The sequence below is a fragment of the Pedobacter sp. MC2016-05 genome (assembly GCF_026239735.1).
Classification (GTDB): Bacteria; Bacteroidota; Bacteroidia; order Sphingobacteriales; family Sphingobacteriaceae; genus Pedobacter.
Genome location: NZ_JAPIVT010000011.1, coordinates 57,672 through 115,342, shown reverse-complemented (window position 1 = coordinate 115,342; position 57,671 = coordinate 57,672). Strand labels below are relative to the sequence as shown.

Annotated in this window: 57 protein-coding genes and 1 tRNA gene (2 of these 58 cut by a window edge); 31 read left to right on the top strand and 27 right to left on the bottom strand. The window is 36.8% G+C overall.

Going from position 1 to position 57,671, the window contains the following annotated elements:
* From OQZ33_RS15015 to OQZ33_RS14985, 7 genes are all read left to right on the top strand, one after another.
* Positions 1-411: the 3' portion of a porin family protein gene (locus tag OQZ33_RS15015; protein WP_265799866.1), read on the top strand. The gene continues 240 nt to the left of window position 1, outside the view; 411 of the gene's 651 nt are visible here — the last part of the coding sequence; its start codon lies off the left edge, out of view; its stop codon occupies positions 409-411.
* 248 nt (positions 412-659) lie between these two features.
* On the top strand, positions 660-1,385 hold the full coding sequence (gene gldF, locus OQZ33_RS15010; RefSeq protein ID WP_265799865.1) for a gliding motility-associated ABC transporter permease subunit GldF: 726 nt from the start codon (positions 660-662) through the stop codon (positions 1,383-1,385).
* Complete coding sequence (gene gldG, locus OQZ33_RS15005) at positions 1,385-3,070, top strand: gliding motility-associated ABC transporter substrate-binding protein GldG (protein WP_265799864.1); 1,686 nt, start codon at positions 1,385-1,387, stop codon at positions 3,068-3,070. Before gldF ends, gldG begins: the two co-directional genes overlap by 1 nt.
* Before the next feature lie 33 nt (positions 3,071-3,103).
* On the top strand, positions 3,104-4,228 hold the full coding sequence (gene dnaN / locus OQZ33_RS15000) for a DNA polymerase III subunit beta (protein WP_056851361.1): 1,125 nt from the start codon (positions 3,104-3,106) through the stop codon (positions 4,226-4,228).
* Between the two features lie 83 nt (positions 4,229-4,311).
* The gene (locus OQZ33_RS14995; RefSeq protein ID WP_265799861.1) at positions 4,312-4,983 is read left to right on the top strand and encodes a DUF4397 domain-containing protein; all 672 of its coding nucleotides are present in this window, start codon (positions 4,312-4,314) and stop codon (positions 4,981-4,983) included.
* A gap of 59 nt (positions 4,984-5,042) precedes the next feature.
* Entirely contained in the window at positions 5,043-5,753 is a 711-nt protein-coding gene (locus OQZ33_RS14990; RefSeq protein ID WP_265799860.1) for a hypothetical protein, read from the top strand.
* 67 nt (positions 5,754-5,820) lie between these two features.
* Positions 5,821-6,504, top strand: a complete 684-nt coding sequence (locus OQZ33_RS14985; protein ID WP_322975070.1) for a VTT domain-containing protein — start codon at positions 5,821-5,823, stop codon at positions 6,502-6,504.
* A gap of 270 nt (positions 6,505-6,774) precedes the next feature.
* Here OQZ33_RS14985 and OQZ33_RS14980 read toward each other — a convergent pair whose 3' ends face one another.
* The 4 genes from OQZ33_RS14980 to OQZ33_RS14965 all read right to left on the bottom strand — a co-directional run bounded on the left by OQZ33_RS14980 (position 6,775) and on the right by OQZ33_RS14965 (position 11,714).
* Positions 6,775-7,212 (bottom strand): zinc dependent phospholipase C family protein, encoded by a 438-nt coding sequence (locus OQZ33_RS14980; protein ID WP_265799858.1) that lies wholly within the window; start codon positions 7,210-7,212, stop codon positions 6,775-6,777.
* Positions 7,213-7,686: 474 nt separating this feature from the next.
* Positions 7,687-7,917 (bottom strand): hypothetical protein, encoded by a 231-nt coding sequence (locus OQZ33_RS14975; protein WP_265799857.1) that lies wholly within the window; start codon positions 7,915-7,917, stop codon positions 7,687-7,689.
* A gap of 205 nt (positions 7,918-8,122) precedes the next feature.
* Complete coding sequence (locus OQZ33_RS14970) at positions 8,123-9,355, bottom strand: hypothetical protein (RefSeq protein ID WP_265799856.1); 1,233 nt, start codon at positions 9,353-9,355, stop codon at positions 8,123-8,125.
* Positions 9,333-11,714 (bottom strand): DUF2339 domain-containing protein, encoded by a 2,382-nt coding sequence (locus OQZ33_RS14965; RefSeq protein WP_265799854.1) that lies wholly within the window; start codon positions 11,712-11,714, stop codon positions 9,333-9,335. Before OQZ33_RS14965 ends, OQZ33_RS14970 begins: the two co-directional genes overlap by 23 nt.
* Before the next feature lie 109 nt (positions 11,715-11,823).
* Between OQZ33_RS14965 and OQZ33_RS14960 the strand changes: the two genes are divergently transcribed.
* Positions 11,824-12,267: a DUF4395 domain-containing protein gene (locus tag OQZ33_RS14960; RefSeq protein WP_265799852.1), complete on the top strand. Its 444-nt coding sequence runs from the start codon at positions 11,824-11,826 to the stop codon at positions 12,265-12,267.
* Between the two features lie 112 nt (positions 12,268-12,379).
* Here the strand turns inward: OQZ33_RS14960 and OQZ33_RS14955 are convergent, their stop codons facing one another.
* From OQZ33_RS14955 to OQZ33_RS14940, 4 genes are all read right to left on the bottom strand, one after another.
* Complete coding sequence (locus OQZ33_RS14955; protein WP_265799851.1) at positions 12,380-13,411, bottom strand: LLM class flavin-dependent oxidoreductase; 1,032 nt, start codon at positions 13,409-13,411, stop codon at positions 12,380-12,382.
* A 75-nt stretch (positions 13,412-13,486) separates the two neighbouring features.
* Positions 13,487-13,978, bottom strand: a complete 492-nt coding sequence (locus tag OQZ33_RS14950; protein ID WP_265799850.1) for a hypothetical protein — start codon at positions 13,976-13,978, stop codon at positions 13,487-13,489.
* Positions 13,979-14,128: 150 nt separating this feature from the next.
* Positions 14,129-15,985, bottom strand: a complete 1,857-nt coding sequence (hscA, locus tag OQZ33_RS14945) for a Fe-S protein assembly chaperone HscA (protein ID WP_265799848.1) — start codon at positions 15,983-15,985, stop codon at positions 14,129-14,131.
* A gap of 585 nt (positions 15,986-16,570) precedes the next feature.
* Positions 16,571-17,794, bottom strand: a complete 1,224-nt coding sequence (locus OQZ33_RS14940; RefSeq protein ID WP_265799847.1) for a glycosyltransferase — start codon at positions 17,792-17,794, stop codon at positions 16,571-16,573.
* A 189-nt stretch (positions 17,795-17,983) separates the two neighbouring features.
* Here OQZ33_RS14940 and OQZ33_RS14935 point away from each other — a divergent pair, with 189 nt between their 5' ends.
* On the top strand, positions 17,984-18,565 hold the full coding sequence (locus tag OQZ33_RS14935; protein ID WP_265799845.1) for a tRNA-(ms[2]io[6]A)-hydroxylase: 582 nt from the start codon (positions 17,984-17,986) through the stop codon (positions 18,563-18,565).
* 38 nt (positions 18,566-18,603) lie between these two features.
* Here the strand turns inward: OQZ33_RS14935 and OQZ33_RS14930 are convergent, their stop codons facing one another.
* The 5 genes from OQZ33_RS14930 to OQZ33_RS14910 form a co-directional block, all read right to left on the bottom strand.
* Positions 18,604-19,680, bottom strand: coding sequence for a DUF3810 domain-containing protein (locus OQZ33_RS14930; protein WP_265799844.1), 1,077 nt, complete (start codon positions 19,678-19,680; stop codon positions 18,604-18,606).
* Complete coding sequence (locus tag OQZ33_RS14925) at positions 19,680-19,940, bottom strand: Txe/YoeB family addiction module toxin (protein ID WP_265799843.1); 261 nt, start codon at positions 19,938-19,940, stop codon at positions 19,680-19,682. The genes OQZ33_RS14930 and OQZ33_RS14925 overlap by 1 nt, the downstream gene beginning before the upstream one ends.
* Before the next feature lie 3 nt (positions 19,941-19,943).
* On the bottom strand, positions 19,944-20,141 hold the full coding sequence (locus tag OQZ33_RS14920; RefSeq protein WP_265799842.1) for a DUF2683 family protein: 198 nt from the start codon (positions 20,139-20,141) through the stop codon (positions 19,944-19,946).
* Between the two features lie 33 nt (positions 20,142-20,174).
* On the bottom strand, positions 20,175-21,509 hold the full coding sequence (locus OQZ33_RS14915; RefSeq protein ID WP_265799841.1) for a dihydroorotase: 1,335 nt from the start codon (positions 21,507-21,509) through the stop codon (positions 20,175-20,177).
* A 447-nt stretch (positions 21,510-21,956) separates the two neighbouring features.
* A complete protein-coding gene (locus OQZ33_RS14910; RefSeq protein WP_265799840.1) occupies positions 21,957-23,030 on the bottom strand; it encodes an IS110 family transposase in 1,074 nt (357 codons plus the stop codon).
* Between the two features lie 390 nt (positions 23,031-23,420).
* On the opposite strand from OQZ33_RS14910, the gene OQZ33_RS14905 reads away from it, so the two are divergent.
* From OQZ33_RS14905 to OQZ33_RS14890, 4 genes are all read left to right on the top strand, one after another.
* Positions 23,421-24,767 (top strand): DEAD/DEAH box helicase, encoded by a 1,347-nt coding sequence (locus OQZ33_RS14905; protein ID WP_265799839.1) that lies wholly within the window; start codon positions 23,421-23,423, stop codon positions 24,765-24,767.
* A gap of 4 nt (positions 24,768-24,771) precedes the next feature.
* Positions 24,772-25,044 (top strand): hypothetical protein, encoded by a 273-nt coding sequence (locus OQZ33_RS14900; RefSeq protein WP_265799837.1) that lies wholly within the window; start codon positions 24,772-24,774, stop codon positions 25,042-25,044.
* Between the two features lie 126 nt (positions 25,045-25,170).
* A complete protein-coding gene (gldC, locus tag OQZ33_RS14895; RefSeq protein ID WP_010602534.1) occupies positions 25,171-25,506 on the top strand; it encodes a gliding motility protein GldC in 336 nt (111 codons plus the stop codon).
* 145 nt (positions 25,507-25,651) lie between these two features.
* On the top strand, positions 25,652-26,065 hold the full coding sequence (locus OQZ33_RS14890) for a hypothetical protein (RefSeq protein WP_265799834.1): 414 nt from the start codon (positions 25,652-25,654) through the stop codon (positions 26,063-26,065).
* A gap of 34 nt (positions 26,066-26,099) precedes the next feature.
* Here OQZ33_RS14890 and OQZ33_RS14885 read toward each other — a convergent pair whose 3' ends face one another.
* Together OQZ33_RS14885 and OQZ33_RS14880 are read right to left on the bottom strand one after the other, a co-directional pair.
* On the bottom strand, positions 26,100-26,486 hold the full coding sequence (locus OQZ33_RS14885) for a hypothetical protein (protein ID WP_265799832.1): 387 nt from the start codon (positions 26,484-26,486) through the stop codon (positions 26,100-26,102).
* A gap of 1 nt (position 26,487) precedes the next feature.
* Complete coding sequence (locus OQZ33_RS14880) at positions 26,488-26,967, bottom strand: methylated-DNA--[protein]-cysteine S-methyltransferase (protein ID WP_265799831.1); 480 nt, start codon at positions 26,965-26,967, stop codon at positions 26,488-26,490.
* Between the two features lie 368 nt (positions 26,968-27,335).
* Between OQZ33_RS14880 and OQZ33_RS14875 the strand changes: the two genes are divergently transcribed.
* The 4 genes from OQZ33_RS14875 (at position 27,336) to OQZ33_RS14860 (ending at position 30,632) form a co-directional block, all read left to right on the top strand.
* Complete coding sequence (locus tag OQZ33_RS14875; protein ID WP_265799830.1) at positions 27,336-28,001, top strand: heme exporter protein CcmB; 666 nt, start codon at positions 27,336-27,338, stop codon at positions 27,999-28,001.
* Between the two features lie 121 nt (positions 28,002-28,122).
* Positions 28,123-28,785 carry a cytochrome c biogenesis protein CcsA gene (gene ccsA, locus OQZ33_RS14870; protein ID WP_265799829.1) on the top strand — a complete coding sequence of 221 codons (663 nt, stop codon included), beginning with the start codon at positions 28,123-28,125 and terminating at the stop codon, positions 28,783-28,785.
* Between the two features lie 73 nt (positions 28,786-28,858).
* Complete coding sequence (locus OQZ33_RS14865) at positions 28,859-29,077, top strand: CcmD family protein (RefSeq protein WP_265799828.1); 219 nt, start codon at positions 28,859-28,861, stop codon at positions 29,075-29,077.
* A 133-nt stretch (positions 29,078-29,210) separates the two neighbouring features.
* A complete protein-coding gene (locus OQZ33_RS14860; RefSeq protein WP_056851338.1) occupies positions 29,211-30,632 on the top strand; it encodes a Glu/Leu/Phe/Val family dehydrogenase in 1,422 nt (473 codons plus the stop codon).
* A gap of 277 nt (positions 30,633-30,909) precedes the next feature.
* On the opposite strand, the gene OQZ33_RS14855 is transcribed toward OQZ33_RS14860, so the two are convergent.
* From OQZ33_RS14855 to OQZ33_RS14840, 4 genes are all read right to left on the bottom strand, one after another.
* The gene (locus OQZ33_RS14855; RefSeq protein ID WP_265799826.1) at positions 30,910-32,520 is read right to left on the bottom strand and encodes a Na+/H+ antiporter; all 1,611 of its coding nucleotides are present in this window, start codon (positions 32,518-32,520) and stop codon (positions 30,910-30,912) included.
* 55 nt (positions 32,521-32,575) lie between these two features.
* The gene (locus OQZ33_RS14850) at positions 32,576-33,928 is read right to left on the bottom strand and encodes a hypothetical protein (RefSeq protein WP_265799824.1); all 1,353 of its coding nucleotides are present in this window, start codon (positions 33,926-33,928) and stop codon (positions 32,576-32,578) included.
* Between the two features lie 94 nt (positions 33,929-34,022).
* Complete coding sequence (locus OQZ33_RS14845) at positions 34,023-36,116, bottom strand: hypothetical protein (protein ID WP_265799823.1); 2,094 nt, start codon at positions 36,114-36,116, stop codon at positions 34,023-34,025.
* Positions 36,117-36,118: 2 nt separating this feature from the next.
* Positions 36,119-36,799, bottom strand: a complete 681-nt coding sequence (locus OQZ33_RS14840; RefSeq protein ID WP_265799821.1) for a hypothetical protein — start codon at positions 36,797-36,799, stop codon at positions 36,119-36,121.
* 467 nt (positions 36,800-37,266) lie between these two features.
* Between OQZ33_RS14840 and OQZ33_RS14835 the strand changes: the two genes are divergently transcribed.
* From OQZ33_RS14835 to OQZ33_RS14795, 9 genes are all read left to right on the top strand, one after another.
* Entirely contained in the window at positions 37,267-37,701 is a 435-nt protein-coding gene (locus tag OQZ33_RS14835) for a cytochrome c maturation protein CcmE (RefSeq protein WP_056851333.1), read from the top strand.
* Between the two features lie 5 nt (positions 37,702-37,706).
* Complete coding sequence (locus OQZ33_RS14830; RefSeq protein WP_265799820.1) at positions 37,707-40,172, top strand: heme lyase CcmF/NrfE family subunit; 2,466 nt, start codon at positions 37,707-37,709, stop codon at positions 40,170-40,172.
* 4 nt (positions 40,173-40,176) lie between these two features.
* Positions 40,177-40,941 carry a Rossmann-like and DUF2520 domain-containing protein gene (locus OQZ33_RS14825; protein WP_265799818.1) on the top strand — a complete coding sequence of 255 codons (765 nt, stop codon included), beginning with the start codon at positions 40,177-40,179 and terminating at the stop codon, positions 40,939-40,941.
* Positions 40,942-40,980: 39 nt separating this feature from the next.
* Complete coding sequence (locus tag OQZ33_RS14820) at positions 40,981-41,313, top strand: 2Fe-2S iron-sulfur cluster-binding protein (protein WP_056851330.1); 333 nt, start codon at positions 40,981-40,983, stop codon at positions 41,311-41,313.
* A 117-nt stretch (positions 41,314-41,430) separates the two neighbouring features.
* Positions 41,431-41,676, top strand: a complete 246-nt coding sequence (gene iscX / locus OQZ33_RS14815; protein ID WP_056851329.1) for a Fe-S cluster assembly protein IscX — start codon at positions 41,431-41,433, stop codon at positions 41,674-41,676.
* Positions 41,677-41,838: 162 nt separating this feature from the next.
* Positions 41,839-42,366, top strand: a complete 528-nt coding sequence (locus OQZ33_RS14810) for a KdsC family phosphatase (RefSeq protein ID WP_265799817.1) — start codon at positions 41,839-41,841, stop codon at positions 42,364-42,366.
* Between the two features lie 145 nt (positions 42,367-42,511).
* Positions 42,512-42,901 (top strand): hypothetical protein, encoded by a 390-nt coding sequence (locus OQZ33_RS14805; protein ID WP_265799816.1) that lies wholly within the window; start codon positions 42,512-42,514, stop codon positions 42,899-42,901.
* Positions 42,902-42,974: 73 nt separating this feature from the next.
* Positions 42,975-43,544, top strand: coding sequence for a Maf family protein (locus OQZ33_RS14800; RefSeq protein ID WP_265799814.1), 570 nt, complete (start codon positions 42,975-42,977; stop codon positions 43,542-43,544).
* Positions 43,545-43,619: 75 nt separating this feature from the next.
* Positions 43,620-44,309, top strand: a complete 690-nt coding sequence (locus tag OQZ33_RS14795) for a carboxypeptidase-like regulatory domain-containing protein (protein WP_265799813.1) — start codon at positions 43,620-43,622, stop codon at positions 44,307-44,309.
* On the opposite strand, the gene OQZ33_RS14790 is transcribed toward OQZ33_RS14795, so the two are convergent.
* The 5 genes from OQZ33_RS14790 to OQZ33_RS14770 form a co-directional block, all read right to left on the bottom strand.
* Entirely contained in the window at positions 44,304-45,218 is a 915-nt protein-coding gene (locus tag OQZ33_RS14790) for an exopolyphosphatase (protein WP_265799812.1), read from the bottom strand. The genes OQZ33_RS14795 and OQZ33_RS14790 overlap by 6 nt on opposite strands.
* Positions 45,219-45,400: 182 nt before the next feature.
* Positions 45,401-45,931 (bottom strand): hypothetical protein, encoded by a 531-nt coding sequence (locus tag OQZ33_RS14785; protein ID WP_265799811.1) that lies wholly within the window; start codon positions 45,929-45,931, stop codon positions 45,401-45,403.
* Complete coding sequence (locus tag OQZ33_RS14780; protein ID WP_265799810.1) at positions 45,928-48,219, bottom strand: patatin-like phospholipase family protein; 2,292 nt, start codon at positions 48,217-48,219, stop codon at positions 45,928-45,930. Before OQZ33_RS14780 ends, OQZ33_RS14785 begins: the two co-directional genes overlap by 4 nt.
* Before the next feature lie 55 nt (positions 48,220-48,274).
* Positions 48,275-48,748 (bottom strand): TspO/MBR family protein, encoded by a 474-nt coding sequence (locus OQZ33_RS14775; protein ID WP_265799809.1) that lies wholly within the window; start codon positions 48,746-48,748, stop codon positions 48,275-48,277.
* A 44-nt stretch (positions 48,749-48,792) separates the two neighbouring features.
* Positions 48,793-50,142, bottom strand: coding sequence for a M28 family metallopeptidase (locus OQZ33_RS14770; RefSeq protein WP_265799808.1), 1,350 nt, complete (start codon positions 50,140-50,142; stop codon positions 48,793-48,795).
* Between the two features lie 988 nt (positions 50,143-51,130).
* Between OQZ33_RS14770 and OQZ33_RS14765 the strand changes: the two genes are divergently transcribed.
* Positions 51,131-51,826: a LytR/AlgR family response regulator transcription factor gene (locus OQZ33_RS14765; protein WP_265799807.1), complete on the top strand. Its 696-nt coding sequence runs from the start codon at positions 51,131-51,133 to the stop codon at positions 51,824-51,826.
* Between the two features lie 18 nt (positions 51,827-51,844).
* Entirely contained in the window at positions 51,845-52,585 is a 741-nt protein-coding gene (locus tag OQZ33_RS14760; protein ID WP_265799805.1) for a response regulator, read from the top strand.
* Position 52,586: 1 nt separating this feature from the next.
* On the opposite strand, the gene OQZ33_RS14755 is transcribed toward OQZ33_RS14760, so the two are convergent.
* Positions 52,587-53,420, bottom strand: coding sequence for an alpha/beta fold hydrolase (locus OQZ33_RS14755; RefSeq protein ID WP_265799804.1), 834 nt, complete (start codon positions 53,418-53,420; stop codon positions 52,587-52,589).
* 196 nt (positions 53,421-53,616) lie between these two features.
* Positions 53,617-54,147, bottom strand: coding sequence for an OmpA family protein (locus OQZ33_RS14750; RefSeq protein ID WP_265799803.1), 531 nt, complete (start codon positions 54,145-54,147; stop codon positions 53,617-53,619).
* Between the two features lie 203 nt (positions 54,148-54,350).
* Between OQZ33_RS14750 and OQZ33_RS14745 the strand changes: the two genes are divergently transcribed.
* From OQZ33_RS14745 to OQZ33_RS14735, 3 genes are all read left to right on the top strand, one after another.
* A tRNA-Arg gene (locus tag OQZ33_RS14745) sits at positions 54,351-54,422 on the top strand.
* Positions 54,423-54,659: 237 nt separating this feature from the next.
* Positions 54,660-56,033 (top strand): magnesium transporter, encoded by a 1,374-nt coding sequence (gene mgtE / locus OQZ33_RS14740; RefSeq protein ID WP_265799802.1) that lies wholly within the window; start codon positions 54,660-54,662, stop codon positions 56,031-56,033.
* Positions 56,034-56,042: 9 nt separating this feature from the next.
* The gene (locus tag OQZ33_RS14735; RefSeq protein ID WP_265799801.1) at positions 56,043-56,657 is read left to right on the top strand and encodes an HAD hydrolase-like protein; all 615 of its coding nucleotides are present in this window, start codon (positions 56,043-56,045) and stop codon (positions 56,655-56,657) included.
* 313 nt (positions 56,658-56,970) lie between these two features.
* Here the strand turns inward: OQZ33_RS14735 and ychF are convergent, their stop codons facing one another.
* On the bottom strand, positions 56,971-57,671 hold the 3' portion of the coding sequence (ychF, locus tag OQZ33_RS14730) for a redox-regulated ATPase YchF (RefSeq protein WP_265799800.1). 400 nt of this gene lie beyond the right edge of the window; the window shows 701 of its 1,101 coding nt (coding positions 401-1,101); its start codon lies off the right edge, out of view — the gene reads right to left on this strand; its stop codon occupies positions 56,971-56,973.

Here is a 57,671-nt window from a genome sequence, read left to right as displayed (position 1 = left end):
AAAGGAACGAAATTGGGCGGCGAAACTTTCGATTTCGAAGAATCAGATTTAACTAACGAGTCAGCTACTTTAAACTTAAATTATCTTGAGTTGCCAGTGAACGTTCTTGCAAATTTTAAAGTGAATAATGCAGGAAAAGTATTCATTGGCGCAGGGCCTTATTTTGCTTATGCTTTAAGTGGAAACGTTAAATATGGTTCTGAAAAGGAAAAAATCGAATTTGATTCAAACGATGGCATTAAACGTGGAGAATTTGGATTGAACTTTTTAGCTGGGTTTCAATTCAACAACAAATTAAATATCCATGCTGGTTATGGATTAGGTTTAAGTAGCGTTATTGATGAGCCAAGTGAAGTAGATGTTAAATTCAAAAATAAAGTATTTTCGGTAGGCCTGGGTTATTCTCTCTAAGCAATACAATCATATTTAGAAGCTTCTTGGTTAATTTCAAGAAGCTTTTTTGTTTAAAATGAATAATTACTACCCTGTTGTTGATCATTTCGTTTTGTAACTTCGGATCAGGACCATCCGGGCATAGGTTTTATAAAACCGAATTACGAAAGTATCACTAATGTTAGTGAATTATTTCAGGCTTATTTACTTCGAAATCATCTTTAATATGCTCAAATAAATGGTTAACTTCGACGTTTTATTAGCACATGTACGCAGTTTTTAGACGCGAGTTATTCAGTTTTTTAAGTTCGATGGTTGCTTACATCACCATTGGTATTTTTTTATTGGTTTCTGGTCTTTTGCTTTGGTTTTTTCCTGATACCTCCATTCTTGATTATGGATATGCTGATTTAGGTGGCTTCTTCAGCCTGGTTCCCTATTTATTTATGTTTCTTATTCCTGCAATTACCATGCGATCTTTTGCTGAAGAAAGACGTGAAGGGACCTATGAATTGCTTATTACCAGGCCAATTACCATTTGGCAGATCATTATCGCAAAATATTTGGCCAGCCTGGTATTGATATTGTTTTCGTTGATCCCAACATTAATATATGCTTATTCGTTATCCAAACTTGGATTTCCGGAAGGTAATGTAGATTCTGGAGCGATAATCGGATCTTATATAGGCTTGTTTTTATTAGGTGCAACCTTTACATCAATTGGCTTATTTTCTTCAGCGTTAACGAAAAATCAGGTTGTTGCTTTTGTAATCTGTGCGGCCTTATGTGCTTTTGCTTTCTTAGGTTTCGATTACAGCAGTCAACTTATTTCGCTTCAAAACATAGAAGGTTTTATTGCCAATTTAGGAATCAATCAGCATTATAACTCCATTAGTAGAGGTGTGCTAGATACGCGAGATTTAATCTATTTCATTACAGTCTCTTGCCTGTTTTTATTTTTTACCAATTTAGTGATAGGAGGGAAACGATAATGGCTAAGAATAAGAAATGGATAAACTCAGTTGTATTTATTGCAGCCTTAGTTTTGTTAAATGTAGCAGGTAATTATTTTTTTCATCGCTTCGATTTTACTGAAGATAAACGCTTCACTTTAGGCGAAAAAACGAAAACACTTTTAGCCAATAACCGTAAGCCAATTACGATTACCGTATTTTTAGATGGTCAGCTTCCACCAGCTTTTAAGCGATTGCAAGCAGGGGTTAAAGATTTGCTTTCTGATTTTGCGGCTTATTCTACTGCTGAAGTGAAACTGGTTTACATAGATCCTTTAGCGGGATTAACAGTTGAAGAGCAAGATACTGTAATTTACAATATGGCCCAGTATGGGATTGAAGCTACGAGAACTGCTTTAAAAACCGAGAGCGGTACTACCGAAAAAATTGTTGTTCCAGCAGCTGTAATTGAGGTGGATGGGAAACAAATGCCGGTTAAACTGCTACAAAACTTTAATGTTGCAGGCGGCTATGAAGAAAATATTAATCGATCGATAGAGAATTTAGAATATACCTTTACTTCTAATTTAAAAAAGGTGCTTAATGGTTACAATCCACGGATTGGTTTTACGGAATCTAACGAAGAATTGACCGATTTAGAATTGGAGGATGCAAGAGTAACTTTAGCTAATAATTACATTGTAGGCCGTGTCAATTTAAATACGATCACTAAAGAAGGGTTGGATAAGCTGGACATGATGATCATCGCGAAGCCTAAAAAACCTTTTACAGAAACTGAGAAGTATAAAATAAATTATTTTGTAATGAATGGCGGTCGTGTGCTTTGGAGCATCGATCAAAATAATGCAGATTTAGAAAATTTAAGAACCCAAAACGGCCAGCTGGCAACGGCAAGAGACCTGAATTTAGATGATATGCTGTTTATGTATGGCTCCAGGGTAAATTACAATATCATCGCTGATCCAGCGAACAATGTTGAAATTCCGGTTTCAACCGGAGCAGTTGGCGGCCAAAGTCAAATGCAGTTGATGCATTGGATTTATTATCCGATTCTACTTCCCGATACCACTCACAGCGTTGTAAAGAAATTAGATGGAATTAAATCTGAATTTCCAAGTACAGTAGATACAATTGGTGTAAAAGGTGTTCAAAAATCTTATATTTTATCCACTTCGCCTTATAACAAAATCTATAATTTGCCTAAACCTTTTAGTTTGCAGATGATTGCAGAGCAACTAGATCCCCGTGAGTTTCAAAGTTCACCACAGCATGTAGGTTTGATGTTAGAGGGCAATTTTCCGTCGGTTTTTGCAGGGCGACCACTACCTGCAGGGATTGATCAACCTTATACAAATGTCGCCAACAGTAAATCTTCAAAAATGATTGTGTTGGGAGATGGTGACATTTTTAAAAATCAGGTTTCAGAAAAAGATGGTTCTGCATTTCCCCTAGGTTTCGATCGTTATTCGCAGCGCACATTCGGTAATAAAGCACTTTTATTAAATATAGTAGATTATTTTACTGATGATGATAACTTAATTACCTTACGTGATAAAGAAGTTAAAATAAGATTGTTGGATAAAGCCAAAATTAAACTCGAAAAAACCAAATGGCAGTTTATAAATGTAGTTGCTCCATTGCTATTGTTAATATTCTTTGCGATTTTTCAACATTATTACCGCAAATACAAGTACGCTAAATAATTTTTATATTTTTGAAGAAGACTAAATGATATCATGAGATTTATTGTATCCACATCAACTTTATTAAAACACTTGCAAACTGTAAATGGTGCCTCAAGCAGCAGTACAGTTTTACCAATACTAGAAAATTTTCTTTTCGAAATTAAAGACGGAAACTTAACGATCTCTGCAACCGATTTACAAACGAGCATGACAACTGCTTTGGCTGTAGAATCAAAGGAGGAGGGTAAGGTTGCGGTTCCATCTAAAATCTTATTAGATACACTTAAAACGTTACCAGATCAGCCAATTGCTTTCAATATTGATGATACTTCTTTCGCAATAGAAATTAGCGCTGGCGATGGAAAATATAAACTAAGTGGTGAAAATGGTGATGATTTTCCAAAAATCCCGGTGGTTGAAAATGCCTCATCCGTTAATTTGCCTGCATCAGTTTTAACTGAGGCCATTACCAAAACGATATTTGCAGTGAGTAACGATGAGTTGCGTCCGGCAATGACTGGTGTATTCTGCCAATTATCTCCTCAGCATATTACGTTTGTAGCAACTGATGCACATAAATTAGTTCGTTACCGCAGAATGGATAGTAAAGCTGATAAAGCAACATCATTTATTTTGCCCAAAAAAGCTTTAACACTTTTAAAGGCAGCTTTGCCATCAACAGATATCAATGTGTCAGTTGATTATAATGCTACAAGTGCATTCTTTAAGTTCGAAAATATCAACTTAGTGTGTCGTTTAATAGACGAACGTTATCCTGATTATGAAGCAGTAATTCCTCAAAATAATCCTAATAAACTGGTTATAGACAGGGGATTATTTTTAAATACACTACGTCGTGTAGTTATTTTTGCTAATAAAACTACCCATCAGGTAAGATTAAAAATTAACGGTAGCGAGTTGAATATCTCTTCAGAAGATTTGGATTTTGCGAACGAAGCACACGAGCGTTTAAGCTGCCAATATGATGGCGAAGATCTTGAGATTGGTTTTAATGCCCGTTTCTTAATCGAAATGTTGAGTAATTTGAGCGGTGATGAGGTTACTTTGGAATTATCCACTCCAAATAGAGCTGGACTTTTAATTCCTCAAACCAACGATGAAAATGAAGATGTATTAATGTTAGTGATGCCTGTAATGCTTAACAACAGTTATTAAAATATTGTTTCTAAAGTTAGAGTATTAAAGGTGGCTTGGTTTTTGACCGAGCCATCTTTGTTTACCGACCAAATAATCTAACTATGAAAATCTTTATTAAATGCTCACTCTTTCTATGCTTCGTATTATTTATTAACTGTATCATAGCCTGTAAAAAACCAGATCCAAATGTAGTAGTAAAAGGAGAGGCTAAAGTTAAATTCATAAATGCTACGTTAACAGAAGCTAATCAAGATATTTATGTAGATGGCCAAAAAAATTCGACCAATGCAATTGCCTTTACTGAATCAACTGACTATTTAAAAATTGTTTCGGGAAGTAGAAGCGTTAAATTCATGGGTTCAGCAAATCTCCCAACAGAATCTACCTTTAATTTTACCCCATCTTTAACTTACTCTACATTTTTAGTTGGTAATCGTACCGGAGCAAGAGAAATTATAACTTTTGAAGATAATTTAAGCAATACCGAAGCAGGCAAAGCCAAAATTAAACTCATTAACTTAACGCCTTTTTTTTTAACGGGCATAAATGTCAGCGTTCAAGCGGGCACTCAGTTTGTTAACGGTTTACTCTACAAAGAAGCATCTACTTATTTCCAGGTGGATGCTGGAATGAGCCTTAGGTATAATGTTGTAGGCTCGGGAAGTATTAAAACCATTGATGGAACTTTACTTGAAGCAGGAAAAATTTACACCATCTGGTTTAGTGGAAGCACAGCCACAGCTTTAGAAGCGCACATTATAACTGATAATTAATTCATAAGTTCATATGCTTTCCATTATCTTTACGTTTTATAACAACAGTATTCCTTTTTATGAAAAGACGTAATTTTTTGATTTCTTCAAAGCTGATAATTTTAATTTTTGCTATTGTTTTATTTAGTGCTTGTATTAAAAACGATAATTCAATTGTTGGAGATGCAAAGGTGAGGATATTTAACACAGTCATTTCTGATACCTCTCAAAATTTTTATTTCAATCAAGCTTTATTTAATAGTGTTACCGGGGTTTCGGCTTTGGCAACCAGTACAAATACGGCGTATTTTGTTGTAGAAGGTGATAAAGAATATCTAATTGATTCCAGAAATAGCGTTACCGGCGTTACAAACAATTCTGTGAAACAAAGTTTTGCGTTAGGTAAAAATTATTCAATTTATTACACGATAAAAAACACTTTGGCTACCACAAAACCAGAAATGATTATTTATCAAGATACCGTTAGGCAAAATAATAACGTTGCACAAATCATGTTTATTAATTTAGGCCACACATTACGCTCCAAAGTAGAGATTAAAGATAAAAGCGGAAATATTGTAGAAAGCATTGGTTATGGAGAAAAAACAACTTATAAACAAATTTCTGATGTAGGCAGGAGTAATACATCGATCATACTAAACTTGGTAGATTCTACTGGCGTGTTAGATTCTATTTCATACACCAACTTTGCAAAAGGCAAGGTCTACACTGTAATTATTGAGGGTGCCAAAAATGGAAAGCTTAAAGAGCGATTAGTGGCAAATAATTAATTCTTAGAACAGTTCTCCATTATCCCTTCAATATTCATACTTTTGACAAATTAAAAATTAACATCACTTGGAATTTTTCGACTTACTCATACAATTACTTACTAATACAAAAGAAACGTTAGAAGTAATTATGCAGGAATACAAAACCTGGACTTACCTGATTCTTTTCATTATTATTTTCGCCGAAACCGGCTTTGTGGTTACCCCATTTTTACCAGGTGATTCCATGTTATTTGCTGTAGGCGCTTTAGTGGCTGGGGATGGAACAGGCTTAAACATCTGGTTTATGCTTCTTATTTTAATTGCTGCTGCTATTTTAGGTAACTCAGTTAACTATCAGCTTGGTAAATATTTTGGGATCAAAGTATTTAAAGAAAATAACAAAATTCTCAAACTGAAATATTACCACCAATCTCATGAGTATTTTGAAAAACATGGTGCTAAAGCCATTATTTTTAGCCGTTTTTTACCGATCATCAGAACTATAGCACCATTCGTAGCCGGTGCTGCAAGAATGTCGTTCGGTAAATTTACTTACTACAATATCTTAGGGGGTATTGCCTGGATTGCGAGTTTACTGTTTGCTGGTTATCTGCTCGGTAAAATCCCATTTGTAGAAAAGAATTTCGAAATTTTGGTGCTAATTATTGCAGTTGGAACTTTCGTGCCTGTAATTTATGGTGCTTTAAAGTCAATTTTTTCAAAGAAAAAAGTTGAAGAGATTATTGAAGAAGAAATAAAAGAAGACTAAAATAAAAGTTTGATACTTTAGGCCGCAAATAAGCAGATTTTACTGTTTATTTGCGGCTTTTTCATTTATTTTTACAGCTCCCTTCCAATAACGGTGCCCTGCTGATATTTCTTTTCCGCCTCTTCGGTTGCTTGCTTTTCGGCGGGGTCAGTCTCTAGCTTCACCAAGTTCTTAAGCTCCGGTTGTCCTGCATCTACCCAGGCAGAATACCAAAATGATCCGATTTTCTATAATAGCAGATCGCATTTGCCGCTCAAACATCTTATTCATTTAATCATGATAGGTTTTTGAATATTCTACGGAAAACTGTTTTAAAACGGTATTGTTTCGTTCAGAGAAGCTATATTTTTTATCGGAAGGAAAAGCTGCTGCCAGTGTTGCTTCCAAGGTTAAAACCGTATCCACCAGGCTATGGGTATGTTTAACGATCTTCCATGCTTCTTTTAAATGATTTTCGATGTATTTCGCTTTGCCGACAACAAAGTTATAATTCGAAGCAAATAACTCCGGTAATCTACTCTCCCAAAAGGCATGAATGCCAACCTGATTTGTTAATTGGCCGTTGTGGTTTGCAGTAGTGTGCAACGGTACGTGAGCATCACCTATATAATGACCTAGATCTGCAGAATATTTTAAAATTTTAATCGAATCACGACTAGCAAATGCTTTTACCAGACTAAAATAGGTACGCTGAATTTGCCATGGCACTATCCCATTTGTATTGAGATGTTTTTCGCCATATTTCGCTAATGCATCGTTCCATTTTTCAGGAATACTATCGATATCTTTCTCATATTTTTCTACATCGAGATAGTGCCTGGGTGCTTCCAGGGTATCAGCATATCTTCGTTTATTAGGGTCTATGTTCAGTGATAAACTTTGTATTTTTCTTGTAAAATACGATCATGCCTTGCGGAAGGGTGAAAATTTCAATGTTGTTTATTCTTTGGTGCGCAAAGAAACCCCAGGAAGTGCATAGAATGAAAGGGATGATTAACACAATTAAATTCGTTAATCTTTTCATACTATGAATTTACATAAATAAATTAAATTCTAAGCTCCAAACTGATTTAAGTGATGGTCTAAGTGCTTGTAAAACATATTGTTCCATTCTGTTTTGGTTAGCTTCCCAATAGAGTGTGAATCTTTTCCGTTGAAATCATCTTCGCCCAACTCTTGTGTTTAATTGATGTAAGAAATTAAGCGATTTTTTTTCTCAAATTCCTTCTCATCAGTAACTACGAACGATGGAGCAGTTTGGCTATTTCTTTTATAAGGTTTTTCGCTTACGACAATGTTCTTTACAAGAGCTTTCATGATGAATTTCATAAATGGATTAGGCTTTGCATGTTTGGTATCATACACCAATTCATAACTTACATTGCAATGGGCCAGCATTTGAGAAACGTTCATTTTACCCCAAAGCTGTGAGGTATGTGGGCTTAATTTGTTATTCTTTCAATTACTTCGCTAGTTACTGCGAATTGAAAAATGTTCTTCATGTTTTTAATTAATCAGATGATCTCTGTATTTGTCTCTATATAATTAACATGAAATATCAAACTTCTTAGCATATCGAGTTTTCGATGTCATGCTTGACTTTTATTATAATAGGATCTTAATTCCTCAACATTTTAAATGAAAACCAACCTAACAATGCTATAATAACTGCCATTAATACCCATAACCAAGCCTTGTTTTCAAATAATGGTTTCTCAATTTTTTCAGTATACGCTGGATTTTGCTCCTCTTTGCCAATGGTTAAAGCAGCTAAAACAGACGGGATTTTGCTTTCAAACTTTTCAATTTCATAATTTGGGGCAACAACTGTGTTATTTCTATAATATAAAGCGTAATGGAGAGTTGGGATATCGAAACGAGCAACCAGTTCGAAAATATTTCCTTTCAGTTCTAGCCCGCTGACGCTTAAAGGTTTATTGTCGTTATTTTGTATGGTTATTTTCAATGTCGAGGCAATGGTGTTTGGAAAATTAAATTCTGAGGGCTCGAGCGAACTCAAAGTTCCGTTATATAACTCAGCATAATTAAATTGCATGCCTTTTTCTGTTCTGACACTGTCAGTAGCGTATTCGATTTTAAAAGATCGATAAAAGTCAAAGTCGCTGTTAACATTAAGCTTAAAATTTGATACAGGCGTTAGACGGGTTAAATCAACGGTTATGACTGTCTCCTTAGCTTTTGCATCATTATATAATTGATAAGTTTTATATTTTACATCCTGATAAGTGCCATTTATAGTATCGGTTTTAAAAATTTTTGCTTCTAATAATTCTGGCTGAACTGGGCTTTTCAAAGCAATTCTGAAATACTGATATTTTGAATCTGGAAAACTCAATTTAGTAAACTGATAATCGGTATCAATATTTTTAATTGAAAGAATGCGGTAATCTTTCAAAATAGAAAACCATTTTAAATTATCGTTGCTGCCTTCCAAAGTAGCCTGCCAATCAAAATTACTTTGTTTGAATGATAAATTAATTTGATTAATTGTAGTCGCCACATTGGCTTGAAATGTGAAATAATAAAGGCCTAAATCCGAACTTTTATTAATTATTGCAAAGTCTACTTCCTTCGAAATAAATTGATCTACCCGCTGCTTTAGCAAATAAGGAACTTCAGTGGTATCTTTTCCATTTACACCAAAAATCCTTAAGTCCTGGAAGCCCTTATTTTCGGCTGCATACAGTTGTTCGGGTAATTTTATGCTATGCCAAATTGCATTAACACCGCTAATATCTCTTTTAAATTTATAGCTGCTGGTTTGTGCTTGAGCAATTCCATGACCAAGCAAAAGCACTAAAAGAATACTAATTTTCAGTTTTAACATCATCAATAATTAAATGTTTGTATTTGTTGTAGAGAAAAGAAATTATAAGTAAAAGGACACCTAAAGAAACAAAAACCACAGTTTTAGCGATTGTACTCAACGAATAAATATCATAAAAGAAAAGTTTAATTAGCGTTATGCCAAATAATACTATTGCTCCAATCCTTAAATGTTTTTTGTTTTTTGCAAGTCCCATTCCGATGAGGAATAAGGAGTAAATTCCCCAAAGAATGCTCAAACCAAGTTTGTAACTCTTATCTGTTCCGGATAGCTCCAAAATGTTAATCAACTCACTGCTAATTACCCATAAAATTGAAATGTAAAGCAGGTACTCGAACATAGTTTGGAAGTTCTTTTTAAGCAGCCCTGAGTTTTGCAAATAATAACATTGAGCGATAAGAAGTGCAAAAAATGCTATCGATATATATCGGATAACAATATTAAATGAACTGATATTAAAATATTCGTTTTCCGTTGATAAATATTTATCACGCAGTTCACTAAGCGTGTATAATCCATTAGTTAGGAAAAGTAAAATCATCACCAGGTTGATGATAAGATTTGCAATGGCAAGTTCGTTTTTCTGAATTTTTTTAATATTTAGAAAGGTTAGCGCAGTTGCAAAAAACATAGAATAGATATAAAGCCAAGCCGTTGTAAGGGTTTCGTAATTATAATTGAAAGCATGACTTGCATCGTCAAAACCATTTCTTTGACGGAGTGTAACTTTTGTTGACTCTAATAAACCGCTGAAATAACGGACAATTTCTATTCGGAAAGTAATGTAAACAGTTAAAACAAGAATTGATGGAAGCGCATAATTCAAAATGCTTCTTATCCAGAGCCACTCGCCAGATTTTTGGGTTTCCTTAGTGTTGATGTTCAGCATCCAGGCAAAACTACCAATGAAGATACAAGCAGTTAAAAAGCTAACATTAAAGAATGGAAGCACATGTGGTGCATTTCCATAATCTATGTCGTTAAACCTTGCCCAATCTTCTAAAAGACTGAAGAATGCTAAAAGTATTAATGGAAATGATAACTTTTCGTAGATAGCAATTCCTTTAACCCTAGCCAAATAGAAGAGTACAGCGGCCTCAACTGCCCAGAAAATAGTTACCCAACCGCCATTAAGTTGCACCGGAACCGCCATCGTAATAAAAGTGATCACCATGGCTAAAATCAAGTAAAATAGGTTTTTGTCAGCAAGCTGCTTCTTGTAGATAATTAAGCTTACTATGAAGTGGATCACTGCGTTGGCGAGCGTAAAAAGCCCCAGTAATTCAACACTATTTTTGTTAGCAGCTAGAATAAAATATCCGATTCCGTAGTAAATGAAAGAATTCAAAAGCAAAACAACGACATCACTAAAGCCAAACATTTCCTTTTTTGACATCTTATAAGCTAAATTGGTAATGTAAAAAATGATGAAAAACACTGAAGAAAATAAAAGCGATAGGGCGAAGTGATCTTCTTGGCCTCTTAAATTTAATCGCCAGGAAAGAAATATGATCCAGGTTAGGCCGAAAGATGCATAAAAAAGTGGCTTCCAATATTTTTTAAAACTCAAAATCAGGATGCCGATGTTGATGATAGCCATATAGGTAAACAATACGCCAATCTTTCCTGAACCATCGCTGAGCAAAAATGGAACAGCATAAGCACCAACCAAGCCAATATGGGCAATAACCTGTTTGTTGTATTTTATGGCAGCTACAACAGTAAAAGAAGTGAAGACAACCATCAGCAGAAATGCTAAGGCTTGCGGAATAAGCGAATAGAAATCATAAGCTGCATAGGTAATAAAATACATGATGGCGATGGCACCACTGACTAATACAGCCGAAAAGTTTTCGTATTTCTCTTTCAGTTTAATTGCGAAAGCCATTAATCCGGCACCAACCGCATAGCCCAAAACAATCCGGGTGAGCGGGCTGATCATATCATGATCTATAGCGTATTTTGCCCCGATGCATACACCAAGAATTAATATGAGAATACCAATTTTGCTGATCAGATTTTCTCCGATGAACTTCTCAAAATCCGATTTAACCATGTTTTCCCGTGTAAACCGATCTGCAAAATTACTTTGCGGTTGATTTACGGGCGGTTGGAATGGACTTGGAGCAGCTTGTGGTGCAGGGTTATTTTGATTTACCGTACTTGGCGGAGTATTTCTAGGTGGAGGTGCAAGAATAGGTTCGGCAATTGGTGTTGAAGGTTGAACATAAGTAGCGCCAGGCGATTGTAAAGCCCTCACTTCCTGTTTTAAAGCTTCTATTTCTGCCTCAAAACCTTGTTGCCTTATCAGTAAATTTTCGAGCTTCACTAAAAGCAAGTTTAATCTCTCTGAATTATCCATTCTATATTTTCGGTAGTCGTTAATTTATTAAATATAGGAATGAATTTTACAAGGTTAAGGAAAATATTCGATTGGTGTATTTAAATTGGTAGCTTTGAAAAAAAGATAAATGGAAATATCCTGTCCCATCTCTGCAGAAAGAGTAAATGAAAATGTAGTTAGATTGATTGCATTTATAGTTGCATGCATTGCAATTGGCTGTGTTATATTCTCAAATTATTGGGTGATGTTTTTCCTAACCGTCGATTTTGCTTTAAGGGCTTTTAGTTCTGGAAAGTTTAGTCCGATGAAGTTTGTAGCCATTAATTTAGCTAACGCTTTCAGCTTAAAGCCTAAAATGACCGATTTAGCGCCTAAAAAATTCGCGGCAACCATGGGCTTTGTCTTCTGCCTATTGATTACCGCGACATTTATACTGAACTTCTTAACAGTGGCCTTAACACTAACTGCTATAATGATAATTTTTGCCTTGCTCGAAAGCTTATTAGGCGTTTGTGTAGGTTGTTATGTTTATACTTTCGTCAATCTGATTTCGAAAGGTAACAAGTATTAAGCGTTTATTACATGCTTTTTTTGAGCCGAGCCAAGAATTTTTAAAAACCGAAGTTTGCCATTTCAAAGATTTCTCAATCGCGAAAAGCTCATTTCGAAAGGACGATCTGAGACTATTTGCTCAAAGCTTTTCTCACTTCCGGGGCGATTTTGTTTCCGAAGATTTCTATCGATTTCATCATTGCCACATGTGATGGTCCGCCAACGTCCATGTGTGCTGAGAAACGGGTTAAGCCAAAGGTTTCTTCCATAGCAAGGATTTTATCCACAGATTCTGCGGCATCGCCAATAATCAAAGCGCCGTTAGCACTTCTGCCAGCTTCAAATTGATTTCTTTGGAACGGAGGCCAACCACGGCTTTTTCCTACTCTATTCATTTGAGCGGAGTATAAGGGATAATAATAATCTGCTGTTTCCTGGCTATCCTCGCCAAATAGTGAGTGCATATGTACACCGACTTCAAATTTATTCATATCGTGCCCGTAAGCCTGATAAACTTTTTTGTAGTAATCAAATAGCGGTTTAAATTGGGAAGGCTGCCCACCAATAATCGCAAACATCACGGGTAAACCCAATCGTCCCGCACGTTCAACCGATTCTGGTGTACCCCCAACAGCCACCCAGATTTTTAAATGATCATTAACAGCCCGGGGTAGAACCTCCTGTTTAACCAGCTCTGGCCTGAATTTTCCCTTCCAGGTTATTTTTGGTTCTTCGTTAATTTTTAAAAGCAGCGCTAATTTCTCCTCATAAAGTTCATCGTAATCCTGAAGATTGTACCCGAATAATGGAAAGGATTCTATAAAACTCCCGCGACCAGCCATTAATTCGGCTCTGCCGTTTGAAATTAAATCGATAGTGGCAAAGTTTTGGTAAAGCTTTACTGGATCTGATGAGCTAAGAACCGATACTGCACTACTCAACTTAATATTTTTGGTAACCGTTGCGGCTGCAGCCAAAATAATCTCTGGACTCGAAACTGCATAATCAGGACGATGGTGTTCACCGATGCCGTAGAAATCTAATCCTACTTCATCCATCAATTTAATTTCTTCTATAATTTCCTGAAGTCTTTGTTGGGCGGGTTGAATTTCTCCCTTTGCATTAACTTGCAAATCGCCGAACATGCCGATACCTAATTCCATAATTGCTAAGATTTATATAGCAAAGTTAATAGGTTAGGGGCAGAGAAGTTTTGATGTATGGTAAGAAAAGGAGAATTAATTTTCCAGATTTCCTAAGGAATTGAATATGGTTTCTAGCTCCTCTATTGGATAATCAAAGTTGGTCGCATTAATCCTGATTTTTTTCCCATTATTCAATATTACATTTAAAAATTTATTCTTATTTCTATCATAGCTAAATAATGAAGTCCTTTCAGACTTTATGCTTTCAATTTCTCTCCATTCGTATTTCCCGATATTTCTGATTGTTATTTCATTCTCATCAGCAATAATTGCATAAACATCTTCTTGACCTTTCAAGAATTTTACAGCAAATACCATATAAATAATAAATATTATGAATATCACAATAAAAGCTTTCAAATAATCTAAACTAAAAATTCCAGAAGCCGCAAGAAAAAATATAGGAAATAAGCAAATTGGGATTATTATAAATCCTAAGTTTCCATTGTCTTTAACCTTTATTTGAGCAACCATTTCCTTAAAATTTCCTATCCAATCTAGTATTTTGATTTCAGAGCTTAACATGACGAATTTTCAAAATTTTAAGAAGTGTAATTTTCATTAAAATCGAACTGCATTAAACTTCCTTAAATCTCTTAGATGGTAAATCAAAAAAATCCGAAACACATTCAGCATGACTATTTAACCTAAATTATCAAACACTCATCTTCAGCCTTACTCTATCTTCTTACCTTTCATCGCTGTGGAAATCGCTGCGTCCATTACACGTTCAGCAAACGGACGAGTGAACTCATTCAACTCATCGGCTTTTTTCAAAATCGTATCTTTTCCCTGTGTGGCTAAAGCCGTTTTCAAAGCTTCGATATGAACTTTTGTTTCTGTAATTTCTTCTTCTGTTAAATGTTCAGCATGCTTTTCAATAAACCGCTCTGCAGTGTAAAGGAGTTGTTCGCCCTCACTTCGAGCCTCAATTAACATGCGTTGTTCTACATCGCTTTGCGCAAATTCAATGCTATCTAACAACATTTTTTCAACAGTATCATCGCTTAAGCCATAACTTGGCGTAATCTCAATTTCCTGTTTTACACCCGAACGGAGTTCAATGGCCTGTACAGTTAAAATTCCATCAGCATTTAACAAAAAATTGATGTCTACTTTTGGCAAACCTGCAGGCATCGCCGGAATCCCTTTCAAATCAAATTCCGCTAGTTTACGATTCTCCTTTACCAAATCGCGTTCACCCTGGTAAACAGAAATTTTCATATTTACCTGCCCATCAATCGAAGTGGTGTATTGACGACCAGCTTTGGTAGGTACTTTGCTGTTACGAGAGATAATTACATCCATTAAACCACCCATCGTTTCGATCCCAAGCGAAAGAGGCGTAACATCAAGCAATAAAATATCAGAACGATTTCCTGCCAAAACATCAGCCTGGATAGCAGCCCCTAAGGCCACAACTTCATCAGGATTAATATTATCCTGCGGTTTTTTGCTAAAGAAATTCTCTACCGCCTGCTTTACAAATGGCGTACGGGTAGAACCGCCAACTAAAATTACTTCATCAATATCTGCTGAAGTTAAATCTGCATCTTTCAAAGCATTTTTACATGCAGTGATGGTTTCATCCACCTTTGCGGTAATGAGTTGCTCAAAAGTTTGCTTATACAAAGTACACCAGATTTCGCCAACCTGCTCGTTGTATAAATTTTGAGTAGAAAGCGCTTTTTTAGCTGCTTCAGCCTTTAAACGTAAGGTTTGCATTAAAATATTATCCGCAGCAACCGCTGCAAAATCAAGTTTATTATTTTCAATCCAATAGTTTAAAATCGCCCGGTCGAAATCATCACCGCCGAGGTAAGTGTTGCCATTGGTAGCCAAAACCTCGAAAATTCCATTTTGAATTTGGAGGATAGAAACATCAAAAGTTCCTCCACCTAAATCGTAAACGGCAATGGTTTTTTGCTCAGTCGGATCAAGCCCGATTCCGTAGGCCAAACTTGCTGCGGTTGGTTCGTTAACAATCCGCATTACGTCAAGGCCGGCAAGTTTTCCGGCATCCCTTGTGGCCTGCCGCTGACTATCATTAAAGTACGCCGGAACAGTTATAACGGCCCGATTCACAGGCGTTTTTAAAGCATGTTCTGCCCTTGCTTTCAGTTCTTTTAAAATTTCAGCAGATAATTCGATTGGCGTATAAAAACGATCTCCTGCCTGAATTTTTACCAAAGCATCTGTGCCATCATCAATCACTTTGTAAGAAAATATATCTTTGTGTTCAGCAACATCTTTGTAAGAGCGGCCAAGTAATCGCTTCACTGAAAATATGGTGTTGGCTGGGTCTGTAGTTAAGAATTCTTTCGCTTCATTACCCACAATCGCTTCGTTTTGGCTGTTGAAATATACTACCGAAGGAACCAAAATCCCCTTACCAGCATCATTAATTACCTGCGGGTTTTTATCAGGATTGATAAAAGCAACCAAACTGTTTGTGGTGCCTAAATCTATACCTACTATAATTTCTTCCTTTTGAAACGAACCTGTAGCAAGGTTAATTGAAATTTTTGCCATGCTGCGAATTTACGCAGATTGTTGCAATGTTTAGAGATTGAAATGTTTTAATGTTGTAAAGAAAGCCGATAAGCCCAAGAGCGGAAAGTTCGGAGATAAAAGCCGTAAGTTCTGTTTCATCTTTCAATCCTAAAATCCTGGGCCGTAATCTTTTCCTATCCTGAAAATCTTTAAATCCTGATTGGAAATGAATGGTTCTGTAATCCTTCGCGAAAAGCAGCCCTGCTTTTGGTACAAGCCAAACAGAAAAAATTTGGGCTTTCCCCGCCAATCAGGTTTATGAACAGAAGTAAAACGCTTTTGGGAAGCAAACCACCCCCAACCCTTCCTTGAAAATAAGGAGGGGAGCTGAACACTGCTACTAAACAGGTAGAAACACTCGGCAGTGTTCATTTTTATCAAGAAAAAGGGGAAAGCCTGTCGGTTCATCTTCACTTTTGGTGAAGGATTACATATCCTACTCCAAAACAATGATTTTCAAGGTCGAAAAAGCTCAGCGTGCAGCTAGGGATCTAATCAAATATGGTGTCATTTATAGGTTTTCACCAAAAGTGACGAAGAACCAGCCTGTCTGGCTAAGACAAACTACTTTCTATTCTTCTCTTCAATCCACAACGACATATACTTTGTGCTTTGCATAGTATGATGATTTAAAATCTGACCAATAAAATTATGCTGGCGATGTTTCTGGATATCCAGATTTTCCAAAACACTTATAAATGAGTCAGCAAAATGCGTAGACGAATATCGCTCATTAATGATCTTAATGCCATTTTGTTGAGCTACAGACCAAACCGTTTTATCATTGTAAAGCAAAATCGCTTTCTCGATAAAATCCACTAAGTCATCTTTAATAAATCCATTCCAATCCAGCGAACCTTTCATGGCCTCAGCACCAACTGAAGTGGTAATAGATGGCGTTCCGACTTGCATGGCATCGATAAATTTGCCTTTAACACCTGCACCGAACTGGATAGGAGCGAGTAAAATTCTGTGCTTCGAAATCGTTTGCCTTGCATCAGTGGCTCTTCCAAGAATAAAAAACTTTTCGTTTTTATTTTCTAACTGTAACACTTTTTGAGAGGCATAAGAACCGTATATATTCATATTTACGCCAGGTAGTTTTTTCCTTAACGCTGGCCAGATTTTGGTTTTCAATACCTGGACGGTGTTCCAATTTGGTTCGTGTAAAAAATTACCGATGAAAACAAAATCTGCCCTTTCTTCAAAAGGTGTCCAATTTTTAATGGACTCTTCTGTGATTTCGTTTTCAAGAAACGGGAGGTAGTAGAGTAATGAAAGATCGATTTTAAAAGTTTCTTCCAAAATTTTCATTTCCACCTCAGAAATAATTAATGAAAGATCGCAACGCAGAATCGAAGCAATTTCTCTTTTTGCTGTATCAGAAAATAAATCGATTTCCGACTGCTTCTTATCACTTTGCTGTCTGGCACTTCGCAGGCTATGTAAATCTTCAGTGTCTAAAATCCGAAGCGCATCGGGGCATTCCTGCTGGACCCGCCAACCATATTGTTCCTCAACCATAAAGCGATCAAAGAGTACAATATCGGGGTTTAACTTTTGAAGAAATAAATTGAAACTTTCATCATTCAGTTTTATTGACTCCTCAACTACTGAAGTGTGTGAGAAATCAAAACTGAAATCACTTTTCGATGCCGCGGAGGCAAAAGTGACCTGACAACCTTTCTGCAAAAACAAATCAACCAATTGAATCATTCTTGTTCCCGCTGCTGATGAAGTAGGCTCAGGCCAAACCAATCCAATGATTAATATTTTTTTTGCACTCATTATTTAAAATTTCTGTAAAATAAAGGTTTTTATTCGGGTAGAATTAATTTTCCGTAGATTTAAGATGATAAGGTTCACAGATGGTCGCGGATTTAGAATAGAACTTATGAAACTATTTCAATCTGCGGTTTTTAATTCTGCGTCGATCTGCGGGAAATTCTTAATTTTGCAGCTCACTTACACCACCACATGTTAGGATTAAAATTGTTGACAGACCCACGTTGGGCAAATATTGCGGAATCGAATTTAGAGGAAATTTTATCTGACCATGCCTGGTGCGAACAAAAAGCAGCATCAAACGCCATTACTTTAATCACTCAGAATTCTGAGCACCAGGATTTAGTTGATGAATTAACGGCCATTGCTATTGAAGAAATGCAGCATTTTCAAATGGTAATTGAAATCATTAAACACCGCGGTTACACTTTAAGCAGAGAAAGGAAGGATGATTACGTTGGCCGTTTAGTGAAGTTCAGTAAAAAAGACGGTAGCAGAAACCAGGCTTTTGTTGATCGGCTGTTGTTCGCCGCCATGATTGAGGCCAGAAGTTGTGAGCGTTTTCGAGTGCTGTCTTTGAATATTAAAGATGAAGAACTAGCAAAATTCTACCATGAGCTTATGGTTTCGGAGGCTGGTCATTACACTACTTTTCTAAATTTCGCCCGTAAATATTCTACAGATGTTGATGTTGATAAACGCTGGAAAGAGTGGCTTGAATTTGAAGGGGAGTTAATCCAAAGTTTCGGAACGAGAGAGGCGATACATGGATAGAAGTTGAAAGTTATAAGTGGTAAGTTCTCGTTTTAACTTTAACTTTCAACCTTTAACTCTTTTTTATGAATATTCCAGAGCCAAATCAGGATATCTTGATAGCTATCAATTCCTTTAGGCTGGTTGTTGAGCTTTAAGAAACTATCGAAAGCGGCATCCATGTATCCAAACATGTCACCATTGTATTTTCGCCAGAACTCTTTTTCCGCTTTAAAATCCGCTAAAACTTTTTCAGATAATTTATCGTGAAGTATTTTGTAGTCCTCAGGAGATTTCATCCTGATCTCAAACAAAATATACCTCAACATCTCGTAATTAGCCGAATATTGGTAGTTCAAATCGGGACTATTGCTGGCAGTTAAATAACCAAGCAAATTAGCCTCATCTTCGTACGAAATGCCTAGTTGATGTGCAATTTCATGGCAAGAAACATACGGTTTTACAAAATCAGGCAAAGCCATATTCATGTTTGCCTCGCCTGTTAATGGCGCATAATAACCTTCTATTCCTGCTTTGCTCACTAAATAAGGACTTAAAACAGATTTTAAACAAGGGTTTTTGTAGCAGAATAATCGATTCCTTTTCTCCATTAAGTGATAAGCTTTTGATGAGCTAATTTCCAAGTACTTGATAGCGGAAGCGGGAATTTCCGTCTGCTTTAACTTTAAATCATTTGTTTTTTTAACAAAATGTTCTCCCAGTAGAACCAACTCTTTTACGCTATACTTTTCATTTCCAATACCTAGTTCGTTGCTCACACTTGGCCGACTGTAATTTAAGCCCCAAACCAATTTGAAAATAATGTTAAGAATTAAAAAAAAGTTTAAAACCTGTAGCGGTACAATAATTCTGTGTTCTCTCTTTAAAGATTTTGTTTTTTTGAAAAACCTGATGATCCGGTAAACGACAAAACCGATCAACAAGGCATAAACAATATCACCAATGGCAAAAGGGAAAATAGAGGATAGAAACCTTAGTGAAGAAGAAATGTAAGGATAAATACCTGTTGAATAATATTTTTGAACTAGGCTTGGGAACAGTCCGAAGATGTAAACTAATAGGGCTATGCTAAATATAGCGACAGTTTTTAAAGAAAGTTTTTTTATTGAGGTCATTATTTGTAATGGCCTTTTAAGGAATATATGTAAGGAACATCTCCTTTGACTTCATATATTATCCTATGCTCTTCGTTAATTCTACTAGACCGTTTATCCGAAAATTCGTGTTTTAGCGCTTCTGGTTTTCCTATTCCATCATATGGGTCTTCAAAAATGGCCAATATTAATTGCTCAATTTTCTTTTGTATAGCTTTATTCCCGGGTTTCTTCCAAAATTTGATATCTAATAAAGAATCGTCAACGAACTGAATTTCCATCTGCTATTTCCACAAATCCTCAACAGCAATCTTAATACCTTTTCCAGCTTTTTTTTGTTCTTGACCTCTTTTTATTTTAGCAACAAATTCTGGATTATAAGAACTCTTTTCAGTTTCAAAATCAATGTTCAAAACTTTCATAACCGCTTTCAAAGTAGTAGCCTGTTCTTCATTTTTAGGATGCACGATTAAAGTTTCCATTTTGATGTTGCTTGATAAACAAATATAACAAATCTATCTGGCAAAAGTTAGGCGCTTTCCAATCTGGTCGGTAGTGAATCTGCCTTTCTGATAAGCCAAATTTCCTGACACAAAAGTGTGTGTAACGCTTGCTTGGAAAGTATCTCCATCAAAAGGACTCCAGCCACATTTGTAGAAATTATTCAACTTGGTTACTTTCCATGAGTCTTTTAAATCAACCAAAACTAAATCTGCCCAATAGCCTTCACGAATAAATCCACGTTTTTCAATATCAAAACAGATAGCCAGGTTATGCGCGGTTTTCTCCACTATTTTCTCTAATGAAATTTTGCCTTGCAAATGCATTTCCAATAAAGCAGGCAAAGCATGTTGAACTAATGGTCCGCCTGATGGCGCTTGTGAATAAGGCTGTTGTTTTTCTTCCAAGGTATGTGGCGCATGGTCGGTGGCAATTACATCAATATTATCATTTAAAACGCCCTGAAGAATACCATTCTGATCCTCTTTGGTTTTAACAGCAGGATTCCATTTGATGAAGTTTCCTTTAGTTGCGTAGTCTTTATCATTAAACCAAAGGTGATGAACGCAAGCCTCCGCAGTTATTTTTTTATCTTTTAATGGGATGCTATTATCGAAAAGTGCAATTTCCTTCGCCGTTGAAATATGAAGAATGTGCAAACGCGTTTGGAAGGCTTTTGCCAGCTCAACCGCTAAAGATGAAGATTTGTAACAAGCCTCAGCACTACGAATTAAGGGATGCATTTCTATCGTTAAATCGTCACCGTATTTTGCCTTAAATTCGGCTAAATTATGGCGGATAGTGGCTTCATCTTCACAATGGGTAGCTACCAAAATAGCTGCTTTGCTAAAAATATTTTCTAAGGTTTTCTCATTATCAACCAACATATTGCCGGTTGAGGAACCCATGAAAATTTTAATGCCACACACATTTTTTGGGTCGGTTTTTAAAACTTCTTCAATGTTATCATTGCTGGCACCCATGTAAAATGAGTAATTGGCTAATGAAGTTTCTGCAGCAATAGCATATTTATCAGCAAGTAAATCTTGTGTTAAAGTATTTGGAACCGTGTTTGGCATTTCCATGAAAGACGTAATTCCGCCTGCTACAGCTGCCATACTTTCCGTAAAAATATCCGCTTTATGCGTTAAACCTGGCTCGCGAAAATGCACCTGGTCATCAATCATTCCTGGTAGAAGGTACTGTCCCTCGGCATTAATTTCCTGTACATTATCTGCAGAAAGGTTTTGGCCTATTTTGGCAATAAATCCATCTTTAATTAATACGTCGGCAACAAATTTCTGCCCTTCGTTTACAATTGTTGCGGCTTTTATCAAGTAAGCATTCATGGTTTCAAAGGTAGTGTTTTAGTAGAAAGTGGGAAGTATAAAGTATTAAGTAAAAAGTATAAAGTAGCGGGATTGGGCGGATGAGAGGTGTGAAATTAAGTTTGATGTTGCTGTTTTGACTTAAAACAAACCTAATAAAGTGGAAATACTCCTATGATTAATATTAGGCACTTAGAAGAGAATAGGCCAAAACTTCCCTTTAGAACAGCAGACATTCGATATCCGCCGTTCTTCCAGGCATTTGTTTCTCATTACAAATATAATATTTTGCTTCCAATCATTCCCAACCTCCTATTAGTAGTCAACACTTTTGCGCTACAGGTATCAATTTTTTTCTGATTTGGATAAAAGACAGGCTACAAACTTTTTGAATGTATTTTCTTACAGGTATTTCCTAGTAGTCTCTGTCGGTATTATAATGGGATAATCCATGGTAGCAATCTTAACTTATTTTATTATTCCTTTTTCATATCCTTGTTGTTTTAGTAATATATAATAAATCCGATTTAACATCTTTCTTGCAATTCTTATTATGGCTCTTTTACCACTCATCCTTTTTTTGTACTCATTGTATGCGAGCAGCATTGCCGGGTCCAACCTGATCGCTGTCCAGGCAGCCTCTGTTAGTAAACTCCGGAGCAATGAGTGGTGCCTTGGTGTTAGTGGGCCGACACGTTCGGAATCCCCACTTGAAAATTCAGTCGGGCACAGGCCAACAAAAGCGTTAGGCTGATAAAAAGTACGAAATCTTTTCACATCGCCCAGCTCGCTCAAAAGGGTAAGGGCAGTGAGTGCACCGATTCCCGGAACGGTCATTAAAAGGCTCGCCTGTTGAGCGTATACCGTTGAGCGGAGCATGGCCCTCAAATCCCGACTAATCTCCAGTAACTGTCCCTGGAAATATTCAACTTGTCTGATCATTCGTTTTAAGGTCAAATCTGCATGTTCAAAACCCAATTGGGTAGACTTAAGCCGAAGCAGGAATGCCCTGGTCCACTTACCTTTGGTAAATATAGGGGGGATGGTAATTCCAAACTTATAAAGCAGGCTCTTGATTCTTGATTTACATCTGTTCAGGTCACGGGCTATACGATAGCGATAGCGAACAAGCGAGCGGTCGCTTTCCTGTATTAAGCTGGGCACATAGATCCCCTCAAGCATACCCCCTGCCAGGGCAGCACCTATCCTTCGGGAATCGTTGACATCATTCTTGGTGCGAATGCCCTTATCAGTCTGGGGGACATCAGCCGCGTTAACAACCAGGCAGTCAATACCAGACTCACTAAAAATCCGCTGTGCCCAGAAACCGCTGAAACCAGCCTCGTAAGCCAGCCTGAAATTGGCATTGGGATAATGATGGCGTAAATGTTTGATAAAAATCCCAGGATTGGATTCCTGCTGGAATTTCCTTAGGTAGACCTGATTGTGGAAGATGGTCACATTCCAATGCTTCAGGTGAACATCAATTCCAACATTTATCTGTTCTCCTGAAAAATCTACAGTTTCACGTATATTTGACATAAGCCTTAGTTTTGAGTATAAAATTATTCTTTTTATTGTAGCAAGTTTGACTACTACTCGAACTAAGGCTTGTTATTAATACATGGATACTTTTTCATTTGCAGCAACCCTGAAAATATTTGTCGTGCTGAGGGTTAATTTATTTCATAAAATCAATATAAATGACGTAAAGTTAAAAACGTCAATGGTAGGTACGAAGCATCTGTAACCGATGAAAGAGATTCTTCGTGCCCCAGAATGACAGAAGTTAAAAAAGATTGGAACGATAGAAGAACTACGTTTATTGCTTTCCCCTAAATCTCTTTAAGTGATTTTAGCTTCATTAGCTCACGACTCCGAACTTCAGACTAGTTTAAGCCTTTCGGCTTAAAAAGCTTATCTTTGTGCGCTATGGGAAAACCGTTCGAAGAATTTAAGTTAAACAGGCAAATTTTAAATGCAGTTGCCGATGCAGGTTATACCGTTGCCACCCCGATACAGGAAAAAGCAATTGCACCGGTGCTATCAGGACAAGATATTTTTGGTATTGCCGAAACTGGAACTGGAAAAACTGCGGCTTTCGTTTTGCCCATTTTAATGCAGTTAAAATACGCTCAGGGTGAAAATCCGAGAGCTTTAATTTTATCTCCGACACGTGAACTGGCCATGCAAATTGCTGAGCAGGTGAAGCTATTCTCTACTTATACAGACTTGCGCTCGCTGGTAATTTTCGGCGGAATTGGTCCGAAAACGCAGAAAGAGCAAATAGCAAAAGGCGTTGATATTTTAATTGCTACGCCTGGAAGATTTTTAGATTTATATTTAGATGGAGATATTAACACGCAAAGCTTGAAATTTTTGGTGCTTGATGAGGCCGACAAAATGATGGATATGGGCTTTATCGGTTCGATACATCGGATTTTAGAAATCGTTCCACGCAAACGCCAAAACTTGTTATTCTCTGCAACAATGAGCGATTTAGTTCAAAAAATTGCTGGAGATTTCTTAAATAACCCCTTGGTGATTGAGGCATCTGCACAGGCTACACCTGCTGCCAATGTGACGCAAACCTTATATTACGTTCCAAATTTCAAAACCAAAATCAATCTCTTACAACATCTTTTAAAAAATGATGAGGCTTTTACCAGGTTGATTATTTTTTGTAAAACTAAAACAGTAGCAGATAATATCTTCAGTTTTATTGAGCGGAGATATGGTGCCGACAATGTTCGGGTGATTCATGCTAATAAAGGACAAAATACCAGAATTAACTCCATAAATAGTTTCAAAGAAGGTAACATCCGCGTACTAGTGGCCACTGATGTAGCCAGTAGGGGGATTGATGTAAGTGATGTAAGTCATGTTATAAATTTTGATGTACCTATTATTATTGAAGATTATGTGCACAGAATTGGCAGAACGGGTAGGGCTTTTGCCAAAGGCGATGCCATTACTTTTGCTACCGATGCTGAAAAATACTACATCCGCAAGATTGAAAAATTAATTCGCCAATATATTCCTGTAGCTGAAATTCCGGAAGGTGTTTACATTGATGAAACCCCTTACGAGGAACGCCAGCATATTGCCAAGGAAATTGACATGCAAAAACGCAAGGAAGATCCCGATTTTAAAGGTGCTTTCCATGAGAAAAAACATGCTGCAGCAATCGATAAGAAGGCAAGAGAAAAAGCTAAAGCTAAGGCTGGAAAAGAAGTGAAAAGTTTTAAAAAAGGTAAACGTTTCGATAAGAAGAAGTAGTCAAATGAAATTGAGGATTACCCCTTTAAACATCATTGGAGCCGCCGGTTTAGGCTTAGCGGTTTTTAATCTATTAACGGCTAAAGATAATGCACCACGACAGATCGACATGAGTGGTTTTTATCTGCTTATTTTAGGATGCCTGATCTTGGTTACTTTTATTACCGATTTAATTTTCCGTTTTACACTTAAAGATTTGAAGAAGATTTGGCTTGTAGAATCTATCTTTATCGTTATCACCGTTATCCTGATCATTATCATTAGAAAAATAGCGTAATTCAAGCGTAAAAAAATCTTTCCAATTCATTCATCGGTGCAATCAAATCAAAAAATAAGCATCTTTGCAACCGTAAAAATAAACTGATAACTGCATACTTTTTATCGGTATAATCAATTTTTGAAAATGAAGACAGCAGAAATAAAACTAACAGTTGAGTTAGACGAGGCAAATAATCCCGATAACATCCTGTGGGAAAGTACTGATTCTGGTAATGCGGATAAAGTACCAGCTAAAGCGATGTTTTTATCCGTTTGGGACCATAACTATAAAAATACTCTGAAAATAGATCTATGGACAAAAGATATGCCTGTTGATGAAATGAAACGGTTTTTCTACGAAACGCTGCAAACCATGGGCGATAGCTTTTTAAAGGCTACAAACGAAACCTTAATTGTGGAAGATTTACGTGATTACTGTGCGCATTTCGCGGAAAAGATGGGGATTATTGAAGGGCAGTAATTGAGTCGTTAGTCATTAGTCATTAAAAATGCGAAACTAATTAGTGATAAGATATGATCTAATAGCAAAATCAATTATTAAGATCTGTGAAATCTTTAAATCAGTGTAATCAACCCGCAGGAAAAAATTAAAATCTTGAATCAAAATGTTAATTCTAAATAAATTCAGAGCCTGGTTAGGCATTGTGTTATGTGTAGTGGCAGGTTTTTGTCCGATGTTAAAGGTGCCGATAAAAGGAAATTGGAACTTATATCAGTCTGATGCCCGTCTATTTTTTATTACCTATTCAATCATCGCAATTTCTGTTCTTTTCCTTTTTATCAGAAAAGCGGGTGCATTTCGGTTTATAAGTTTCGTAATGGCCATCTGGTATGTGCTGGCAGTTATAGCAGTTTATTTTACAGCCAATAATTATACTAAATATGGTTTTGCAAATAAGTTAATTGGTAAGGTAGTACATTTTCAATGGGGATGGATTGTACTTTTAGTAGGAGTGATTTTTATGCTTTTCAGTGCTAAAAAGGGAGAAAAATTAAGTAACCCAGGTTCTTTGAAGTAATTTGAAATGAGACACAATATTGCTCTATTTGTATCTAGTTAGCTGTAAAATGGTCATCAGCACCATCTTCCAGTGGGATATAAATCCTTTCCCATTCTTCTCCATCTAAAATTTCCCAGGTGTGTCCTTCACCAAATGTATCTGCAGCTATTAAAATGATCCCAGGTTCAAGAATGAAGGATTGACCGTTACTTACCGTAAATTTTAATTTCCCTTTCAGCGTAATAACGTACTGCCTGCGTGGAGCTGCATGGGGACTGTATTGTAAGGAAACATCCGTTTGAGCGAAGAAGTAATTAGCATTTATATGCTGCCTGATTGGTATTGTTCCTGATTCAAAATCACACTTCCCGTCGGTAATATTGATTAAACGAATTGCTTTTATATTTTTCGTATCGGCATTATCTGATAATTTATCCATGCTAAAATTTTAATTCTGTTTGACCTTTCTTTGAAACCTCTCTTTCGTGTTGCAGCAACCATTGTTTTCGCCATAAGCCACCGGCATAACCCACCAATTTTCCGCTGCTACCAATTACTCGATGGCAAGGAACCACTACAGCAATATTGTTTTTGCCGTTAGCAGCAGCTATTGCCCGAATGGCTAAGGGTTGATGTGCCGAAAACTTAGCATACGAGGTAGTTTCACCATAAGGGATGCTAAGTAGGTTTTGCCAAACCCCTTGCTGAAATTCAGTTCCTTTTTGTTTTATTGGAAAATCGAAAGCTTTTAAATCACCTTCAAAATAATTTTCAAGTTGCTTTGCCACAATTTTGGTCAACTCATTTTCCTTTAATTCATCAATATTTTGCTCTGAAAAAGTGATGGCGTAAACAAAATCATCATCAGCTAAGATGGTTATTGTTCCAATTGGCGATTCTAAAACTGATGCGTAATCCATATTTTTTACCACAGATGTTCACAGATAAACACAGATTTTGGCTTACAATAACAATCAAATAACTTATCTGTGTTTATCCTTTTCATCTTTGGCTAATATTTCAGTGTATTCTGTGTTTCCGTGGCTGAGTCTCTTTTCTAACTAGCTTCGTCTTTCGTCGTTATAGTCCATAAAATATTTTTGCCACGGAAGCACGGAGTTCACGGAATAAAAAAAACATTATTTACTTTTTAAGTAATCTAACAGATAGTTTTTCGTATATTCTGTCTTTCCGTGGTTAATATTTAACAGCTAAAACTTTAAACAATATTACAACAATCCAACAAATTACCCTTACAATATTTATCAATAAAAGTATCTTTGCGGTTATGCAATTAGCCAATGAGGTTAAATATTTAATCCACAAGGAAGTGCTATTAGAGTGGCGCTCCAAATATACCATCAACGGTGTATTATTGTATGTAGTTTCCACCATTTTTACCTGCTATTTATCTTTTGTAAGTTTGAGCGATAAGCTTGCCTGGAATGCATTGTTTTGGATAATTATTTTGTTTGCATCTATCAACGGAGTTTCAAAAAGTTTTTTACAGGAAACTAAAGGGCAACAGTTATATAGTTACGTTTTAGCGAGTCCGGCTGCGGTTTTAATATCGAAAACAGTTTATAACGTTTTGCTAATGTTGGTATTAACTACCATCGCATTGGGTTTTTATACTTTGGTGTTCGATTCGTTTACACCGCCCGATTTGCTTTTATATTACGTAGCCGTCGTGATGGGTAGCATCAGTTTTTCAACAGTTTTTACTATGGTTTCAGCCATTGCAAGTAAAGCCGGTAACGGTGGAATGCTGATGGCAATTTTAAGCTTCCCGATTATTATTCCGGTACTCATACTTTTAATAAAATTAGCAAAAAATGCAGTTGATGGCTTGCCCTGGGAGAATAGTTACGATGAAATTGGAATGTTGTTGGTTGTAAATATGCTTACCGTTGCCACCTCATTATTGTTATTTCCTTACCTTTGGCGGGACTAAAAAATGATTGAATGATAGAATGAATGATTGAGAGAATGTGAATTTCTATCGCTTAAAATCATTGAATAACAGCGGCAATATTCACTCCTTCAAAAATCACTCCTTCAAAATTAATATATGTATGAATAAAACTTGGTGGAAAATTTTAGGTTCAGTGCTGGTAGTTTATACTGCAATTGCAGGTTTGTTGCTTGGCGTGCCTCGTTTGCCTATTTTAAATGAATCAATCAGGAATTTATATTTCCACGTACCTATGTGGTTTGCCATGATTGTATTGTTCTCCATTTCTGTCTTTTACAGTATTAAATCTCTTAGCTCCAAAAGTGAAATTGATGATATGAAAGCTGTAGAAAGCGTAAATGCAGGGATCATTTTTGGTCTGTTAGGATTAGTAACAGGTGCCATCTGGGCAAAATATACCTGGGGCCAGTTTTGGAGTTTCGATCCTAAACAAAACTTTGCAGCCATTTCAGTTTTACTCTATTTTGCTTACTTAATTCTTCGCAATGCGATAGATGAGGAACAAAAAAGAGCTAAAATTTCTGCCATCTATAACATCTTCGCTTTCCCGATGATGGTGGTTCTGCTTTTCGTTTTACCACGTCTAAAAGATTCATTACATCCTGGTAATGGTGGTAACCCGGGTTTTAACAGCTACGATTTAGATAGCCGAATGCGGATGGTATTTTACCCGGCATGCTTAGGCTGGATATTAATTGGTTACTGGGTTTACACCATTAAATTCAGATTACGCTCACTAGAAAACAAACAACAAGCAAATTAGATTAAAGAGCAAGGACAAAGGATTAAAGACTAACCATCCAAGATTAAAAACACCAAAAAAATTAAAAACTAACATGAAAAAGATATTGTTCTCCTTAATATTAATGCTTGTTACAATCCAGCTATCTGCGCAAGATAATGGCGTAGAAATGGCGGATAAGTTGCGTAGCGATGGTAAAATTTACGTTGTTGTTGTCTGCATAGTGATCATTTTGCTTGGATTATTGGCTTACCTTTTCTCTATCGATAAAAGATTAAAAAAAATCGAAAAAGAAAACTTACCTAAAAACTAAGTTTAAACAGTTTGAAGCTGTCTTTCTCTCCAGTTTTAATTGGTGTTGGCTTTACACTAAGTATTTTTTCATTTGGATATATGCGTTTTTTTTAGGCAATTTTGCGGCATACTTAATTCATAAAAAAGAAATAATGGCTAATCTAGCAGACGAGAACAAGTTTTTTGCTGATGTATGCAAGAACTTTGACAGTGCGGCTCAATTCACCAACCATCCTGAAGGTTTATTGAACCAGATTAAAGCGTGTAATAGTGTTTATCGTTTCCAATTCCCAATTCGCCGTGGAAATGGTTTCGAAGTAATTGATGCTTGGCGTGTTGAGCACTCGCATCATATGAGTCCGACAAAAGGTGGTATTCGCTATAGCGAAATGGTTAACGAAGATGAGGTGATGGCGCTTGCAGCCCTTATGACTTACAAATGTGCCATCGTAAACGTTCCATTTGGTGGCGCTAAAGGTGGTATCAAAATCAACACTAAACAATATAGTGTTGCCGAGTTAGAAACCATCACTCGTCGTTATACAACAGAGTTAATCAAGAAAAATTTTATTGGTCCTGGTATCGACGTTCCTGCTCCTGATTATGGATCAGGCGAACGCGAAATGAGTTGGATCGCAGATACTTATATGACCATGAATCCTGGTCAGTTAGATGCATTAGGTTGTGTTACTGGTAAGCCAATTGCACTCCACGGTATTCGCGGACGTAAAGAAGCTACTGGCCGTGGTGTTGCGTACGCTGTACGTGAATGCGTAGATGTTGCAGAAGATATGGCTAAACTTGGTTTCAAAGCCGGTTTGGGCGATAAAAGGGTAATTGTTCAAGGTTTGGGTAACGTGGGTTATCACTCTGCTAAATTCCTGGCCGAATTTGGAGCGACTATAGTAGGTCTATGTGAGTACGAAGGAGCAATATATAATCCGAACGGCTTAAATGTAGACGAAGTTTTTGCACACCGCAAAAATACGGGTTCAATCCTTGGTTTTCCAGGTGCTACAGATTTCAAAAACTCGATGGACGGCTTAGAGCAGGATTGTGATATCCTTGTTCCTGCAGCTTTAGAAAACCAATTTACAGAGCATAACATCCGCAACGTTAAAGCAAAAATTATTGCCGAAGGCGCTAACGGACCTACAACTCCAGAAGCTGAGGCTATTTTCACAGAAATGGGCGGAATAATTATTCCAGATATGTATTGCAATGCCGGTGGTGTTACGGTTTCTTATTTTGAGTGGTTAAAAAATCTTTCTCACGTAGCTTTTGGCCGCATGGAAAACCGTTACGCAGCTAACTCGAATGCTAATCTGATTAATACATTAGAAAACTTAACAGGTAAGACTATCCTTCCAGAACACCGCTTAATGATTGTTAAAGGTGCATCTGAGATCGAATTGGTGAACTCTGGTTTGGAAGATACAATGATTCATTCTTACCACGAGATCCGTGAGACTTTGGTAAATAAACCAGCGACCCAAACATTAAGAACAGCGGCATTTGTTAATTCGATTGATAAAATTGCTGTTTCTTACATGAATTTAGGTGTTTGGCCATAAGCCTATCACAGTAATTGCGAATCTCGATTTTGTCAAGATTCGCAATTTATTATAAATCCTTGCAGATATAAAATTTGCAAGGATTTTTTTTGGAAATTTTAGTTCTTTGCTTTGAACGGTCGTCCTTGCGAGGTACGAAGCAATCTTATGATAAAATAATACCACAAATGAGATTGTACCAAAGGCATTCCTCGGGAGCTTCAATCGATAAAAATCGATTTCGCCTGAATGCCGCAGGCAAGCAACGACGCAAAGTTAAAACCTCAATGGTAAATCCTTATTCAGAGGAAGTGATACTCAATTCTTCCAAATCTAAACGCCATTCTTCTTTTCTGATAATATCGTCGTCGTAGTTTTTATTACTTTTCAAATGATGTAATTCATCCCTTTGAACCTGAATCAAAGCCAGCACAATTTCATGATATGCCTTCAAATCTACCTGATCAATCTGTCCAGCTTTAAAGGCTTTCAGGGTATCTTTCTTTTCAATTAACGAGTGTTGGAGTTCGGCTTTCAAATTTACCATTAACTCATTGTGGGTACATTGATATTTATAATCAGCTTTCAGTTTATCCAACGAGAGATCAATTAATTTAAGTTTAATCTGGCTGGTCTGTTCCTGTTCAGATAATTTATGTTTCGGAGCTGGAATATTTAGCCACTTGATAAAAAAAGGTAGCGTTAAACCCTGTACCACCAGCGTTACGAATATAACCACGAAGGTGATAAATAAGATCAGGTTCCTTAATGGAAATGGAATCTGATCGGAAATCATTACCGGAATAGATAATGCTGCGGCCAAAGAAACTACGCCCCGCATTCCGGCATAAACAATTACTAACGAAGAATGCCAGGTCATGTCCTGGTAGCGCACTCTTGTTTTTTTGTTAAAAATCCTGGTGATCCTGGCAGTGGAGAAGAGCCAGATAAAACGCACTACCAAAGCAAGTACACTTATTCCCACCCCATAGCCTATTGCTCTACCTATCGGGTAATCTGGGCCAAGACCTGCTACGATATCTGGCAAAGCCAAACCTATCAAAATAAAAACTACACCATTTAACAGGAATATCAAGGCAGACCAAACCGAAACGGTTTTAATTCGCGAGCTTGAGGTTAAAATAATATGAGATTGACTGGAGAGTAATAAACCTCCAGAAACAACTGCCATTACACCCGAACCCTCAAAATGTTCTGCTACGATATACATGAAGTAGGGCGTAATTAGTGTAAGCACGGTATCAATGTTTTCGGTTGTTGGAAGCCATCTGTGTATGGCGTAAAATATACCGCCAATAGCCAAACCAACCAAAATACCACAACCCGCTACGGAAACAAAATCTATAGCTGCATCATGCAGAACGAAAGTTCCGGCGGTGACTGCGACCAATGCGAATTTAAACACGATTAAACTGGAAGCATCGTTTACCAAACTTTCGCCCTCCAGTAAAGCACTTACCGTTTTTGGAATTTTTAATCCTTTAAGTACTGCGGCTGCAGCAACGGCGTCTGGCGGCGAAATAATTCCACCCAATAAAAAACCTAAAGCCAAAGTGAAACCCGGTATAAATGCCACGGAAGCATAAGCTACAGCCATTGATGTAATAATTACCAAACCAACGGCCATTAAAAAGATCCCACCTTTGTATTCCCAGAAATCCTTCCAGGAGGTAAACCATGCAGCCTCATAAAGGAGTGGAGGTAAGAAGAGCAGGAAGACAATATCGGGATCGATTTTTATATGGGGGATACCAGGAATAAATCCGATAATTAATCCTGCTAATACTAAAAAAATAGGGTATGAAATCTTTAATTTCTGACCAACCATCACCAATAATGTCACGCCGAGTAACAAAATAAGGATTAAAATAAGATTGTCGTGGAGCATATTTGCTATTAGTTTGTTGCACTAAATTTATTAAGAATATAGGAATGATAAAATTCTAAAGGGTCGTCAAGAGTTGATAAAGGGCATTAATGTCTTGATTGTTCATTTCTAATTTTCCTTGTATGGCGATTTTCTTGTCACGGGTAGCTTGAGCTGTGACGGTTAAATATTTCAGGCTTTCCAGATACCTGGAGATTATTGGCAAGCTAACCTGTCGGTTTAATTGTTTAAAATTGACATTCAAGGCAAGGAAGTTATTGTTTTTTTGCGAATATTGATGAAGGGAAGGTTCTTTCGTTGTGCTGAGGGTAAGTTGCTTGCTATTTCCCCCAACAAATACCTGGTAAAGAGGAAAAACTGATTTGTTAACCACGCCGCTATCCAGGTAAATAACGTTTTGACGGGCCAGGTAATTTTTTAACGGCAAAGCATCAGCAGAAATATTGATAAGGACATTTGGAACATCTTTTTGCTGAAGCGTTACTTTCTGCACCTTTTCGAAATCATCGTTGTATTCATAAGTAATAATTGAATCCGTTTGCTTTATGGTATTTATCCATTCCATATCAATGTTCCCCTGATAATATTTAACCAGGCTATCTTGCTCAATAACCACATTTTTTAGCTTGAATTCTTTTTTGATGTTTCGTTCGAAATCTGCATTCAGCCAAAAGTTCATTACATGGTTTGTATTGGCTGGCTGATGGCTGTTCAGCCCGCTCTTAATTTTCATTCCTTCTAGTGTATTAAAAATGCCATTGAAGCTGATTTCGCCACTTTTAAAATCAAGCTCCGCAAGCTGAGCATTTTCTTGAAAAGCGACGTGACTGCTAGATTTTATCAGCTGGCTAAATCCACCATCGCTCATTTCTTTAAAGTCTTTTTCATTCAAAACATCTTTCAGGACTGCATCAAAATTTGCAATCTGACTTGAAAAAACTACTGCAGCACTTTTTTCATCGTACCAAATTGCTACGTTACCCAATACAGATTTTGCATAGTTAAGCTTATTGCTCACCTTTTTAATTTTAAACCCTACGGCCTTGCTTAAAAAATCTTCAAAATTTTGGAGATTCCTGATTTTAAATCTGGCGAAAAACGAGGTATTCGGTTGATCCTTTATGGTATACAAATATAGGTTTGCAGGAATGCTTAATCCATGGTCTATGCGCTTAAATGAACGCCCAACATTTTTCCCGGTATCTGATTTAAAGTAATGAACCGGGTTTGAGATGGCATTGAAAGCCAATGTTTTTAAAATTTCATCAACACTTATCTTTACTAAAGAAGTGGTATTTTTTGGAATAGCTATTTGATTGGCACTGTAATTCCTATACTTGAGCGTACCAAGAAACAAAATCAGCAGCGATATTAAAATCACTGCTGCTATTTTTAGAAATTTCTTCATACGTCATTTTTTGCCGCAGATTTTCACAGATGAACACAGATTTTTAACAAGTTAATTTCGTGTTCGTCATTTTTACCTGTGGTTAATTGTTGAGTTATTTCGAAGCATTTTCAATTAATGAAAACAGATATTTTAAAGCATTCTCATGTCCATTAGGTATTTCAGCACTAATGTCTGCAGAAACTACATTTCCTTTAATTGGATTCGATTTCATATAGATATTTCCCATTTTGCCCAAAGTTTCATTGAATTTCTTTGCCGTTTCTTCGCCTCCAATTTCTTCGGTAGGAACTTTGCCTACCAGGTTTTTCGCATTGAATAAGAAACTAAAATTGTTTTTTGCCAAAAGCGTTTTATGCGATTTACTAATGGCCGGAACGAAAGTATTGTTGCTGATACTTTCCATTTCAGTTATTGAATTGCCAAAGAAAACGATACCATCTCTAATCATAAAGTAAATATCGATCGGGCTTTTCTTCTCCTCAATTTTATAAATGTTGTTGTTAACCGTAACATAGTTTTTATTCATGCCATACTTAATCAGCTTGTTCATCAATCGATGATCTTCTGATGAAAACATAAACAAGAAATCAGGTAAAGTTTCTTTTTTGGTTTTTGTTACTTCTTTTCGATTATAATCATCATCATAATCGTAAGTGGTGTAGGTAACATCTTTGGTATTTAAGCCATTAATTACAAACATGGCATCGCCTTTCACTACCATGCTTACCGCTTCTTCATCTAACAAAAGCGAAAATAAATCGGTTCCCAATTCAATTTCTTCTCCCATGTTTTTCCCTAAAAACGAACCATAAGTCTGTTTCATTAATTTAGGAAATTCTTCTAAATAGGCTTTTGTATCAATAGAATAACCCATAAAGCCAATTGCTTTATCACTATTAACATACTTCAGAAACTTTTTATTTAATTTCCTATTCATTATTTTTTTGTAGGCATCGGCTTGATCTTTGGCTAATTCTAAGCCTGTAGAAATGCGGAAACTTTTTTCATCCATAAAAAGCTTGGCATTTAAACTGCCATAACCTGTCATTAACCCCGATTTGCCGTAAGTACCAAATTCGGGAGCAATGGAATTGTAAGCATCCTGTAGGCTGGAAACCCAAAGTTCGGCAATGGCTTTGCTATCTAAACTAGAAGCATAAGATTTATTTTTTTCTATGGATTCATAATTCTCGGTGAATATTTTATTGGCTTCGGCAGTCATCCAAACCATAGCCAGCTCTTTTTTCAAGCTGTCCTGTTCTTCTCTTTCCTTTCGATATTCATCATACCGGTCGTCAGCATCGCCGGCTTCAGTCATTACAGCGGTGCTATCGGTTGTGTATCCTTCTTCCATGTAAGGTGAATCCACGACCTCAATCATTGGTTCCTTTATTTCTATAACTTTTTTTGGTTTTTTAGCAATCGCTTTAGGTTTGCTTTTTGCGCCCTTCTTTTTTCCTTTTGATTTCTTTGCAGCACTGTTCTTTTTTTGTGTCGGGTGCTTCTTTTTTACTACCTCACGGCTTTCCATTTGAGGATATGATTCGCCAATGGTGGGCGGTGCAGGAACGTCGACAACTACCACATCGCTGGCAACAGCTGCCGTACTATCTACAGTTGTAGTACTTTCTAGCGCAGCAACATCTCCATAATTAGTTTGATATTTAATGTCCTTAATGCCGTAGCGGGCAGAATTTGCCGAATCGGCAAAGAAAGAACTTCGGATGCTCCCTGTAATGAAATACAACATATCCTTATTCCACTTGATAATAACGCCTCCGTTATCGGGCATTTTCAATGTTCTCACATCGCCATCAACTATGATTTTTTTGTCTTTATCCTTTATCAGGCTTTCAAATTTCGCAGCATCTTTGAGCGGAATCAAAAAACAATTGTAGGTAATACTATCACTCAATTGGTTGAAATAGTACATGTTTTTTTCCAGATTCACACCAAAATCTTCAATACTATTTAGATTTTGATCAAGGGATTTTGATGTTTCTGTTAATAGTTTTTTGCCGAGAAACGACTCATTAAAATCTTTAACAAACATCAGTTTAAATACATTGTCGCCTTTGATGGTAGCAACAGTAAAAGCGTTTGAAGGGATTTTTTTGACTAGATCTTGAGCGTAATTTAATTTAGCGAGAAATAGAATGGAGACCGCAATTAGAATTTTTTTCATTTTTATTTAGATAGTTGTATTTGATTGGAAACATTAATTTTTCCATTAATTAAATCCATTACACTTGCTTTAAGCATAACCGCTTTTTTTGATTTTGATAGATTTGAGGCGGAATTGGTAGTACTGATAACTGGAGACTCAAAGCGGTAAATGCTGGTATACATTGCGCCATTAAACACCGCTTTATCTTTACTTTTAAGTTTATTGTACTCGGTTTTTGCTGATGCAACCGCTTGATATTTCCGGCTAAAAGTTTTGGTTGTTTTATTATAAGTGTATGAAGAGGTATTTGTTGCTTTGATTTTCTGCTGCGCAAGGATATTTTTGGTAATGTTGTTGATATTCGAAACATCCTTGAAAGAAAAACTGATGGTAGCGATGTAATTATTAAAATCGCTGGTGGTTTTAACATTGGTAATGCCTTCACTTTTACGCAAATAAGCTGCTGCCTCATTTAGTTCCTTTTGAATTTTTTGCTTACTAGGCACTTTATACCCTTGAACACTATCCAACAGCATTATTGATGCTACTTTAGTTTTACTTTGGCTCAAATTAATGGTTAACATTACATCGCCAGTGCCATCGTTTCGCATGGTAATCTCTTCAACAACCTGAAAACATGAACTCAATATGGGTATGATAAATGCAACTGCAACTAAAATGTAGAACTGTCTAAGGTTCATAAAAATTCTTTAAATAAATGGGACGCAATTGAGGAATAATCTGAAGCTTCAAACTTAATCATTAAAGACGAAATTTTAATCGATTTTCATTTCCAATTTGAAAGCACTGCCGATTTCGAAAGTTGAAGGACACTATCTGACAAGAAATTTTAAGAGGTGGTCGTTTCCATGCGGTTAACCTGGGTTAATAAACCCCACAGAAAGTGGTAGCCCCGAAAGCCAATTTTTCATTGGATGAGGGCTAAAGCAAATGGCGGGATTGATTAAGCTAAGAATTGCTATTTGGTCATTTTCTAAATATTATTTAATGAATTTTTTTAACAGTTATCGATTTATAAAATCTTAACCAAAATTTGGTTTCCGTATTAATCAGCTAATTGTCAATATAAAGACAAGAAAATTGTTAACTGGCGTTCGCTATGGCTATTTTTCTATCTTTGTTGCCAGCTTTTACACTAACATACAAAATGAAAAAAAGTGCAATCATCGGTTTGATTACCATTGCTATTTCGGTGGGAATCTTATTTAGCTTAAACGCCAATACAGATACTTATTCAAATTTCAAAGAAGCGGCTTCTTCACAAAAAGAGGAGCACGTAATGGGTTATTGGGAAAAATCAAAAGGAATGTATTATGATGCTGTGAAAGATGCTAATCATTTTGCATTCCATATGAAAGATGAAAAAGGAGAAGTTCGAGAGGTGATTTATAATGGCACAAAACCTCAGGATTTTGAAAAATCTGAGAAATTAGTTCTTATCGGAAAAATGGATAAGGACAAATTCTACGCGTCGAAAATTTTAATGAAATGCCCATCTAAATACAATGATAATCTCGTTGAAGTGAATAAAGATGGTAAGGTGGATACAGTTGGTAAGTACGGCGAAAAAAAATATAATTAATTTTAATGGATATTCAGTTTGTAGGCGAAAACCTGTTGCCGGGTAAAATCGGGCAGTTTTTTATTGTGTTGGCTTTTAGTGCATCGTTACTTTCAACAATTGCATATTTTTTTGCCAGTCGCAAAGAAAATTTAGAAGATAAATCTTGGCGTAACCTTGGTAGAATAGGCTTTTTGGTTAACTGGGCGAGTATAATTGGCATCGGCGTGGTGCTTTTTTACTTAATCCTTGGCCATTACAACGAGTATAATTATGTTTATTTCCACTCTTCGAAAGAACTTCCGATTTACTATATCGTTTCTGCTTTCTGGGAAGGACAGGAGGGAAGTTTCTGGCTTTGGGCTTTCTGGCAATCATTTTTAGGTGCACTTTTAATTTGGAAAGCTAAAACCTGGGAACGCCCTGTAATGACCGTTGTGGCATTTTCGCAAGTGTTTTTAACCTCAATGATGTTGGGAGTAGAAATTTTTGGCGAACGCATTGGTAGTTCTCCTTTTATCTTACTGAGAGATGCGGTTGATTTAAAAGCGATGGCTCCTGTAGTTTTCGCAAATCCTGAAAACTTTGCGAAATACTTAACATTTATAACCGACGGAAGAGGCTTAAATCCACTATTGCAAAATTACTGGATGGTTATTCACCCGCCAACCCTGTTTTTGGGTTTTGCAAGTATGGTGGTGCCTTTTGCTTACGGAATTGCTGCTTTGTGGCAAAAACGTTATAAAGACTGGATTAAACCTGCAATGCCATGGACGCTTTTTGCGGTGATGGTTTTGGGTACCGGAATTATTATGGGGTCATTCTGGGCTTACGAAGCGCTAAACTTTGGAGGTTTCTGGGCCTGGGATCCGGTTGAAAATGCTTCGCTGATTCCGTGGCTAACCTTAATTGGTGCAGTACACGTAATGATTGCTTACAAAAACACAGGTCATGCTTACTTTACCGCAATTGCCCTGGTTTTCTTAAGCTTCTTACTGGTATTGTATGCTTCATTCTTAACCCGAAGTGGAATTTTAGGTGATACATCGGTACACTCATTTACCGATATGGGCATGTTTGGCCACTTGATTTTATACAATGTGGTGTTTGCTGCCCTTGCTATATTCTTGGTGGTTAAAAGATGGAAAGAATTACCGATAACTACTAAAGATGAGGAAACTTATTCGCGTGAGTTTTGGATGTTTATCGGTGCGTTAGTGGTAACTGTTGCTTGTATTCAGGTGATTTTTTCTACCTCAGTTCCTGTATTTAATAAAGCATTCGGGACTAACTTTTCTCCTCCAATTGATGCAGTTAAATATTACAACAAGTGGCAAGCGCCTTTTGCGGTTTTGGTAACGTTAATTTCAGGTTTCTCTCAATATCTAAAATACAAAAGAACTGATCCGAGAAAATTTTACAGCAGCTTAATCTCAGTGATATTGTTTTCGCTGGTTTTAACCGCTGGTTTGGTATACGTTGCAGATATCTACACCAATACCATGTATATTCTGATCACGTTTAGCTGTATTTTTGCAGTACTTTCCAATGCGGCAATTCTCTATCAAGCTTTCGGAGGCAAGGTAAAACTGGCTGGTTCGGCAATAGCGCACATTGGTTTTGCATTCTTAATTTTGGGTGCCCTTATTTCTGCGGCTACGAATAAACCACTATCCATCAACGCAAATAATTTCATTCCTGTAAAGGATTTCGAGAAGACTGAAAAGCCGGGTGAAAACATCATGTTATATAAAAACGAGCCCAAACAAATGGGTAAGTATACGGTAACTTATGTTTCAGATACCACTCAACTGCCAAACACGATTTATACTCTTAATTTTAAGGTTTTAGATAAGGAAGGTAAAGTGAAAGAGGATTTCAATTTACATCCTCACGTTCAGGATAATGAAAAGATGGGATTGATTGCTTCACCAGATACCAAGCACTATTTAACTTATGATGTGTATACGCACATTACCAGTGCTGCGGTAAAGCAGGCCTCTCACGAAGATCATGAAGGTCATTCTGATGATGAAAATTATAAAGCACCAAGAATTGTTAGGGTTTCGGTAGGGGATACCATTCATACTTCAAGTGGAATTGTAACCGTAAAAGCGTTAAATAACAAACCTGTTGCTAAAGATTTGGTGTTGGCCCAAGGCGATTATGCTGTTGGCTTACCTTTGGAAATTAATGCCGCTGGTAAAGTTTATACTGCCGAGCCAATGTTTTTGATCAAAGGGAATAACACATTCGATTTTGCTCGTAAGGTGGATGAGTTGGATTTGAAATTCCGTTTTGCGCAGGTTTTGCCTGACGAGAAAAAGGTTGAACTTCAAATTTTTGAGAAACCTCAACAAGCAAAAGACTGGGTAGTTTTTAAAGCCATTGAGTTTCCTTTCATTAACTTATACTGGGCAGGTACTATTATTATGGTCATAGGTTTCTTGCTATCTATTTTTAGAAGACGAAAAGAAGCTAAAGTAGCATAAGTAGATGAACATTGTTTTAATAGGATCTGGAAATGTAGCCACACACTTAGCTAAGGCATTAGTTGCCAAAGCAGAAAATGTAGTGCAGGTTTATAGCCAGAATCTGTTAAATGCCAGTTTACTTGCGCAACAAACAGATGCCGAAGCAATAAATCAGTTATCCGAAGTGGATCAGACTGCCGATTTATACATCATCTCAGTTAGGGATGATGCTATTGAACACGTTGCTTCAGCTTTAAAAAATGTTGAGGGGCTTGTAATTCATACTTCAGGTACAACTGATATTTCTGCGATTAAGAATTACACAGCAAGAGCCGGAGTTTTTTATCCACTGCAAACTTTCTCCAAAGTGAAGGAAGTTTCTTTTGATCATATTCCGCTTTGCATCGAAGCGAGTAACATCAATGATCTAGAGATTTTGAAACGACTTGCTGAAAAGCTAAGTGATCAGGTTTATGAAATAGATGGAGAAAAGAGAAAAGCACTTCACCTTGCTGCTGTTTTTGCCTGTAATTTTCCAAACCATCTTTATGCTTTAGCAAATCAATTTCTTATAGAAAATGGGCTTGATTTCAACATTATCAGACCTTTAATTGCTGAAACCGCAGATAAGGTGATGGATAATTTACCAGAGAAAGTGCAAACTGGTCCCGCTGTGCGTGGAGATGAGAGCACTATGAATAAGCATTTAGGTTTGTTAGAAAGCCAACCTGAATTGCAGAACATTTATCAAACTTTAAGCAAGAGCATAAAATTAATACCTAAATAGCATTTTTACGGCTTTTGCTTCTTACTTTTGCAAAATATTATGAGCATTTTTAAACTAAAAATAAATTTCGAAGAAGCAGATCATGCACCTGTAGAATTACCTATAGCAGCTGGCGAGTCGGTTTTAGATGTTTGCCTGGATAATGGCATCGAACTTCAACACAACTGCGGCGGTGTTTGCGGATGCAGTACATGCCATGTTTATGTTACCCAGGGAATGGATAACATTGAAGAAATTTCTGATAAAGAAGAAGATTTTATTGACAGGGCGGTAAGGCCTCGAATAACCTCACGTTTGGGCTGCCAGTGTGTAGTGATTAATGGCGATATTGAAGTTACCATTCCTGATCAATCTGGATTTATGGGACATTAGGCTTCTTTATGAAGTTTTCAGTCTAGAATCCGAAGGTCTGAAGCTCCAAACTCGTAGCTTAATAGCCTTAAAACTTTCCAACAAAATTACCCAACAATACAACCTAAAAATAAAAACATGAACAACGATAAATTTGCCTTACCCTTTTACTGGAATGATTATGAAGATATTGCAATGTCTTTATATGAGAAATTTGGAGATGAGTTTGGCGAAACTAAGATTTACCGCATCCGTTTTACCGATTTGTTAGAGTGGGTTTTGGAATTACCTAACTTCAAAGGCACCCGTGAAGAAAGTAGCGAAGGCCATTTAGAGCAAATTCAATCTGCCTGGGTTTACGAGTGGAGAGATAATCAAGATTAGTAATGAGTTACTGGTTGTAGGTTACAGGTTATAGGTTTGAAATTATCATTTTGACGCTCTAACTTGTAATATAATCCAGCAAATTTTGTGCGATTTAAGGTTTTAAACACTCTGTTTACAAACCCTGACTAATAACCTGTAACTCTCAACCCACAACACAGCATGTTTCTCCAAAAATTAAAAGAAATTACAACCTTCATTTTTGATGTTGATGGTGTGCTTACCGATGGTTCTGTGCAGGTAACTGATAATGGCCAATCATTGCGTACTTTCAATATCAAAGATGGTTATGCCATGCAACTGGCGGTTAAAAAAGGTTATAACTTGTGCATTATTTCAGGAGGAGATGGTATTGCGATGGGAAAACGATTTTTCAACCTAGGCATAACTGATGTATTTTTGGGGGCTGGCGATAAGGTTTCCATCTTTAAACAATATCTATCTGATAAAAAAATCACGGCAGGAGAAGTGCTTTACATGGGTGATGATATTCCTGATTTAAAAGTGATGAAATTAGTCGGATTGGCTACTTGTCCCGCTGATGCTGTGGAGGAAATCAAAGCTGTTTCTACCTTCATTTCCCCATATCCCGGTGGCAAAACCGCTGTTCGCGATATTATTGAAAAGGTGATGAAGGTGCAAGGCAAGTGGTATGATGAACATCCTAACGCTGCTGATTCAAGCAAATAATTATATTTCCTAAAACTGAGGCTGCTCTCTATCCGCTATTCGCAATCGAAAAGCCAATTCGATTTGCAACAGCGAAGTTACACTCTTCCTTTAAACTTTTGATTTCAGATTTACTCCAACAAGTCTAAATTTCAAAACAAAAAAAATGAAAAAATTAATGATGATTTGTGCATTGTTATTCTCAGTAATAACTTATGCAAATGCGCAGCAAGGTGGCGGTCGCGGCGGTATGATGATGAAACCGGAAGATCGTGTAAAACAACTTGATGAAAAGTTGAAGCTAAACGATGATCAAAAAACAAAGCTGACCACTGTGTTTACTGAGCAAGCTGATGCAATGAAAAAAATGCGTGAGGAAGCTCAAGGTGGAGACAGAGAGGCAATGAGAGAGAAAATGCAAAAATTTCGTGCAGATGGAGATGTTAAGGTGAATGCCGTTTTAACTGAAGATCAAAAAAAGCTTTATAAAACATGGCAAGAGGAGCAACGTGCTGAAATGCAGAAACGCATGCAGGAACGCGGTGGAAATAACTAAGTTTTAAATAAAATGATAATAACAAAAGCGGCTTTTCTGTCGCTTTTGTTATTTTAGCGCTTTCCGAAATATTATGTTGAATAAAATTCCCATTACACTCGCTTCAAAATCTCCACGCAGGCAAGAGCTGCTTAAACTTATGGGCCTTAACTTCAAAGTCGAACTTAGAGATGTGGATGAAAGTTACCCCGAATCTTTAAGTCCTGCTGAAATAGCCGTTTATATTTCAGAGCAAAAAGCAAAAGCCTTTGAAGCAGGCAACGAAGTAGTGATTACTGCCGATACCATTGTCGCCCTGAATGGAGAAATATTGGGAAAACCAAGAGATAAAAATCATGCACAGGAAATGCTTGCTAAGCTATCAGGAAATAAGCATGAGGTTTATACTGGCGTAACGCTTGTTAAAGGCAACAAAATATTTTCTTTCTATGATCGAACCGAAGTTTATTGTAAAGCTGTTACAGGCGAGGAAATCGATTTTTATATTGATAATTATAAACCATTTGATAAAGCCGGAAGTTATGGTGTCCAAGATTGGTGGGGACTTGTAGTGGTAGAACGCATTGAGGGATCTTATACCAACGTAATGGGTTTACCGACGGAGAAACTGTATCGAGAATTAGAAAAATTTGTAAGTTTTTAATCCCTCGGAGTTTTTTTTATTTCTATCTGTGGAATCCTAAACCATTTTTCATCATGTAAGCAAATACACCGAAAGATGAAAAATTCAAACGCACTAGTGACCATTGCTGAACCTTGCACTCAAAACTGGGAGGAGATGGATCAAAAAGATGGATTTAATTTTTGCCAGGCTTGCAATAAATGTGTGGTAGATTTTACCGGATATAGTAACGCTGATATTATTAAAACATTAGCCAATGGTTCGTCAGAAGTTTGCGGAAGGTTAACCGAGACTCAACTCAACCAGCTTAATTACCATCTGGTAGTGGCGCCTGCCAATAGAAACTGGATGAAATATATTGGGGTTTTAGCCATTGGCGTAAGCATTTTTACGCAGAATGTTAATGCTTCGGTACTAACGGAAAAGCCAGAAACGCAAATCGTCGAAAAACTGCGTAGCCATGCAGATGAGAAGAAACCAATTACCATAAAAAAGATTAGCGGCAGAATTTTAGATGAAAATAAAAAACCGCTGACAGGAGTTAGAGTGGTTATTCTGAATACTAAATATTATGCTTCTACTGATAAAAACGGTAATTACGAGATAAAATTCACCAGCGGAATCAGAAACGAAAACAAAATCCTTGCAGTTCAAAGCGCTCGGTTCTCTGGCAACATGACCTTAAATTATGCTGTAGAAAAGCAAGTTGATTTGCTCTTAAGAATGGAACCGATGATTGTAGGAAAAATAATGTATGTTCCGAAAAAGGGAAATACAATCTTATAAAAAGCCTGCAAGCGAACCCATTTTCAAATCGTAAGTGGAGAGGATGATTTCATTAATTTTTGCTCTGCCCAGTACGTAGTTTGTAATTAGCGTGGCCATCACAATCATATCTACCCGAAGCGGAATCATACCTTTCATGGCTGCTCGTTCCGAATGATTGCGATTTAAAAGTTCAATAGCGGTTTCGATGTATTCATCATAGTTAAATGCGTAGGTTTTGGCTGTCGCAATTTCTACCGGATAATTCTTTTTCTTGATGATCAGTTCAGCAAAGGTTTCAAATGCACCTGCAGATCCAATTAAAATTTTGGGTTCGTACTGTTCACATTTCTCAAATAGCGCTGCTAATTCGATTTGAATATGATATAGAAGGGCATTTTTGTCTTCATCATTAATAGGATCAGATTTGAAAAACTGTTGCGCTAAACGGGCGGCACCGATATTGTAACTTTTTTTCCAGAGCAATTTTTCGGTATCACAAAAGATAAACTCTACACTTCCGCCTCCAATATCCATAATTAAAGATGATTGTTTGATCGGACCGCTCAGCTTTACACCTTGATAAATCAGCTCTGCCTCATCATCGCCACTAATTACTTCAATCGAAATTCCACAGGTTTGTAAAACAGCTTCAACGAAATCCTTTCCGTTTTTGGCACTTCGCACAGCCGAAGTTGCGGTGGCCTTAAGCTGCTCTACCTTAAATTCTTTGATGGTTTCTGCAAATTTTTCTAAACAGGCTATACCACGATTGAAAGCTGCCGGTATAATCATGTTCTCGTTAATCCTTCCTTCGCCGAGTTTAACTGGTACATTGGTTTTGTAAAGTATATCGAAGTTTTGCTGTGCAACTTCTGCAATAAGCAAATGAAAAGTGTTGGTTCCTAGATCGATAACTGCGATTCGCATTTTGTAATTATAAAATAAAACGGTGCAAGGGCTGCCATTGATAGTAGCAGAAAGTTATTTAATAAACCGGATTGAAGCGATATCTTCCGATGGCTTTGCCGAACAGTCGGCACTAAATACCATTGGGAATTTAGCAAAAAGCCGGACTTACCTTAAAGAATTCGCTGCTTTTGCTTTCCCGGTCAGAATAAATTCTTCAAACCATCAAAAATACTTTCGAAAAAGGTGCCAATATTCAAACCGCTACTGTGGTTAAAATAAACAAATATTAAAAAGGCTAGAACAACAAAAATGATGAGTTTCCTGAATGCAAAAGCAATAATCACCAGCGCAATAGGGATAATAAAAAGCCATAAGCTGCTAATAGCATAAGGGGTGAGGTCAGCATCTTTCTTATACACGTAAACCAGCTTGCTATGGGTGCCCGTATCGTTTTGATGTTTGATATATACAAATGTAGATTTATCGATAGGAAGGGGTAGCACCGCAATTCCATCGTTAAATTTTAATACCTGGGTAAAGCCGCTAACGCTAAAGGTATAGGTGCCATTAATATTTTCGTTTGGAACATTTAATGAATCGGCAGCTATGATGGCCAGTTTATTATTTTTAAGCAAATTTTCTTTTACGAGAAAATTATTGATGGCTGCAGTTTGTGCCGAGCTAAAAAAACCGATTAAACACAGGGATAATAGTAAAATGATTCGCTTCATTCGATAGAACGTTTATTGTAAATTAGATAACCGATATGTAATAATACACCATTTCTTTTAATTGCATCGTTATATAAATTGTAGCTTAAGCTTACAGGGCCCACAGGCGTATGATAAACTACGCCAGCTGTAGCCGCATAGCGTATTTTGCTTATGGCTTTCGCATAATCTACATCTTGAAAATTATTTAATTCGAACTCTTTATGTGGCAAAAATAAGTATCCTTCCAATCTAAAATCCAAATTTTTTCTAAAGTTATAAATGTTTTTTATTCCTCCTGCTGCGTATGTGGTGGCTCTAAACTTATCTAAAAAGAGCGATCGGCTATCTTGTATCGGGTAAAATGCCGGAGAAACCAAAAGAGTAGAATAATAATTACTAAACAGGGGTTGGTTCGAAATTACTCCCTCAACAATGTAGCCTAAAGTGTATTTGTTAAGGTGTAAAAAATAGTTTTCCTGGGTGAGTTTGATACTTCCCCATTGCCGTAACCTGCTTACGCCAATTGGTTTTGAAAAACCAGGGATATTACGTGATATGTTACCTGGATTATAATTTTCGCGACCGGTTGTGTAATTTACACTGAGAGAAAAACTTTGACCATTAGTGGCATATTGTTTTCTATTTAATGAATTTTTCTCCAGATTTAACGACCCTCTAAAACCGTTGAAAATAGTTTGATCCAATAAATCGCCTACCGAAAAAGTATTGTTAGGACTGTAGCGGTCGTTATTATTGATGAAATTAGCATGCAAAACTACCTTTGTATTGTAGTTCAATGGTACACCCATCATCAAATCTATTTTTCTATCCGACTGCTCTATATAAATGGGACGGGGATTTTCGATAAAAATTTTGCTCGTATTGTAGAAGTTCCAGTGGTTATAAGTAAGCTCAGCCGCTAAAAAAATGGGCAGTTTTGTGGGATAATCGATCCGGCCATTAACCTGAACAGATTCATAAAATCTGCCTGAATAAAAGCTGGTGCCAAAAGTATAAGCTTTTCTATTGAGGTAATTATATTCTGCACCCAAAAAAACGTTGCTTATTGGCCTGGTCGAAATGTTGCCACCTAAATCGAGTTTGAAGCTTTTTTTTGGTTGTGCAACCACCTCAAAAGTATAATTGTCAGTAACGGCCTGGTATGATATTTTAGGGTAAATGGTTTCAAAAGTTTGATCGGCGACTAGTTTATAGTAACCCCGTTTGATATCTTCAAGATTAAAGGTGGCCTTATCACTTTTAAAAAGCCGCTCTACATATTTTTTTTGCTGACTATTTACGCCGGAAACAATAATATTGCTAAAATTTAAATCGGGTTTACGCGAATTAAATGCTGCCCTTTTCCGTTCCAGCTCCAGTGGGTCGACTCTCTTTGCGATCAGGGCTTTAATTCGAGGCATATCAGCCATGGTGGCATCATATCCTTTTTTAATTAAATCCTCGACAGGCGCAAAATTGGTTACACTGTAAGTGCCCAAATCGGGCTGGATATAAATGCCGTTTTTGCCAATCATGGTAGAATCGGATTTAGATAGAAACATGTAAACCAAAAAGCGGTTCATCAGCCTATCATCAATATTTTTTGGATATTCGTTATAAGTTTTTGAAGAAACATTTGCGCCAATTACATAATCGGGTTTAAACTCTTTTTCCATTACATCGGCTGGAAAGTTATTGTACAAACCTCCATCAAAAACATATTTCCCATCCAACTTAATTGGCCTGTAAACAATGGGAACAGTCATTGTAGCTCTCACAGCTTCGGCTAAACTTCCTTTACTTACGGTGATGCTTTTCTGCGAAAGTACATCGGCAACCATACAACGATAAGGCACAAAGAGGTTATCAAAATTATCTTTCGAAACTGCCGATGCTTGAGAAAAGAGTTCCAAAAAAGCAAAATTAAGTGGAATATCGTTGATGATATTGGAGCGAAAGCTAAAGTGGAAACCAGTATCAATGGCCACTTTGGCTGTTAACATCGATGCATTTGGTGCGTTTTTTTGAAAGTAATACGTATAATCACTCGTGTATCTTCCGTTTACCCAGTTTTGAAATTCTTTGCTTACCGCAATTTGTTCAATTTGCTTAGGCGAATAGCCCGCGGCGTACATTGCACCCACAATCCCGCCCATTGATGTTCCGGTAATATAATCTATCGGAATTTGGTTTTCCTCTAATGCTTTAAGTGTACCAATGTGAGCAAGTCCTTTGGCGCCGCCACCACTAAATACAAGGCCTACTTTTTGCGCATGTAGCTCAGCACAGCACAAAATGAAGAGCATCAGCAAAAATCTTTTAAAAGCTACCACTCCTCTAAAATAGTGTTTTCTTTTAAAATTAATTCAACATGAAAATGCTATAAGTTAAAAATGATGCGAAACCTACCCAAAGAATATAAGGTATGAATAAATAGCCCGCCCATTTATCGATCTTGTGAAATGCAATAGCATTAACCACAATTACGATCAGTAAGATGAGGATTTCGAATAATGCGAAGCCTATTTCATGAAGGGAGAAAAAGATAAACGACCAGCATAAATTTAAGATCAATTGGATAAAATAGATCGCTAAAACCCTTGGAAAATGGGCGATTTTATCTCGCTTTATCCAAACTAAATAAGCCGCAATTCCAATTAATATGTAAAGGCTCGTCCAAACCGGAGCAAACAACCAGTTTGGTGGGTTAAAAGAGGGTTTGTTTAATGTAGGATACCATGTTTTAACCGATTCAGAAGTTGCCAAACCTCCTAAAGCGCCAATACCCAGGGTGATGACAATATTTATTAAGAACGCTACAGGTTTAAATTTCATCCTAATTTTTGGAAACTAAACAACCACAAATCTTAAAAGTTTCATTAGCGGCCAATTCCTGGAACCACAGGTAAACTCTCACTACCATCTTTACCAACACTTTGTACCGCAAATAAATAATTGTCTTTACTATAAGGGACCTTTAATTCGGTTGCTATAGTAAAAAATTTCTTTTCCCAAACTGGGCTGCTCGTTTCACGCATTAGCACATAATAACCTTTTACAGGGCCATTTGTTGGTGCTTTCCAATACAAATATGATGAATTGCTCAGGTTCTTTACATCGATTTTTACCTCTACAGGGCTCGATGGGGCTTTTGCCAGATTGGCCAAAACTGAAATGTTTACAGCAGTATTTTTCCGGAGATATTCAAAATCCATAAACTCCTGTAAATCGCCATAACGAATACCATTTTCGGTTCTTAAGTCCTGATGTTGGTGGTCAAAATTTTCGTTCATTTCAGTAATTCTCACTGCCGGAAATCCATTTTCAACAAAGGGTGTATGGTCGCCACCACGCAAGAAACGGTCATTTCTATAAATAAGCTTCACTTCGAGTTGATCCACGTATCTTTCGCCAACTTCTTTTACATATCGAGCCAATTGCCGGCTTTTCCCATCATTTTCTAGACCAAACTGACGGATGGCTTTTGCATTCTTATCCAACTCGTAACTAGGTAAGCCTTCGCTAAAAACCCTCAGTCGGGTATTGTCGATAATTTGCGTTTCGCTGCTATTGTTACTGCCAATCATATCATTGTTGAGCATTGCATCAATATTCCAACCTTCTTTTTTGGCTTTGGCTGCCATAAATCCAGATCCTAATAATGATTGTTCTTCGCCACTCACCGCAACAAAAATAATTGTGGCAGAAAATTTATATTTACTCATAATGCGGGCCGCTTCAATCACACCTGCAACCCCACTACCATCATCATTAGCACCAGGCGCATCGCTGGTGCGGTTCATTACGTCGGTTACGCGACTGTCTAAATGACCACTAACAACATAAACCCGTTTATCATTTGTATCAGTTCCTTTTAAAATAGCTACCGCATTGCCTAACAAAGTTGCTTTATCAATTCGTTTTCCGTCTGATTGGAAAGTTGTAGTATCTAAAAAGGCTGTTAACCTTCCGTCGCTTTGCTTCGCAAATTGATTAAACTTAGCAACTACCCAATTTCTTGCTGCGCCAATTCCCCTGGTTTTACTTTTTATATCACTTAAAGTACTTCTTGTGCCAAAATTAACCATGGTCGAGATATACTGCTTAAGCGAATCCTTATTCACAGATTTTACCATCGATTCGATATCCTGATTTCGATTAACAATAGTTTGAGCCTGGGCATAAGCGCCAAAAGCAATCAGGAAAATAGTAGTGTAAATTTTATTCATCTTGAGAAATAAATTATTAGGCTAATATATCGAATGATTGCTGAATGTTTAGAGCGATTTAGGCAAAAATCTGTAACATTTAAGCATAAAAAAGCCCTTTGAAGTTTAATCAACGGGCAAAATCACTGCATTATATAAAGCTATTTTGAAGTTACTTCGTTTTGATACACTTTATTGGTGTTCCATAAACCGAAGGCCTTTTTCACTGAAGCTTTAGCCGAAACTGTGTTACATCACCAGCAATCGTTAAGAATATTTTCTCCAGAGAGATTTCGTTGTAGAAGTTCAAGACATCGCTAAATGTTAAATTTGCTATTGAAGGTTCATTAACGATTCGATCGTAATCATAATCAACTTTAGGCTCAATAATAGTTTTGTCTTACCTGTATTAAATGTCTTCTCATTAATGTTTGCATTTTGCAAAAGAGAAGTCATACTTGAAAGTTCTTTATCGAAAGTATCTGCGGAGGCAGCTAATTGCCACTTTTATCTTTCAAAGATAAATTGTCGCTTGTTATGCTTTCGTTCAAAACTGCGTTTAGCATTTCAACTATACCGTCTTTGCTGTCAGCGAATGCTTCTTTATCTAAAGTAAAACTTGCATAAGCTTTTGGCGAGCGATTATTTCTGAAATGATAATGTTCATTCCGTTTTTAAGTTTATAAGCAACAGGTTCCTTGAATGATTGTGCATGTAGAGAGATTGATACTAAGCTTAAGAGCGAAAGTGTAATTGTTTTAATTGTGTTCATGAGATTATTCTAATTTTTTAAATGATTTTCTGCTGTCAAAAGTATTTCTAAAAGCTTCTCAGGTAAATATTCTGTCGATAGAAAGGCACTTTTGCAAGCTGAATGGGATTACATACGTGTTGAAAATTTTATTGGTTTTTTGGTTTTGTAAACAATTATTCATTTCATTCATTTTAATTATGTTGGAATGACTTTTCAAGGAATTAGTTAGCTTTAGCGCACCGCTAAACCGATAAAATGAACTGTCTGATTATTGATGATAATGCAATAGCGAGAAGTGTCCTCAAAAATTTATTCAAAATTGAGGACTCTCTAAAGCTAATTGCAGAATGTGAGAATGCTGCAGATGCTTTTAAGATATTGGCAAATAATAAAATTGACTTACTACTTCTTGATGTTGAAATGCCAAGAATTACTGGTATTGAGCTTGTTAAAGTTTTAGGAGATAAAAGGCCCTTGATTGTTTTTATAAGCTCGAAACGAGATTATGCATCTGATGCATACGATTTAAATGTAGTTGACTTTATTGCCAAACCCATAACGCCCGATCGGTTTTTAAAGGCGATTATCAAGGCGAAAGAAATTTACAAGAATCAAAATTTGTTTATGCCTTCCAAAAAGGATGAATTTATATTTATCAGGGATTCCAATATTATCAGGCGAATAAAGCTTGCAGACATCAATTATTTGGAGGCTAAAGGCGATTATGTAAAAATTTATATGGATAAAAAGAATTACGCAACTCATTCCTCTTTAAAGTCAGTGGAAGATAAGTTGCCGATGGATATGTTTTCTCGGGTGCACCGTTCTCTCATCGTAAATATTAGTAAAATAGATACCATTGAGGGCGGAACGCTGATTATTCAGCAACATTTTGTTTCAGTTTCTGATGCTTATAAATCATCACTAAACAAGCGGATGCAAATTCTTTAATGTATTGAATAGATTTTTATGAGAGAACAAATTGACGTTTTAATAGTAGAAGATAACTTAATTGACCAAAAGCTAATAGCCAACTATTTAGGAGAATACGATTTTAGTTTCAAAATTGTCAGCGACGGACACGAAGCGCAGATTTTGCTCGAATCGCACTCATTTTTTTTAATAATGGTTGATCTTATGTTACCTAAAATAGATGGTTTCGAACTGACTAAAATCATTCGTCAGAAACTTAAGCTAGAGATACCGATTGTAGCAATAACGGCCTTTAATATTAACGAAGTTAAGGATAAATGCTTTGCCGCTGGCATGAATGGATATTTTAGCAAGCCTATCCAAAAGATTGAACTGGTTGGAATGCTTACGCAATTTTTACCAAAGGAGAAGCTAAAATCTGGAGATCAATATGCCTATGAAGTTATTGATTTAAGCTATTTAAAAGAGGTTAGTTTAGGTGATAAGGAATATGAGATCGAAGTAATCGAGAAATTTATCGAGACGATTGACCAGGACTTGTCAGAATTACAACAAAATTTCGCAGAAAAAAGAGGAGAAGAGATCAAGATGATTGCTCATCGTACGCTTTCAACAATTTATATTGTGGGCTTAAGGTCTAAATTGGAGACCAGTTTACGTTCATTAGAAAACATGGATGTATCCGAGATGGGATCACGATTGAATTGTATTCAAGCCATATGCAATAAAGCAAAAGCGGAAGCCAAACATTTTATAGATTCAGTAAAGCAGAAATAAGCTAGGCATAGAGCTCATCACGTGTTGTGTGAATATTTTCATGAGCAATAAAATCCTTAATCTCCCTTATGGTTTCTTCAGGTTTACTAATGTGTGGAAAATGCCCGGTCGCTTTCATCACCACAAAGAAGTTATTTCTTGTGTTTTGATGAATGTATTCACCCGCAGATAGGGGTGCCATGATATCATTGCTACTTTGCAGCGTTAAACTCGGAATATCAAATTTCTTTAAATCATCGCGGTAATCTGCTTTAAATGTAGCCATAGCGAAGGCCAGAGCAATGCTTGGCTCTGTTTCTTCAAAACAACCTTGTAGAAAACCAGCTAATTCTGGTTCTTCAGCTTTATTCATCACTATTGGCGCGATTGCTTTAGTCCAGCTAACATAATCTTCGGCAATTTGTGTGAAGATGGTTTTAATATCAGCAGCTTCAAACCCGCCAATATAATCCCTATCGTTAAGGTATCTAGGAGAAGGACCGATAAAAATAAGTTTCTTAAAAGCCTCGGGTTTTTGCAAAGCGGCAATCATCCCAATCATACTACTTACCGAATGTCCAACGAAAATAATGTCTTTTAGTCCAAGAGTTTCGATAATATCAAGAACATCACAGGCATAACCCTCTAAAGTGGAGTATTTGTGATAATCATATTGAGTTTTATCCGAACTGCCAGATCCAACGTAATCAAAGAGTATTACTTTGAAATCATCTAGAAATGCATCTGTCATGTACTTCCATGAACTCTGTGCGCACCCAAAGCCATGTGCAAATACAATAACTCGATTACCTTTACCGAGTATTTTTACATTATTCCTGATGAGTATAGGATGCACGATACAGACGTTTAGATGAAAGAGATAATAAGCAGTTTGTGAAAGTTAGAAAAATCGGTGAATATTTTCAAATAAATTTAATAATGAACAGAAAAGCCTCATTCAGAGGCTTTAAAGTGGTTTTTTATTTATTTGAATGTGACTCAAACGTCTTGTTCATTTTTTAGATCTGTTTGAGCGCAGCAAGAAACGCGATTTAATTCTGCACCTTAATTTCAGTTCTTCTGTTTACAGCTCTTCCTTCCTCACTTGCATTGGACGTAAGTGGCTCCTTTTCACCGTGACCCAAAATTGTGAAAATTGAACCATCTAGTCCGGCGTTAACAAAATATGATTTTACCGCATTCGCCCGATCGATTGAAAGCGACATGTTATGTTCTGGAGTACCTTCTGCAGATGAATGGCCATGGAGAACAAATTTAGTGTTTGGGGCTTTCTTCATTTCAGCTACAGCTTTATCTAAGATTGCAAACGAAGACGTTTTTAACACAAACGAATTGAACTCAAATTGAATATTATCTAAATTGAAGTTTGGTTTTTCAACAACTGCAACTTCATCTTTCGCTGGTGGAGCTGCAATTGGTTTCTTTTCTTCAACTGGTGGCGTAGGTTTTGAAACAGGAGCAGGATCTGGTTTGGTTATTAATTTCTTGCTCTTGCAAGAGTACATTGTTACAGTAGAAAGGCCAATAATTGCGGTTAAAAAAAGATTTTTGGTAATGTTCATGTTAAAATTTTTGTTTTAGGTTTAATTTGTGTTTCAATCAAAACTACAAATAACGATTAAACCTATAACGAAATTTTTTCAAAGAACTTGTATTGAATTCTATTTTATCAGGAACATCAACCTCAAGTTTTATTCAAATAATATTGATTTTACCTTCAATAATACAAGAAACTAACATTTTGATTTTCTATATTTGCAGCCTTGCTCCCGTAGTTCAATGGATAGAATTATGGTTTCCGGTACCATCGATATGAGTTCGAATCTCGTCGGGAGCACACCTTCAACCACCATAATTATTTTGTGGTGGTTTTTTGTTGGAATTAATCTCAGTTCTATCTTTTACCGATGCCTTTCTAAGTTGTTAATAATTCAGATATTGTGTTAGTTTGATTTAATAGGAAGTCAAAATTTAACATGCTGTTAACGTCTAAATTGGCATTTCTAAAAATAAAAATGCACCTTTGCGAACCGCTAATAAAGGTTTAGGCATGTAAAGAATAAAAGAATCGTTTATGGAAGAATTGGTTGTAGAAGAGGTTCAGCAATTGCTTGAAAAAGAGAATGATAAGGCGTTAAAGCGTTATCTTGATGAACTGAATATCTCGGATGTAGAAGAGTTAATTGACGAGCTTCCACAACACGCAGCCAAATTTATCGAAACGATATCTTCAAACAGAGCCGTTAACGTTTTCCGAATTCTGGATTTTCCTACTCAGGAAAGAATTATCAAGAAACTTACTGGAAATAAACTAAATCAGATCATTAAAGATCTGCCTCCAGATGATCGTACCGCACTTTTTAGCGAGCTGAAGGGTGATGTAGTTAAGAAAATGATTACCCTTTTGCCTCCAGAAGAAAGAAAAGAATCTCTTGCACTTCTAGGTTACAAAGAGGATAGTATCGGTCGTTTAATGACTCCAGATTACATCGCTGTAAAACCCGAGTGGTCCATAACCCGGGTTTTAGCACACATCAGGAGGTACGGTAAAAATTCGGAAACCATTGATGTGGTGTATGTAATTGATAAAGATGGGGTTTTGCTTGATGATATTCGAATCCGGGAAGTTCTACTGGCCGATCCTGAAGCGATAATAGGGGAGTTAACCGATAAACGTTTTATCGCGTTGAAAGCGAATGATCCGCAGGAAGACGCTATCAGCATTTTCAGGATGAATAATCGGGTGGCTTTGCCTGTTGTTGATGAGAATAATATTCTTTTGGGTATTGTAACCGTTGATGATATTCTCTGGATCGCAAACGAAGAATATACAGAAGATATTCACAAAATAGGGGGGTCTCAAGCATTAGATGAACCTTATTTGGATGTCCCTGTTTTTGAATTATATAAAAAGCGAGTGGTTTGGTTGATTGTTTTATTTTTCGGAGAGCTCCTAACTATCGCTGCGATGTCGAATTTCGAGAATCAAATTGCTCAGGTTGTAATTTTGGCAACATTTATTCCTTTAATCATTTCAAGCGGTGGCAATAGTGGTTCGCAAGCTGCAACTTTAATTATTCAAGCTATGGCTCTCGGCGAAGTTACCGTTAGAGATTGGTGGAATGTAATGCGACGAGAAATCTTCTCTGGCATATTATTAGGCTGTACTTTATGTTTGTTAAGCTTTGCAGTTATCGCCTCATGGCAGCTATTTTGGCCTGGCTTTACCGATCATTATATTAGAATTGGCCTGGTGGTAGGCTGCTCCTTAATAGGGGTTGTACTTTGGGGAACCTTAATGGGGTCTATGTTGCCCTTGCTTCTTAAAAAGGTAGGTGCCGATCCGGCAGTGTCTTCTACGCCTTTTGTGGCTACGTTGGTCGATGTTACCGGTTTAATCATTTACTTCTCTTTTGCCATATTGTTTTTAAGTGGAATCTTACTTTAATTTTTAAAAATGCAAACGAAAATTACTACGCTTTTCACCGATATTGGTGGGGTATTGTTAACAAACGGATGGGATAGGCAAGCAAGGGGCGAAGCTGCGGTATTATTTAATCTGGATTCTGTTGATCTGGAGGAACGCCATCACCTTACATTTGATACTTATGAGGTGGGAAAACTTACCTTGGATGCATATTTAGAACGCATTGTTTTCTTTCAAGAACGGTCGTTTAGTTATGATGACTTCAAAGAATTCATGTTTAGTAAATCCCTAGATTATCCTGAAATGGTTGCATTGGTTTGCGATTTAAAGAAAAAGTATCATTTAAAAGTTGCAGTAATCAGTAACGAAGGGAGAGAGTTAAATCAATATCGAATCAGCACTTTTAAATTGAATGAATTTGTTGATTTTTTCGTGTCATCGAGTTTCGTTCATTTCCGTAAACCCGATGCCGATATATTCAAAGTGGCGATAGATATTTCGCAGAGCGATGTAGAAACCAGTTTATATATAGACGATAGAATGCTTTTTGTTCAGGTTGCCGAAGGTTTAGGGCTGAAAGGCATTCATCATACCAGTTATGAGGATACAAAAGCGCAACTGGCAGCTTATGGTTTAGAAATTTAGTTTCGCTTGTGCCGGTTTGAAAAGAGATCGTAAGGTCGATTTTTAGTTTGTTTCGTTTGTTTGAAAAGCAAAGACAGCATCTCCTTTTATTGTCTGTTCCCGCTTTCCATTATATCCCTGATGAAAAATCAGGGGATGTCATTTCAACCGGGTTTAAGAAATTAAGATCGAGCAACTATTTAAGTTTTGCAGAGTTGGCCTTTCAATATTGCTATTCAAGCCTAATTCAATGTTTTCTGGCAAAATAAATCCAAAAAAAGCCACTCTCTCGAGTGGCTCTATACCTTTAAATTTCATTTAGAGAATTTATGGGTTATACATTGAACCTAAAGTGCATAATGTCGCCATCTTCTACTACATAGGTTTTTCCTTCTACGCCTAATTTGCCTGCATCTTTACAAGCATTTTCCGAACCCAGTGTTACGAAGTCATTGTATTTAATTACTTCAGCACGGATAAATCCTTTTTCAAAATCTGTATGGATTACACCGGCTGCTTGTGGTGCCGTAAAGCCTTTTGTTATGGTCCAAGCTCTTACTTCCTGTACTCCTGCAGTGAAATAGGTATACAAATTTAATAATTTATAAGCTGCACGAATTAGTTTGTTTACACCAGACTCATCTAAGCCTAAATCTGCCAAAAACTCCTGGCGCTCCTCATAGCTTTCCAATTCGGCAATCTCCGATTCGATTTTTGCTGAAATAACCAAAACTTCAGCTTTTTCATCTGCTACATTTGCTTTGACTAAATCAACATATTTATTTCCGGTTACTACCGATGCTTCATCAACGTTACAAACATACATTACTGGTTTTTGAGTAAGTAAGCCTAAATCTTCGATAAAATCGAAGTCTTCCTGAGGCATTGCTGCGGTGCGGATAGATTTTCCGTTTTCTAAATGAGATTTAACAATAGTTAAAATTTCATAAGTACGTTTAGCATCTTTATCGCCACCCGTTTTTGCCATCTTTTCCACCTTTTGAATACGTTTGTCAACAGTATCCAAATCCTTTA

Excerpts from the sequence above, each read along its gene's own strand:
- gldF (WP_265799865.1), top strand. The coding sequence starts at position 660 with ATGTACGCAGTTTTTAGACGCGAGTTATTCAGTTTTTTAAGTTCGATG.
- gldG (WP_265799864.1), top strand. The coding sequence starts at position 1,385 with ATGGCTAAGAATAAGAAATGGATAAACTCAGTTGTATTTATTGCAGCC.
- dnaN (WP_056851361.1), top strand. The coding sequence starts at position 3,104 with ATGAGATTTATTGTATCCACATCAACTTTATTAAAACACTTGCAAACT.
- OQZ33_RS14995 (WP_265799861.1), top strand. The coding sequence starts at position 4,312 with ATGAAAATCTTTATTAAATGCTCACTCTTTCTATGCTTCGTATTATTT.
- OQZ33_RS14990 (WP_265799860.1), top strand. The coding sequence starts at position 5,043 with ATGAAAAGACGTAATTTTTTGATTTCTTCAAAGCTGATAATTTTAATT.
- OQZ33_RS14975 (WP_265799857.1), bottom strand. The coding sequence starts at position 7,917 with ATGAACGTTTCTCAAATGCTGGCCCATTGCAATGTAAGTTATGAATTG.
- OQZ33_RS14970 (WP_265799856.1), bottom strand. The coding sequence starts at position 9,355 with ATGATGTTAAAACTGAAAATTAGTATTCTTTTAGTGCTTTTGCTTGGT.
- OQZ33_RS14965 (WP_265799854.1), bottom strand. The coding sequence starts at position 11,714 with ATGGATAATTCAGAGAGATTAAACTTGCTTTTAGTGAAGCTCGAAAAT.
- OQZ33_RS14960 (WP_265799852.1), top strand. The coding sequence starts at position 11,824 with ATGGAAATATCCTGTCCCATCTCTGCAGAAAGAGTAAATGAAAATGTA.
- OQZ33_RS14955 (WP_265799851.1), bottom strand. The coding sequence starts at position 13,411 with ATGGAATTAGGTATCGGCATGTTCGGCGATTTGCAAGTTAATGCAAAG.
- OQZ33_RS14950 (WP_265799850.1), bottom strand. The coding sequence starts at position 13,978 with ATGTTAAGCTCTGAAATCAAAATACTAGATTGGATAGGAAATTTTAAG.
- hscA (WP_265799848.1), bottom strand. The coding sequence starts at position 15,985 with ATGGCAAAAATTTCAATTAACCTTGCTACAGGTTCGTTTCAAAAGGAA.
- OQZ33_RS14940 (WP_265799847.1), bottom strand. The coding sequence starts at position 17,794 with ATGAGTGCAAAAAAAATATTAATCATTGGATTGGTTTGGCCTGAGCCT.
- OQZ33_RS14935 (WP_265799845.1), top strand. The coding sequence starts at position 17,984 with ATGTTAGGATTAAAATTGTTGACAGACCCACGTTGGGCAAATATTGCG.
- OQZ33_RS14930 (WP_265799844.1), bottom strand. The coding sequence starts at position 19,680 with ATGACCTCAATAAAAAAACTTTCTTTAAAAACTGTCGCTATATTTAGC.
- OQZ33_RS14925 (WP_265799843.1), bottom strand. The coding sequence starts at position 19,940 with ATGGAAATTCAGTTCGTTGACGATTCTTTATTAGATATCAAATTTTGG.
- OQZ33_RS14920 (WP_265799842.1), bottom strand. The coding sequence starts at position 20,141 with ATGGAAACTTTAATCGTGCATCCTAAAAATGAAGAACAGGCTACTACT.
- OQZ33_RS14915 (WP_265799841.1), bottom strand. The coding sequence starts at position 21,509 with ATGAATGCTTACTTGATAAAAGCCGCAACAATTGTAAACGAAGGGCAG.
- OQZ33_RS14910 (WP_265799840.1), bottom strand. The coding sequence starts at position 23,030 with ATGTCAAATATACGTGAAACTGTAGATTTTTCAGGAGAACAGATAAAT.
- OQZ33_RS14905 (WP_265799839.1), top strand. The coding sequence starts at position 23,421 with ATGGGAAAACCGTTCGAAGAATTTAAGTTAAACAGGCAAATTTTAAAT.
- OQZ33_RS14900 (WP_265799837.1), top strand. The coding sequence starts at position 24,772 with ATGAAATTGAGGATTACCCCTTTAAACATCATTGGAGCCGCCGGTTTA.
- gldC (WP_010602534.1), top strand. The coding sequence starts at position 25,171 with ATGAAGACAGCAGAAATAAAACTAACAGTTGAGTTAGACGAGGCAAAT.
- OQZ33_RS14890 (WP_265799834.1), top strand. The coding sequence starts at position 25,652 with ATGTTAATTCTAAATAAATTCAGAGCCTGGTTAGGCATTGTGTTATGT.
- OQZ33_RS14885 (WP_265799832.1), bottom strand. The coding sequence starts at position 26,486 with ATGGATAAATTATCAGATAATGCCGATACGAAAAATATAAAAGCAATT.
- OQZ33_RS14880 (WP_265799831.1), bottom strand. The coding sequence starts at position 26,967 with ATGGATTACGCATCAGTTTTAGAATCGCCAATTGGAACAATAACCATC.
- OQZ33_RS14875 (WP_265799830.1), top strand. The coding sequence starts at position 27,336 with ATGCAATTAGCCAATGAGGTTAAATATTTAATCCACAAGGAAGTGCTA.
- ccsA (WP_265799829.1), top strand. The coding sequence starts at position 28,123 with ATGAATAAAACTTGGTGGAAAATTTTAGGTTCAGTGCTGGTAGTTTAT.
- OQZ33_RS14865 (WP_265799828.1), top strand. The coding sequence starts at position 28,859 with ATGAAAAAGATATTGTTCTCCTTAATATTAATGCTTGTTACAATCCAG.
- OQZ33_RS14860 (WP_056851338.1), top strand. The coding sequence starts at position 29,211 with ATGGCTAATCTAGCAGACGAGAACAAGTTTTTTGCTGATGTATGCAAG.
- OQZ33_RS14855 (WP_265799826.1), bottom strand. The coding sequence starts at position 32,520 with ATGCTCCACGACAATCTTATTTTAATCCTTATTTTGTTACTCGGCGTG.
- OQZ33_RS14850 (WP_265799824.1), bottom strand. The coding sequence starts at position 33,928 with ATGAAGAAATTTCTAAAAATAGCAGCAGTGATTTTAATATCGCTGCTG.
- OQZ33_RS14845 (WP_265799823.1), bottom strand. The coding sequence starts at position 36,116 with ATGAAAAAAATTCTAATTGCGGTCTCCATTCTATTTCTCGCTAAATTA.
- OQZ33_RS14840 (WP_265799821.1), bottom strand. The coding sequence starts at position 36,799 with ATGAACCTTAGACAGTTCTACATTTTAGTTGCAGTTGCATTTATCATA.
- OQZ33_RS14835 (WP_056851333.1), top strand. The coding sequence starts at position 37,267 with ATGAAAAAAAGTGCAATCATCGGTTTGATTACCATTGCTATTTCGGTG.
- OQZ33_RS14830 (WP_265799820.1), top strand. The coding sequence starts at position 37,707 with ATGGATATTCAGTTTGTAGGCGAAAACCTGTTGCCGGGTAAAATCGGG.
- OQZ33_RS14825 (WP_265799818.1), top strand. The coding sequence starts at position 40,177 with ATGAACATTGTTTTAATAGGATCTGGAAATGTAGCCACACACTTAGCT.
- OQZ33_RS14820 (WP_056851330.1), top strand. The coding sequence starts at position 40,981 with ATGAGCATTTTTAAACTAAAAATAAATTTCGAAGAAGCAGATCATGCA.
- iscX (WP_056851329.1), top strand. The coding sequence starts at position 41,431 with ATGAACAACGATAAATTTGCCTTACCCTTTTACTGGAATGATTATGAA.
- OQZ33_RS14810 (WP_265799817.1), top strand. The coding sequence starts at position 41,839 with ATGTTTCTCCAAAAATTAAAAGAAATTACAACCTTCATTTTTGATGTT.
- OQZ33_RS14805 (WP_265799816.1), top strand. The coding sequence starts at position 42,512 with ATGAAAAAATTAATGATGATTTGTGCATTGTTATTCTCAGTAATAACT.
- OQZ33_RS14800 (WP_265799814.1), top strand. The coding sequence starts at position 42,975 with ATGTTGAATAAAATTCCCATTACACTCGCTTCAAAATCTCCACGCAGG.
- OQZ33_RS14795 (WP_265799813.1), top strand. The coding sequence starts at position 43,620 with ATGAAAAATTCAAACGCACTAGTGACCATTGCTGAACCTTGCACTCAA.
- OQZ33_RS14790 (WP_265799812.1), bottom strand. The coding sequence starts at position 45,218 with ATGCGAATCGCAGTTATCGATCTAGGAACCAACACTTTTCATTTGCTT.
- OQZ33_RS14785 (WP_265799811.1), bottom strand. The coding sequence starts at position 45,931 with ATGAAGCGAATCATTTTACTATTATCCCTGTGTTTAATCGGTTTTTTT.
- OQZ33_RS14780 (WP_265799810.1), bottom strand. The coding sequence starts at position 48,219 with ATGCTCTTCATTTTGTGCTGTGCTGAGCTACATGCGCAAAAAGTAGGC.
- OQZ33_RS14775 (WP_265799809.1), bottom strand. The coding sequence starts at position 48,748 with ATGAAATTTAAACCTGTAGCGTTCTTAATAAATATTGTCATCACCCTG.
- OQZ33_RS14770 (WP_265799808.1), bottom strand. The coding sequence starts at position 50,142 with ATGAATAAAATTTACACTACTATTTTCCTGATTGCTTTTGGCGCTTAT.
- OQZ33_RS14765 (WP_265799807.1), top strand. The coding sequence starts at position 51,131 with ATGAACTGTCTGATTATTGATGATAATGCAATAGCGAGAAGTGTCCTC.
- OQZ33_RS14760 (WP_265799805.1), top strand. The coding sequence starts at position 51,845 with ATGAGAGAACAAATTGACGTTTTAATAGTAGAAGATAACTTAATTGAC.
- OQZ33_RS14750 (WP_265799803.1), bottom strand. The coding sequence starts at position 54,147 with ATGAACATTACCAAAAATCTTTTTTTAACCGCAATTATTGGCCTTTCT.
- mgtE (WP_265799802.1), top strand. The coding sequence starts at position 54,660 with ATGGAAGAATTGGTTGTAGAAGAGGTTCAGCAATTGCTTGAAAAAGAG.
- OQZ33_RS14735 (WP_265799801.1), top strand. The coding sequence starts at position 56,043 with ATGCAAACGAAAATTACTACGCTTTTCACCGATATTGGTGGGGTATTG.